The sequence below is a fragment of the Streptomyces sp. NPDC053560 genome (assembly GCF_044544605.1).
Lineage (GTDB): Bacteria > Actinomycetota > Actinomycetes > Streptomycetales > Streptomycetaceae > Streptomyces.
Map to the genome: position 1 here is coordinate 57,672 of NZ_JBITXI010000022.1, position 53,480 is coordinate 111,151.

Annotated in this window: 54 protein-coding genes (1 of these 54 only partly in view); 15 read left to right on the forward strand and 39 right to left on the reverse strand. The window is 73.0% G+C overall.

Annotated elements, in window-relative coordinates; translation table 11 throughout:
* From ACIGQF_RS36525 to ACIGQF_RS36545, 5 genes are all read right to left on the reverse strand, one after another.
* Positions 1-568: the 5' portion of a hypothetical protein gene (locus tag ACIGQF_RS36525; protein ID WP_399719896.1), read on the reverse strand. 470 nt of this gene lie to the left of the window's left edge; the window shows 568 of its 1,038 coding nt (coding positions 1-568); it begins with the start codon at positions 566-568; its stop codon lies beyond the left edge, outside the window.
* Positions 569-573: 5 nt separating this feature from the next.
* Entirely contained in the window at positions 574-1,494 is a 921-nt protein-coding gene (locus ACIGQF_RS36530; RefSeq protein ID WP_399719772.1) for a hypothetical protein, read from the reverse strand.
* Between the two features lie 51 nt (positions 1,495-1,545).
* Positions 1,546-2,244: an LPXTG cell wall anchor domain-containing protein gene (locus ACIGQF_RS36535; RefSeq protein WP_399719774.1), complete on the reverse strand. Its 699-nt coding sequence runs from the start codon at positions 2,242-2,244 to the stop codon at positions 1,546-1,548.
* Positions 2,245-2,523: 279 nt separating this feature from the next.
* Entirely contained in the window at positions 2,524-3,024 is a 501-nt protein-coding gene (locus ACIGQF_RS36540) for an ATP-binding protein (protein ID WP_361568296.1), read from the reverse strand.
* A 193-nt stretch (positions 3,025-3,217) separates the two neighbouring features.
* Positions 3,218-3,589, reverse strand: coding sequence for an STAS domain-containing protein (locus ACIGQF_RS36545; RefSeq protein ID WP_399719777.1), 372 nt, complete (start codon positions 3,587-3,589; stop codon positions 3,218-3,220).
* A 262-nt stretch (positions 3,590-3,851) separates the two neighbouring features.
* Between ACIGQF_RS36545 and ACIGQF_RS36550 the strand changes: the two genes are divergently transcribed.
* Positions 3,852-4,784 (forward strand): RNA polymerase sigma factor SigF, encoded by a 933-nt coding sequence (locus ACIGQF_RS36550; RefSeq protein ID WP_399719780.1) that lies wholly within the window; start codon positions 3,852-3,854, stop codon positions 4,782-4,784.
* 144 nt (positions 4,785-4,928) lie between these two features.
* On the opposite strand, the gene hutI is transcribed toward ACIGQF_RS36550, so the two are convergent.
* The 4 genes from hutI to hutU form a co-directional block, all read right to left on the reverse strand.
* Entirely contained in the window at positions 4,929-6,098 is a 1,170-nt protein-coding gene (hutI, locus tag ACIGQF_RS36555) for an imidazolonepropionase (RefSeq protein ID WP_399719782.1), read from the reverse strand.
* A 117-nt stretch (positions 6,099-6,215) separates the two neighbouring features.
* Positions 6,216-7,553, reverse strand: a complete 1,338-nt coding sequence (locus ACIGQF_RS36560) for a formimidoylglutamate deiminase (protein ID WP_399719898.1) — start codon at positions 7,551-7,553, stop codon at positions 6,216-6,218.
* Positions 7,550-8,737, reverse strand: coding sequence for an allantoate amidohydrolase (locus ACIGQF_RS36565; RefSeq protein ID WP_399719901.1), 1,188 nt, complete (start codon positions 8,735-8,737; stop codon positions 7,550-7,552). Before ACIGQF_RS36565 ends, ACIGQF_RS36560 begins: the two co-directional genes overlap by 4 nt.
* Before the next feature lie 17 nt (positions 8,738-8,754).
* Positions 8,755-10,419 carry a urocanate hydratase gene (gene hutU, locus ACIGQF_RS36570; protein WP_399719786.1) on the reverse strand — a complete coding sequence of 555 codons (1,665 nt, stop codon included), beginning with the start codon at positions 10,417-10,419 and terminating at the stop codon, positions 8,755-8,757.
* 135 nt (positions 10,420-10,554) lie between these two features.
* On the opposite strand from hutU, the gene ACIGQF_RS36575 reads away from it, so the two are divergent.
* The 6 genes from ACIGQF_RS36575 to ACIGQF_RS36600 all read left to right on the forward strand — a co-directional run bounded on the left by ACIGQF_RS36575 (position 10,555) and on the right by ACIGQF_RS36600 (position 15,627).
* Positions 10,555-11,907 (forward strand): diaminopimelate decarboxylase, encoded by a 1,353-nt coding sequence (locus ACIGQF_RS36575; RefSeq protein WP_399719788.1) that lies wholly within the window; start codon positions 10,555-10,557, stop codon positions 11,905-11,907.
* Positions 11,908-11,983: 76 nt separating this feature from the next.
* Complete coding sequence (locus tag ACIGQF_RS36580) at positions 11,984-13,345, forward strand: APC family permease (protein WP_399719791.1); 1,362 nt, start codon at positions 11,984-11,986, stop codon at positions 13,343-13,345.
* Positions 13,346-13,566: 221 nt separating this feature from the next.
* Positions 13,567-13,962 (forward strand): hypothetical protein, encoded by a 396-nt coding sequence (locus tag ACIGQF_RS36585; protein ID WP_399719794.1) that lies wholly within the window; start codon positions 13,567-13,569, stop codon positions 13,960-13,962.
* Positions 13,959-14,723, forward strand: coding sequence for a transcriptional regulator (locus ACIGQF_RS36590; protein WP_399719796.1), 765 nt, complete (start codon positions 13,959-13,961; stop codon positions 14,721-14,723). Before ACIGQF_RS36585 ends, ACIGQF_RS36590 begins: the two co-directional genes overlap by 4 nt.
* A 79-nt stretch (positions 14,724-14,802) precedes the next feature.
* A complete protein-coding gene (locus ACIGQF_RS36595) occupies positions 14,803-15,195 on the forward strand; it encodes a roadblock/LC7 domain-containing protein (protein ID WP_399719799.1) in 393 nt (130 codons plus the stop codon).
* Between the two features lie 57 nt (positions 15,196-15,252).
* Complete coding sequence (locus ACIGQF_RS36600) at positions 15,253-15,627, forward strand: hypothetical protein (RefSeq protein ID WP_399719802.1); 375 nt, start codon at positions 15,253-15,255, stop codon at positions 15,625-15,627.
* 34 nt (positions 15,628-15,661) lie between these two features.
* On the opposite strand, the gene ACIGQF_RS36605 is transcribed toward ACIGQF_RS36600, so the two are convergent.
* Positions 15,662-16,534: a MurR/RpiR family transcriptional regulator gene (locus ACIGQF_RS36605; RefSeq protein ID WP_399719805.1), complete on the reverse strand. Its 873-nt coding sequence runs from the start codon at positions 16,532-16,534 to the stop codon at positions 15,662-15,664.
* A 167-nt stretch (positions 16,535-16,701) separates the two neighbouring features.
* On the opposite strand from ACIGQF_RS36605, the gene ACIGQF_RS36610 reads away from it, so the two are divergent.
* On the forward strand, positions 16,702-18,114 hold the full coding sequence (locus ACIGQF_RS36610) for a purine-cytosine permease family protein (protein ID WP_399719808.1): 1,413 nt from the start codon (positions 16,702-16,704) through the stop codon (positions 18,112-18,114).
* Positions 18,115-18,123: 9 nt separating this feature from the next.
* Positions 18,124-18,528: a hypothetical protein gene (locus ACIGQF_RS36615; RefSeq protein WP_399719810.1), complete on the forward strand. Its 405-nt coding sequence runs from the start codon at positions 18,124-18,126 to the stop codon at positions 18,526-18,528.
* A gap of 390 nt (positions 18,529-18,918) precedes the next feature.
* On the opposite strand, the gene ACIGQF_RS36620 is transcribed toward ACIGQF_RS36615, so the two are convergent.
* The gene (locus ACIGQF_RS36620) at positions 18,919-20,301 is read right to left on the reverse strand and encodes a cystathionine beta-synthase (protein ID WP_399719813.1); all 1,383 of its coding nucleotides are present in this window, start codon (positions 20,299-20,301) and stop codon (positions 18,919-18,921) included.
* A 203-nt stretch (positions 20,302-20,504) separates the two neighbouring features.
* On the opposite strand from ACIGQF_RS36620, the gene ACIGQF_RS36625 reads away from it, so the two are divergent.
* From ACIGQF_RS36625 to ACIGQF_RS36635, 3 genes are all read left to right on the forward strand, one after another.
* Positions 20,505-21,530, forward strand: a complete 1,026-nt coding sequence (locus ACIGQF_RS36625) for an SGNH/GDSL hydrolase family protein (protein ID WP_399719816.1) — start codon at positions 20,505-20,507, stop codon at positions 21,528-21,530.
* A 220-nt stretch (positions 21,531-21,750) separates the two neighbouring features.
* Complete coding sequence (locus ACIGQF_RS36630; RefSeq protein ID WP_399719818.1) at positions 21,751-22,971, forward strand: acetyl-CoA C-acetyltransferase; 1,221 nt, start codon at positions 21,751-21,753, stop codon at positions 22,969-22,971.
* 416 nt (positions 22,972-23,387) lie between these two features.
* Entirely contained in the window at positions 23,388-24,278 is an 891-nt protein-coding gene (locus ACIGQF_RS36635) for a hypothetical protein (protein WP_361567989.1), read from the forward strand.
* 71 nt (positions 24,279-24,349) lie between these two features.
* On the opposite strand, the gene ACIGQF_RS36640 is transcribed toward ACIGQF_RS36635, so the two are convergent.
* Positions 24,350-24,670 carry a hypothetical protein gene (locus tag ACIGQF_RS36640; RefSeq protein WP_399719821.1) on the reverse strand — a complete coding sequence of 107 codons (321 nt, stop codon included), beginning with the start codon at positions 24,668-24,670 and terminating at the stop codon, positions 24,350-24,352.
* Between the two features lie 98 nt (positions 24,671-24,768).
* Between ACIGQF_RS36640 and ACIGQF_RS36645 the strand changes: the two genes are divergently transcribed.
* A complete protein-coding gene (locus tag ACIGQF_RS36645; RefSeq protein ID WP_030617501.1) occupies positions 24,769-24,999 on the forward strand; it encodes a DUF4287 domain-containing protein in 231 nt (76 codons plus the stop codon).
* Between the two features lie 128 nt (positions 25,000-25,127).
* Here ACIGQF_RS36645 and ACIGQF_RS36650 read toward each other — a convergent pair whose 3' ends face one another.
* The 9 genes from ACIGQF_RS36650 to ACIGQF_RS36690 form a co-directional block, all read right to left on the reverse strand.
* Complete coding sequence (locus tag ACIGQF_RS36650) at positions 25,128-26,012, reverse strand: Bax inhibitor-1/YccA family protein (RefSeq protein ID WP_399719825.1); 885 nt, start codon at positions 26,010-26,012, stop codon at positions 25,128-25,130.
* Positions 26,013-26,112: 100 nt separating this feature from the next.
* A complete protein-coding gene (locus tag ACIGQF_RS36655) occupies positions 26,113-27,483 on the reverse strand; it encodes a nucleobase:cation symporter-2 family protein (protein WP_399719830.1) in 1,371 nt (456 codons plus the stop codon).
* Complete coding sequence (locus tag ACIGQF_RS36660; protein ID WP_399719833.1) at positions 27,483-28,568, reverse strand: isopenicillin N synthase family dioxygenase; 1,086 nt, start codon at positions 28,566-28,568, stop codon at positions 27,483-27,485. The genes ACIGQF_RS36655 and ACIGQF_RS36660 overlap by 1 nt, the downstream gene beginning before the upstream one ends.
* A gap of 243 nt (positions 28,569-28,811) precedes the next feature.
* Positions 28,812-29,738, reverse strand: a complete 927-nt coding sequence (locus tag ACIGQF_RS36665; RefSeq protein ID WP_399719835.1) for an LLM class flavin-dependent oxidoreductase — start codon at positions 29,736-29,738, stop codon at positions 28,812-28,814.
* 98 nt (positions 29,739-29,836) lie between these two features.
* A complete protein-coding gene (locus ACIGQF_RS36670; protein ID WP_399719837.1) occupies positions 29,837-30,421 on the reverse strand; it encodes an NADPH-dependent FMN reductase in 585 nt (194 codons plus the stop codon).
* Between the two features lie 179 nt (positions 30,422-30,600).
* Entirely contained in the window at positions 30,601-31,206 is a 606-nt protein-coding gene (locus ACIGQF_RS36675; protein ID WP_399719839.1) for a DsbA family protein, read from the reverse strand.
* 39 nt (positions 31,207-31,245) lie between these two features.
* The gene (locus tag ACIGQF_RS36680; protein ID WP_399719841.1) at positions 31,246-32,481 is read right to left on the reverse strand and encodes an MFS transporter; all 1,236 of its coding nucleotides are present in this window, start codon (positions 32,479-32,481) and stop codon (positions 31,246-31,248) included.
* Complete coding sequence (locus ACIGQF_RS36685) at positions 32,478-33,167, reverse strand: YitT family protein (RefSeq protein ID WP_399719844.1); 690 nt, start codon at positions 33,165-33,167, stop codon at positions 32,478-32,480. Before ACIGQF_RS36685 ends, ACIGQF_RS36680 begins: the two co-directional genes overlap by 4 nt.
* A 63-nt stretch (positions 33,168-33,230) precedes the next feature.
* A complete protein-coding gene (locus ACIGQF_RS36690) occupies positions 33,231-33,557 on the reverse strand; it encodes a VOC family protein (RefSeq protein WP_399719846.1) in 327 nt (108 codons plus the stop codon).
* A gap of 174 nt (positions 33,558-33,731) precedes the next feature.
* Here ACIGQF_RS36690 and ACIGQF_RS36695 point away from each other — a divergent pair, with 174 nt between their 5' ends.
* Together ACIGQF_RS36695 and ACIGQF_RS36700 are read left to right on the forward strand one after the other, a co-directional pair.
* Complete coding sequence (locus tag ACIGQF_RS36695) at positions 33,732-34,400, forward strand: TetR/AcrR family transcriptional regulator (protein WP_399719849.1); 669 nt, start codon at positions 33,732-33,734, stop codon at positions 34,398-34,400.
* Positions 34,401-34,603: 203 nt separating this feature from the next.
* Positions 34,604-35,392 carry a response regulator transcription factor gene (locus ACIGQF_RS36700; RefSeq protein ID WP_399719852.1) on the forward strand — a complete coding sequence of 263 codons (789 nt, stop codon included), beginning with the start codon at positions 34,604-34,606 and terminating at the stop codon, positions 35,390-35,392.
* A gap of 169 nt (positions 35,393-35,561) precedes the next feature.
* On the opposite strand, the gene ACIGQF_RS36705 is transcribed toward ACIGQF_RS36700, so the two are convergent.
* The 18 genes from ACIGQF_RS36705 to ACIGQF_RS36790 all read right to left on the reverse strand — a co-directional run bounded on the left by ACIGQF_RS36705 (position 35,562) and on the right by ACIGQF_RS36790 (position 53,049).
* Positions 35,562-36,854, reverse strand: coding sequence for an MFS transporter (locus ACIGQF_RS36705; protein ID WP_399719855.1), 1,293 nt, complete (start codon positions 36,852-36,854; stop codon positions 35,562-35,564).
* Complete coding sequence (locus ACIGQF_RS36710) at positions 36,851-37,762, reverse strand: alpha/beta hydrolase (protein ID WP_399719858.1); 912 nt, start codon at positions 37,760-37,762, stop codon at positions 36,851-36,853. Before ACIGQF_RS36710 ends, ACIGQF_RS36705 begins: the two co-directional genes overlap by 4 nt.
* Positions 37,763-37,889: 127 nt before the next feature.
* Positions 37,890-38,021, reverse strand: coding sequence for a hypothetical protein (locus ACIGQF_RS36715; RefSeq protein ID WP_399719860.1), 132 nt, complete (start codon positions 38,019-38,021; stop codon positions 37,890-37,892).
* 28 nt (positions 38,022-38,049) lie between these two features.
* Positions 38,050-38,256, reverse strand: coding sequence for an acyl-CoA carboxylase subunit epsilon (locus ACIGQF_RS36720; RefSeq protein ID WP_399719863.1), 207 nt, complete (start codon positions 38,254-38,256; stop codon positions 38,050-38,052).
* A 10-nt stretch (positions 38,257-38,266) separates the two neighbouring features.
* Positions 38,267-39,772 carry an acyl-CoA carboxylase subunit beta gene (locus tag ACIGQF_RS36725; protein ID WP_399719904.1) on the reverse strand — a complete coding sequence of 502 codons (1,506 nt, stop codon included), beginning with the start codon at positions 39,770-39,772 and terminating at the stop codon, positions 38,267-38,269.
* Between the two features lie 127 nt (positions 39,773-39,899).
* On the reverse strand, positions 39,900-40,646 hold the full coding sequence (locus tag ACIGQF_RS36730; RefSeq protein WP_399719864.1) for a 4'-phosphopantetheinyl transferase family protein: 747 nt from the start codon (positions 40,644-40,646) through the stop codon (positions 39,900-39,902).
* Entirely contained in the window at positions 40,643-41,098 is a 456-nt protein-coding gene (locus tag ACIGQF_RS36735) for an acyl carrier protein (RefSeq protein WP_399719867.1), read from the reverse strand. The genes ACIGQF_RS36730 and ACIGQF_RS36735 overlap by 4 nt, the downstream gene beginning before the upstream one ends.
* Complete coding sequence (locus ACIGQF_RS36740; protein WP_399719869.1) at positions 41,095-42,576, reverse strand: MFS transporter; 1,482 nt, start codon at positions 42,574-42,576, stop codon at positions 41,095-41,097. Before ACIGQF_RS36740 ends, ACIGQF_RS36735 begins: the two co-directional genes overlap by 4 nt.
* 108 nt (positions 42,577-42,684) lie before the next feature.
* On the reverse strand, positions 42,685-44,991 hold the full coding sequence (locus ACIGQF_RS36745) for an SDR family oxidoreductase (RefSeq protein ID WP_399719872.1): 2,307 nt from the start codon (positions 44,989-44,991) through the stop codon (positions 42,685-42,687).
* Position 44,992: 1 nt separating this feature from the next.
* Positions 44,993-45,928: an aromatase/cyclase gene (locus ACIGQF_RS36750; RefSeq protein WP_399719875.1), complete on the reverse strand. Its 936-nt coding sequence runs from the start codon at positions 45,926-45,928 to the stop codon at positions 44,993-44,995.
* 31 nt (positions 45,929-45,959) lie between these two features.
* A complete protein-coding gene (gene fabG / locus ACIGQF_RS36755; RefSeq protein ID WP_399719877.1) occupies positions 45,960-46,745 on the reverse strand; it encodes a 3-oxoacyl-ACP reductase FabG in 786 nt (261 codons plus the stop codon).
* 96 nt (positions 46,746-46,841) lie between these two features.
* Positions 46,842-47,105 (reverse strand): acyl carrier protein, encoded by a 264-nt coding sequence (locus ACIGQF_RS36760; protein WP_361567928.1) that lies wholly within the window; start codon positions 47,103-47,105, stop codon positions 46,842-46,844.
* 62 nt (positions 47,106-47,167) lie between these two features.
* Entirely contained in the window at positions 47,168-48,382 is a 1,215-nt protein-coding gene (locus ACIGQF_RS36765; RefSeq protein WP_399719880.1) for a ketosynthase chain-length factor, read from the reverse strand.
* Complete coding sequence (locus ACIGQF_RS36770) at positions 48,379-49,650, reverse strand: beta-ketoacyl-[acyl-carrier-protein] synthase family protein (protein WP_361567922.1); 1,272 nt, start codon at positions 49,648-49,650, stop codon at positions 48,379-48,381. Before ACIGQF_RS36770 ends, ACIGQF_RS36765 begins: the two co-directional genes overlap by 4 nt.
* The gene (locus ACIGQF_RS36775) at positions 49,647-49,976 is read right to left on the reverse strand and encodes a TcmI family type II polyketide cyclase (protein WP_361567920.1); all 330 of its coding nucleotides are present in this window, start codon (positions 49,974-49,976) and stop codon (positions 49,647-49,649) included. Before ACIGQF_RS36775 ends, ACIGQF_RS36770 begins: the two co-directional genes overlap by 4 nt.
* Positions 49,977-50,036: 60 nt before the next feature.
* Positions 50,037-51,509 (reverse strand): FAD-dependent monooxygenase, encoded by a 1,473-nt coding sequence (locus ACIGQF_RS36780; RefSeq protein WP_399719884.1) that lies wholly within the window; start codon positions 51,507-51,509, stop codon positions 50,037-50,039.
* A gap of 74 nt (positions 51,510-51,583) precedes the next feature.
* The gene (locus ACIGQF_RS36785) at positions 51,584-52,453 is read right to left on the reverse strand and encodes a hypothetical protein (protein WP_399719886.1); all 870 of its coding nucleotides are present in this window, start codon (positions 52,451-52,453) and stop codon (positions 51,584-51,586) included.
* A complete protein-coding gene (locus ACIGQF_RS36790; RefSeq protein WP_399719888.1) occupies positions 52,450-53,049 on the reverse strand; it encodes a hypothetical protein in 600 nt (199 codons plus the stop codon). Before ACIGQF_RS36790 ends, ACIGQF_RS36785 begins: the two co-directional genes overlap by 4 nt.
* Positions 53,050-53,480: the final 431 nt, after the last annotated feature.

Below are 53,480 nucleotides of genomic sequence, written 5' to 3' on the forward strand. Positions count from 1 at the left end.
GCTGCCGCTGCGGGGGCGCGCCGAACCAGGTGAGCAGGCCCGAGCTGCCGCTCAGCCGGGCCGGTGCCAGCACGGTGAGCCGGCCGCCGCCGGTCCGTTCGGGCAGCGGGGCCACCGGGTGGCCGGCGACGGTGAAGGGTGCGTCCGCCGCCGCGGCCCGGCCGGTCACGGTGGCGACGTGCACGACGCACGGGCACGGCTTCGGCGGCTCGGCGACCGCCAGCTCCGTACGGAAGCGGCCGTCCTTGCCCGTGGTGACGGCACGGCCGTCGGCGTTGGCGCAGGCGTTCGTGCCGCCGATCATGTTCTGGCCGCAGATCAGCAGCGTGAGCAGCGCCTTCGGCCGCCAGCCGGAGCCGGACACGGTGATCGAACCGCCCTTGCCCGCCTGGCGTTGGGAGAGTTCGACGGCGGGCTTGCCGCTGTCGTCGGTGGCCCGCGCCGGGCCGGCCGCCGGCAGGGCGACGAGCGCCATGGCGAGGGCGAGGGCGAGCACGGCGGCTGCCGACGTCCGGGACGCGGCCCGCCGACGGACCGCCGCCGGCCGCCCTGTACGTACCCCCTTCATCCCGCTCACGCCGTCACCCCCGTCGCCAACTCCCGTTCCGTGCCGCTCTCCTGGTCCTCCGCCGCGGGCCCGCCCGCGTTCGCGCGGCGCCGCCGCAGAAACCAGCCGCCCGCGGCCGCGCCTCCGCCGGCGCAGAGCAGGCCCACGGCGGCCCAGGGCACCGCCGTGTACGTCGCGCGGGCCGTGCCGTGCGCGCCGCCCGCCGCGGTGGCCGTGACCGTGAGGTCGACGGAGTCCAGCGCGGGCGGGTCCGGCCAGGTCTCGGTACGGGTGATCCGGCGGCCGGGCGGCAGCCCTTCGGGCAGCCGGTCGGCGGCCCGGCGCAGCGCGGTGCCGAGCAGCCCCTCGGCACGGACCGCGACCCTGGGGTCCAGTGTGGTGTTGCCGCGGTTGACCAGGTCGTACCGGATGACGGCGGTGCCGTCGCGGTCCGCCACGGCCACGTTCTCGACGGTGAGGGCGGCCAGCGTGGGGCCGTTGACCCGAAGATGGACCGGTACGGCCGCGGTACGTGCGGACGGGCCCGCGCCGCGTACGGAGAGCGCGGACGGATGGTCCCCCGGGAGCGCGTCGCGCGGCACGGTGACCGTGAACGGCACCTCGGCACGGGTACGCGCCGGGACCTTCACCGTGCGCTCCGCGGTGACGATCCAGTCGCCGGAGCCCGCACCGGACCCGCGCCCGCTGCCCGAGTCGGTGGGGCGCACGGTGAACGTCCGGGCGCGGTCGTCGCGGTTGGTGAGCGCCAGCCGGTCGGTGAGCACGCTGCCGGGCCCGCCCTCCAGGTAGAAGTACGGGCGCGCGTGCGCTCCCGCGGGCGCCGCGAGCCGGCCGCCGTCCGCAGCGGCGGAGGGCGGCGCGCAGGGCAGCGCGGCGGCGGTCAGCGCGGTCGCGCCCGCGGCGACGGCACGGATACGGAAGGGCATCGGCGGCTCCCGGAGCTCGTACTGGCTCGTCCTCGTGCGGCGTCCGGCGGGTCAGGCGCGCTGCCGGCGGCGGGTCAGCCAGAGCGTGCCGGCGGCCCCGGCGAGCAGTACCGTGCCGCCGAGCGTGCCGAGCGCCACGGCGTCGTCGGCGGGCCCGGTCTGCGGCAGCTCGCCGCCGGGCGGCGTGGCCGAATCACCACCGCTGCCGCCGCCGGTGCCCTTGACGTCCAGCGAGAGCGAGGGCTTCGGGTCGTTGCTGGGCGTACAGGTGGTGGTCGTCCCCATCGCCTTGATGGTGAGCGTGGCGGCCGTGAAGGTGACCTTGCCGCTCTTCTTCGGCGTGTACGTGCCGCTCAAGTCGCTGATTTTGATGGGGGTGTTGGCGGGTATCGCCTTGTCGTTGGGCGGTCCGGTCACCGGCAGGTCACCGGTCTCAGCGCCGCCCAGCTTGATCAGCGCGCTGGGCTTCATCGCGCCCTTGCCCAGCTCGATGGGGCTGGAGGAGACGCCCTTCTGAAAGGACATCACGAGCTTGTAGCCGTCGCCGGACTTCGTGGACTTGATGTCGATGGGCGAGACCGCGCCCTTGTTCCCGATCGGCGTCTTGCACTGGTAGTTGACGTCGACGACCTCGGCGTGCGCGGCGGGCGCCGTGAGCATCACCGATGTCGCCGCGGTGAGCAGCACGGCCGCCGCCGTTCCGGCCGGGCCCGTGCGGCGCCGGCTGCGCTGGGCGTTGAAGCGGGCCACCTCGATCTCCCCTTCTTCCGGTTACCGCACCGCCGGAAGTTACTGACGGCACATCAGATTGGGCGTCAAGGTACGCCGGGGGCCGTGGGGAGGGAAGAGAGAGTGCACAAGGGAAGCGGGCGGAACCGCGCGGAATTCCCGCCGGAGCGGGGAACGCCCCTGGCGGAGGCGGGCGGCACCCCGCCGGAACACAGGAAAACCGCCCCCGCCGAGTCGGCGCGAGCGGTGCGGAAAGGTGGCGGAGGCGGCGATCCGGTACCGGTACCCCCGCCCACTCCGCTACGACGGGGCGGCCAGCTCCGCCCATACGGTCTTGCCCGTGCCGTCGGGGTTGCGCACGACCCCCCAGTCCAGGCAGAGCCGCTGGACGATGAACATGCCGTGACCGCCGGGGCGGCCCGCACGGTGCGGGGTGCGCGGCGCGGGCGAGCCGGCCCCGAGGTCGGTGACCTCCAGGCGCAGCATCTTGGCGTTGCAGCGCAGCGCCAGCTCCTCAGGGCCCTCGGCGTGCAGGCAGGCGTTGGTGACCAGCTCGGAGACGACGAGCAGGACGTCCTCGGCGGCGGCCCGCTGATCGGCGCCCGCGGCCGGCAGCCAGCCCCAGTCGTGCAGCGCCTGCCGGGCGAAGTCACGGGCACGGGCGACAGCGCCACGGGCGCCCGCGAGACGCAGTCTGCGGACCTGACCGGCCGGAACGGTGGCCGGAGAGGCAGCAGCAGCGCCGGCGTTCCCCGGGTCCGGGCCCAGATCGCCCGGCGGGTACGGCCGGGTGGTGCTCATCAGCGCTTCACCTCACCGATTCGCCTTTTCACGGATTACGGATACCTGACGGGTTCAAGAAGATTCAGATGTCTCCTGCCCGGCCGGACCGTGAGAACACCCACTTCTTGGGGACGGAAGTTGTGATGGAGCCAACGTGATCGGAATCCGCCCTTCCGAAATCCTTCCGTCACTGCCGCCCCGTGCATCCGGGTCAGCCGGCGGCCAGTGCCGCGTCGACCGTGTCGTGCACGGTGAAGACCGCGTCGGCGCCGGTGATCTCGAAGACCCTGGCCACCACCGGCTGCATCGCCGCCAAGTGCACTCCGCCACCCTCGGCCTCGACCTTCAGGCGGGCGCCCAGGAGGACGTTCAGCCCCGTGGAGTCCATGAACTCCAGTTGCGAACAGTCCACGACCAGTCGCACAAAGCCATCGTCGACACAGCCTTCGAGTGACTCGCGCAACAACTCCGCGGTGTGGTGATCCAACTCACCCGCCGCGGCGACGACCGCACTGGTGCCGTGATGGCGGACCCCGACGTGGAGCCGTCCCCGGCTTGCACTGCCGACCGTCCCACGGTCCATGCGCGCGCACCCCTCTTGCTGTCTCGGCGTCTGGTTCTGCTTACGACTGCGCACGTCGAAGCCTACGCCTTAGATACGCAGGCTGGTACCCGAACAATGCGCGTACTTGCACGAATACGGACAACACGCACTTGCCATCTTCAGGCAAAGCCGGGTAGGCGTAGAGAGGACACATTCGAAACAGCCGGCTTTGGAGGCGCCGCAGACCGCAGCTTCAGGTACAGGCATCGGCAGCCATATGCCGAGAACGATGGAGGACACCATGTCACCCCGGCTCGACGAAGTGCGCACCGACCAGACCACGGACAACGCGTCGTCGACACCCCTGTCCGAACAGATCCCTGCCCAGCACCTGCCGATAGATGCGACCGGATTCGACGGAATGCCGGAGATCGAGGGCCTGCCCGAGATCCCGCCGTACGACGAGGTCGGACCGGTGGACGCCCGGGCCCTCTCCAAGACGCTCTTCCGGCGCCTGGAGACCCTCGAAGAGGGCACGCACGAGTACGCGTACGTCCGCAACACCCTGGTCGAGCTCAACCTCGCCCTGGTGAAGTTCGCGGCCTCCCGGTTCCGCTCCCGCAGCGAGCCCATGGAGGACATCGTCCAGGTCGGCACGATCGGCCTGATCAAGGCGATCGACCGCTTCGAACTGGACCGCGGCGTAGAGTTCCCCACCTTCGCCATGCCGACGATCGTCGGCGAGATCAAGCGTTTCTTCCGCGACACCAGCTGGTCGGTGCGGGTCCCGCGGCGCCTTCAGGAGCTGCGCCTGGACCTCGCCAAGGCCGGCGACGAGCTGGCGCAGAAGCTCGACCGCGCACCCACCGTGAGCGAGCTGGCCGAGCGCCTGTCCATCACCAAGGACGAGGTCGTCGAAGGGATGGCCGCGAGCAACGCGTACACCGCGAGCTCGCTGGACGCCCAGCCCGAGGAGGACGACACCGAGGGCGCGCTGGCGGACCGCATCGGCTACGAGGACCACGGCCTCGAAGGCATCGAGTACGTGGAATCCCTCAAGCCTCTGATCGCGGAGCTTCCCCCGCGCGATCGCAGGATCCTCTCGCTCCGCTTCGTCGCGAACATGACGCAGTCGGAGATCGGCGAGGAGCTGGGCATCTCCCAGATGCACGTCTCCCGTCTGCTGTCCCGCACCTTGGTCAAGCTCCGCAAGGGCCTGATGATCGAGGAGTGAGTCCCCGCGGTCCCGGCGTCCCGCACGCCTGAACCGCGCGGAGGAGGGCCGGCCCCGAGTACCTCGGGGCGGGCCCCCTTTCGCGTTTCCGGGCCGTTCGGCGGGGGCGTGACCGTTTTCCCGCCCCCGGCGGCCCGGAGCCTCTCAGACGGCGCGTACGCCCGCTCGCCAGACCTCTGTGACCAGGGGTACGCCCGGGCGGTAGGCGAGGTGGACGTGGGAGGGGGCGTCCAGGAGGGCGAGGTCGGCGCGGGAGCCGGGGGTGAGGCGGCCCACGTCGGTGCGGCGCAGGGCCCGCGCGCCGCCGGCCGTGGCGGACCAGATCGCCTCGTCGGGGGTCATCTTCATGTCGCGCACCGCGAGGGCGATGCAGAACGGCATGGAGGACGTGAAGGACGAGCCGGGGTTGCAGTCCGTGGAGAGGGCGACCGTGGCGCCCGCGTCCAGCAGACGGCGCGCGTCCGGCCACTCCGCACGGGTGGAGAACTCCGCGCCCGGCAGCAGCGTGGCGACGGTGTTGCCCTGCGCGAGCGCGTCCACGTCCGCGTCGGTGAGGTGCGTGCAGTGGTCGGCGGAGGCCGCGTCCAGCTCGACGCCCAGCTGCACGCCGGGCCCGTAGGAGAGCTGGTTGGCGTGGATGCGGGGCAGCAGGCCGCGCTCCTTGCCCGCGGTGAGGATGGCGCGGGCCTGGTCACCGTCGAAGGCGCCCTTCTCGCAGAAGACGTCGACCCAGCGGGCGTGCGGCGCGCAGGCGTCCAGCATCGGGCCGGTGACCAGCTCCACGTAGCCGGCCGGGTCCTCCGCGTAGTCGGGCGAGACGATGTGCGCGCCCAGGTAGGTCACCTCGTCGGTGTGCGCGGCGGCGATGCGCAGGGCGCGCGCCTCGTCCTCGACGGTGAGGCCGTAGCCGGACTTGGTCTCGAACGTGGTGGTGCCCTGGCGCAGGGCCTCCGCCATGTAGTGCGCGACGTTCGCGGAGAGTTCCTCGTCGGTCGCGGCGCGGGTCGCGGCCACGGTCGTACGGATGCCGCCCGCCGAGTACGCGCGCCCCGACATCCGGGCGTTGAACTCCTGCGTGCGGTCGCCGCCGAAGACCAGGTGGGAGTGGGAGTCGACGAAGCCGGGGACGGCGGCCCGGCCGCCCGCGTCGTGGACGGTGTCGGCGGCCGGCGCGCGGTCGGCGGGCCCCACCCAGGCGACGCGGTCGCCCTCGATGACGACGGTCGCGTCCTCGATCAGGCCGATCGGGCCGGCGCCGAGCGAGGGGTCGTTGGTGACCAGGCTGCCGATGTGCGTGATGGCGGTGGACGACATGGTCGTTGCGCTTCCTCTCGGGGGTGGGTGCTCCGGTACGTACGCGGTTCCCGTACGTGCACGGTCCGGTACGTGCGGAGGCCCCGCACCCCACGAGGGGTGCGGGGCCGGGGCCGTTCAGGCCCGCAGGGCGTCGATCGCCGAGGCCAGCGCCGCGGGGACGTCGGGGACGAGGGTGTGCTCGCCGTCCAGTACGACCTGGCGGCCGCCGACGACGGTGTGCCGGACGTCGGCGTTGGTGGCCGCGAAGACGGCGGTCTCCGCGCCGAGCCGGGGCAGCGGCCCGGCCGTGCGCACCGTGTCCAGCGCGATCGTGGTGAAGTCGGCGAGCGCGCCGGTGCGCAGCGTGCCCGCGTCGGACCAGCCGAGCGACCGGTGGCCGTCGGGCGCCGCGGCGCGCAGCAGCGCGGCGGCGGTCCAGTGGCCCCGGGTACGGGTGCGCAGCCGCTCGTTCAGCTCCATCGCCCGCGCCTCCTCGAACAGGTCGATGACGGCGTGGCTGTCACTGCCCAGCGAGAGCGGGGAGCCCGCCTCCTGCACGGTGGTGGCGGGGCCGATGCCGTCGGCGAGGTCCCGCTCGGTGGTGGGGCACATGCACACGCCGGTGCCGGAGTCACCGAGGAGCCGGATGTCCTCGTCCGTGAGGTGGGTGGCGTGCACGGCCGTCGTGCGCGGGCCCAGCACGCCGTGGTCGGCGAGCAGCCGGGTCGGGGTGCAGCCGTGCGCGGCCCGGCAGGCGTCGTTCTCGGCGGTCTGCTCGGAGAGGTGCACGTGCAGCGGTGCCTGCCGGTCCGCCGCCCACTGCGCGACGGTGGCCAGCTGCCCGGCCGGTACGGCCCGTACGGAGTGCACGGCGGCACCGATCCGGACGTGCGTGCGGTCCTTGAGCTGCCCGGCGCGCTCGGCCCAGGCCCGTGCGTCCCCGTCGCTGAACCGCAGCTGCTGCCGGTTGGGCGGCTCGCCGAAGCCGGACGACAGGTACGCGGTGTCCAGCAGCGTGATGCGGATGCCCGCCTCGTCCGCCGCGGCGATCAGCGCCTCGCCCATCGCGTTCGGGTCGTCGTACCGGCCGCCGCCGGGCGCGTGGTGGAGGTAGTGGAACTCCCCGACGCAGGTGATGCCGGCCAGCGCCATCTCCGCGTACACGGCCCGTGCCAGCGCGTGATAGCTGTCCGGCGTGAGCTGCGCGGCGGTCGCGTACATCACCTCGCGCCAGGTCCAGAACGTGCCGGAGCCCACCTGCACGGTGCCGCGCAGGGCCCGGTGGAAGGCGTGCGAGTGCGCGTTGGCCATACCCGGGAGGGTCAGGCCGCGCAGCACCTCCGCGCCGGGCGGCGGTGTCTCCACGCCGGTACGGACGGCGGTGATCCGGCCCTCGCCGGTCTCCACCACGACACCCGGTTCGACATACGTGCCGAGCCAGGCGTGCTCCAGCCAGTAAGTACGCGGCGTCAGCTGCACGCCAAACCCTCCAGTACGTCGGCGAGTGCGCGGACCCCCGCGACGCAGTCGTCCTCCGCCGCGTGCTCGGCGGGCGAGTGCGAGACGCCGGTGGGGTTGCGTACGAACAGCATGGCGGTGGGGACGGTAGCGGACAAAATACCCGCGTCGTGTCCCGCGCCTGTCGGCAGCACGGGAACGCCGCCGAGCGTCTTGGCGAGCCGGTCGCGCAGATCGTGCGCGAACTCCACGACCGGCGTGAAGGACTCCCGGCTGACGCTGACGTCCACGCCGTCGGCCCGGCCCCGCTCGGCCGCGGCGCGCTCGATCCCGCCGACCACCGCGTCCAGCGTCTCCTGGTCGGCGGCGCGCGAGTCCAGCCAGCCGCGGACCAGGGACGGAATCGCGTTGACGCCGTTGGGCTCGACGCCAACCTTGCCGAAGGTGGCCAGGGCGCCGTGCCGCGCGGCGTGCTCGCGCGCGGCGAGCACGGTCTGCGCGTACGTGAGCATCGGGTCGCGGCGGTCCTCCAGTCGCGTCGTGCCGGCGTGGTTGGCCTCGCCCCGGAAGTCGAACCGCCAGCGGCCGTGCGGCCAGATCGCGGACGCGACACCGACCGGGTCGCCGGACAGGTCGAGCGCGCGGCCCTGCTCCACGTGCAGCTCGACGAACGCGCCGATCCGGGCGAGGCGCTCGTCGTCGGCGCCGATGCGCTCCGGGTCGTACCCGGCCCGCTCCATGGCCTGCGGGAGGCTGATCCCGTCGGCGTCCGTCAGCTGATGGGCCTTCTCCACGGTCAGCTGCCCGGCCGCGAGCCGCGAGCCGACACAGGCCAGCCCGAAGCGGGCGCCCTCCTCGTCACCGAAGTTGGTGATCGCCAGCGGGCGGGTGAACTCCACTCCCCTCCCGCGGAGTTCGTCCAGCGCGGCGAAGGAGGACACCACGCCGAGCGGGCCGTCGAAGGCACCGCCGTCCGGTACGGAGTCCAGGTGCGAGCCGGTGACGACGGCGTCCCCTGCGTTCGGATCGCCGAGCCAGGCCCACTGGTTGCCGTTCCGGTCGACCTCGTACGTCAGCCCGCGGGCCTCCGCCTGCCCCTGGAACCAGGCCCGGCAGTCGGCGTCCGCGCCGGTCCAGGCGTAGCGGCGGTACCCCTTGCTGTCGGCGTCCCGGCCGATGGGGAGCAGGTCCCGCCACATCTCGTGGAACGAAGTGCTCACTGGTCGCCGCCCTCACGCATCGGGACGCGGACGCCCCGCTCGGCCGCGACGGAGTCGGCGATGTCGTATCCGGCGTCGACGTGCCGGATGACCCCCATGCCGGGGTCGTTGGTCAGGACGCGGCGGATCTTCTCGCCGGCCAGCTTGGTGCCGTCGGCGACGGACACCTGCCCCGCATGAATGGAGCGGCCCATGCCCACGCCGCCACCGTGGTGCAGCGACACCCACGAGGCACCCGAGGCCACGTTGACCATGGCGTTCAGCAGCGGCCAGTCCGCGATCGCGTCCGAACCGTCCAGCATCGCCTCGGTCTCCCGGTACGGGGAGGCCACCGAGCCGCAGTCCAGATGATCCCGGCCGATCGCCAGCGGCGCCTGCAGCTCACCGGAGGCCACCATGTCGTTGAACCGCTCACCCGCCTTGTCCCGCTCGCCGTAACCCAGCCAGCAGATCCGCGCCGGCAGGCCCTGGAAGTGCACCCGCTCGCCGGCCATCTTGATCCACCGGTGCAGCGACTCGTTCTCCGGGAACAGATCCAGGATCGCCTTGTCGGTCCTGTGGATGTCCGACGCCTCACCCGACAGCGCCGCCCAGCGGAAGGGGCCCTTGCCCTCACAGAACAGCGGCCGGATGTAGGCGGGCACAAAGCCGGGGAAGGCAAACGCCCGCTCGAAGCCCGCCAGCTGCGCCTCGCCACGGATGGAGTTGCCGTAGTCGAAGACCTCCGCGCCCGCGTCCATGAACCCGACCATCGCCTCCACGTGCCGGGCCATCGACTCCCGGGAACGGGCGGTGAACCCGGCCGGGTCCTTCCGAGCCAGGGCCTGCATCTCCTCAAAGGCCACACCGATGGGCAGGTAGGACAGCGGATCGTGCGCGCTGGTCTGGTCGGTGACGATGTCGACCGGGGCGCCCTCGGCCAGCATCCGCGGCAGCAGCTCCGCCGCATTGCCCAGCAGTCCGACCGACAGCGGCCTGCGCGCATCGCGGGCCTCGGTGGCCAACTGCAGCGCATGCGCCGGACTGTCGGCCTTCACATCCAAATAGCGGTGCTCGATCCGCCGCTCGATCGCGCGCGGGTCACAGTCGATGCAGATCGCCACGCCGTCGTTCATCGTCACCGCCAGCGGCTGGGCACCGCCCATGCCACCCAGCCCCGCGGTCAAGGTGATCGTCCCCGCCAGGGTGCCGCCGAACTTCTTCGCCGCCACCGCCGCGAAGGTCTCATACGTGCCCTGCAGAATGCCCTGGGTACCGATGTAGATCCACGAACCGGCCGTCATCTGGCCGTACATCGTCAGCCCCAGCCGCTCCAGCCGCCGGAACTCCTCCCAGTTCGCCCAGTCCCCCACCAGATTCGAATTGGCGATCAGCACCCGCGGCGCCCACTCATGCGTCTGCATCACCCCCACCGGGCGCCCGGACTGCACCAGCATCGTCTCGTCCCGCTTCAGCGACCGCAGCGTGCGCTGCATCGCATCGAAGGAACGCCAGTCCCGGGCCGCCTTGCCCGTCCCCCCGTAGACGACGAGCTCGTCCGGATGCTCGGCCACCTCCGGATCCAGGTTGTTCTGCAGCATCCGCAGGGCGGCCTCCTGCTGCCACCCCCGGGCGCTCAGTTCCGTACCACGTGATGCTCGCACGGGTCGCGGTCCTGACATGCCCTGCCTCCTGCCCTCGGCGGTGCCCAGCACCGAGCCCGGCACTGGATCAATGTATTCACATATTGGCTTGGATGAATATAGCTAGTCAATGGCGCCGTGGCGGACCCGCGCGGCAGGTGGTGGAGTGGCGTCATGACCTTCACGGGCTGCACCGGAGGCGGAGCGGAGCGGGCCGCGCGGCGGGAGCGGGCCGTCGCGGCGGCGGTGGCACGGGGCCTGGTCGGGCCCGACGCGCCGATCATCGGGCTGCTGGACGTGGCGGGCATCCGGTCGGGCGCCGCCGCGCTGCGGGCCGCGTTCGCCGCCGTCACCGACGCGCCGGTACTGCACGCCTTCGCCGTCAAGGCGACCCCGCTGGTCCCCGTCCTGCGGCTGCTGCACGAGGCAGGCATCGGCGCCGAGGTCGCGAGCCCCGGCGAACTGGCGCTGGCCAGGGCCGCCGGGATGCGCCCCACGCACACCGTCCTGGACTCCCCGGCCAAGACCCAGGCCGAGCTGCGCGAGGCGCTCGCGCTGGGCATCGCGGTCAACGCCGACAACCCGCAGGAGCTGGCCCGCATCGACGCGCTGATCTCCTCGGCCGCCACCCGGTCACCGCTCGGGCTGCGGGTGAACGCGCAGGTCGGCGCGGGCAGCATCGAGGCGCTGTCCACGGCGACCGAGACCTCGAAGTTCGGCGTCGCGCTGCGGGACGAGGGCGCCCGGCAGTGGGTGATCGACGCCTGCCGCGCACGCCCCTGGCTGACCCGGCTGCACACCCACTCCGGCTCCCAGGGCGTGCCGCTGGAGCTGATGGCGCGAGGCGTGCGGGCGGTGTACGAGCTGGCCGAGGAGATCAACGAGGCGGTCGGCCGGCCGCAGATCGACACCGTGGACATCGGCGGCGGGCTGCCGGTGAACTTCGCCTCCGAGGCGGACGAGCCCACGTACGAGGAGTACGCGCGGATGCTGAAGGCGCAGGTGCCGGGGCTGCTGGACGGCCGGTACGGCCTGGTCACCGAGTTCGGCCGGTCGCTGCTGGCCAAGCACGGCACGGTACTGGCCCGGGTGGAGTACGCCAAGACGTCCGGCGGCCGGCCGATCGCCGTCACCCATGCGGGCGTACAGGTCGCCACGCGTACCGTCTACACGCCCGAGGCCTGGCCGCTGCGGATCGCCGCGTTCGACGGCGCGGGACTGCCGAAGGGCGGCGCGCCGCTCGCGCAGGACGTGGCGGGCCCGGCCTGCTTCGCGGGCGACCTGCTGGCCGAGAACCGCGCACTGCCGCCGCTGGCGCAGGGCGACCATGTGGCGGTGCTGGACACCGGCGCATACTGCTTCGCGCACCACTACGGCTACAACAGCCTGGCCAGGCCCGCCGTGTACGGCTTCGCCGAGGGCCCGGACGGCACGGCCGGCTTCGCCACCGTGCGGAAGGCCCAGACGTCGGAGGACATCGTGCGGGAGGCCGGCGGCCCGGAGCGCGACGCGCTGTCGCAGCTCTGAACTTCCTCAACCGGCGCTTCCGGGCGGGCGGCGGCGGGCAGTACCCCCCGCACATCGACTCTCGGGGGAGGTCCTGATGACGGACACCACCAGTCCGGGCTCCACCGCACCACCCGAAGAGACCGGCCTCAAGCGCGCCATCGGCCCCAAACTGCTGGTCCTCTTCGTGATCGGCGACATCCTCGGCACCGGGATCTACGCCACCACCGGCAAGGTCGCGGGCAAGGTCGGCGGCGCGGTGTGGCTCCCGTTCGTGATCGGCTTCGTCGTGGCGCTCCTGACGGCGGCCTCGTACGCCGAGCTGGTCGGCAAGTACCCGAAAGCGGCCGGCGCCGCGCTCTACACCCAGAAGGCGTTCAAGGTCCCCTTCCTGACCTTCATCGTGGCCTTCATGGTGATGTGCTCGGGACTGTCCTCGGCGAGCGCGGCGGCCCGCGCGTTCGGAGGCGACTACCTCGCGGAGTTCACCGACGCGGTACCGCCCACGGTGGTCGCGATCCTCTTCGTCCTCGCGCTCGCGGCGCTCAACCTGCGCGGCGTCTCGGAGTCGGTGAAGGCCAACGTCGTCCTGACGCTGGTCGAGGTGACCGGCCTGCTGGTGATCCTGGCGATCGGCGCGTACGCGGTCCTCACCGGTGACGGCGACCCGGCCCGGCTGACCGACTTCGAGGCGTCCGGGAGCGGCGGGTACGCACTGGTGACCGGCGTACTGGGCGCCACCGCGCTCGGGTTCTTCGCGTTCGTCGGCTTCGAGGACTCGGTGAACATGGCAGAGGAGACCCGGGATCCGGTCCGCACCTTCCCGCGCGCGATCTTCATCGGCGTGGCCGTGACGGGCACGATCTACGTCCTGGTCGCACTGGCCTCGTCGCTGCTGGTGGACCACCGCACGCTGGAGAAGTCCAGCGGGCCGCTGCTGGAGGTGGTCAAGGCCGGCGGGCTGGACTTCCCGCCGAAGCTCTTCGCGCTGATCGCCCTCTTCGCCGTCACCAACTCGGCGCTGATCAACATCATGATGGCCTCGCGGCTCTGCTACGGCATGGCCAACGAGCGCATCCTGCCCAAGGCGATGGGCCGGGTCCTGGCCCGGCGCCGCACCCCCGTCGCGGGCATCGTCTTCGTCTCGCTGCTGGCCGTCGGCATGGTCGCCACCGGCGAGATCGAGGGGCTCGGCGACACCACGGCGTTCCTGCTGCTGTGCGTCTTCGCGGTGGTCAACATCGCGGTGCTGGTGCTGCGGAAGGACCGGGTGGCGCACGCCCACTTCCGCACCCCGACGACGCTGCCCGTGCTGGGGGCGCTCACCGCTCTGGTCCTCGCCAGTCCGCTGGCCGACCGCCCGCTCGACGTGTACGTCCGGGCGGGGGTGCTGCTGCTCATCGGCGTGGCCCTGTGGGCGGTGAACAAGCTCGTCCTGAAGGCACGTGGCGAGGACTGACCCGCGGCGCTGCGGCCGGCGCCCTTGGCCATCAGATTTCGGTCACCCGATCCGATCATGCGATGACATGCTCCGGTCGCACCGTTACCCATAGCGTCGGCTTCGCACCATGTTCCGACAGAGTTCTCCCATACTCCCCGCTTCGTCCTGCCTGGTACGTAATCTCGCCGCCTCAGCCGCACATTTGGGCGCCGCACACCGTCGCGGGGAGAGGAGTCGGCGTGCCCGGGATCGACAAGTGCCTGCTCCATGCCATGGAGCTGCCGGGTGCCCGCGGGGCCGCCATCGTGGACTGGACCAGCGGGCTCGCGCTCGGCACGGTCGGAGAGCCGTCCGGGAGCGACTTCGAGACCACCGCGACCGAGACGGCCGAACTGGCCCGCATGGCCGCCGAGCACTCGGTCTTCGCCCCGGCCCCCGCGGACCCCCCGGGCAAGGAACCGCCCGTGGAGGACCTGATCGTCACCACCCGCACGGGCTTCCACGTCATGCGGTTCGTCGCGACCACCTTCGACAGCAGCGTCTTCCTCCACCTGTGGCTGGACCGCGACACGGGCAATTTGGCGCTCGCCCGCATCCGGCTCCAGAGCATCGCCGAACGGCTGGTGCTCGGATGAGGACGGCCGTCTCCCCGATGCTCGTACGGCTGGCCGACGAGCGGGCCACCGGTGTGCTGATCCGCGAGCGCGGCACGCTCTACCTCTCCGAGGGACAGGTCGTGCACGCCGAGAGCCCGGCGGCTCCGGGCCTCGACGTCCTGCTGTCCGCCACCGGGCGGCTGCCCAGGGCGGGCTGGGAAGAGGCCGTCGCCCGGGCCGGCGCCCGCCAGGAGGTGGGGCGCTTCCTGGTCGACAGCGGCCGGCTGGCCGGCGGCGAGCTGGAACTGTGCCATCTGGGCGCGCTGTTCGACGCCGCCTTCTTCGCCCTCGCGCCGAGCAGCGGCCCGTCCCGCTTCCGTTACGGCGTCTCGCACTGGATCGGCCCGGTCCGGCCGGTACCCGCCGCGGCCGTTGCGCACGAATCCTCGCGCCGCCGGGCGCTGCTGGCCGCCGTCTGGCCGTATCCGGACGTCGACAGCGCCCCCGTGGTGCCCCGCGCCCCGACCGCCGACCGGTGGATCCCCCGCCGGCAGCGCGTCGTCCTGAGTCTCGCCGACGGGGTCCGCACCCCCGAAGCCATCGCCCGGGCGCTGGGCCGCCCGGCCTTCCACACCCTGCTGGAGGTACGCCGGCTGGCCGCGGGCGGACTGGTGGAGACACCGGCCGCCCCCGCGCCGGCCCCGGCGTCCCCGGTTCTCGAAGGGGTCGCCAGGCAGTACGCCGCCCCGGACATCCACCTGCTACGCCGGCTCCGCGACGCTCTGGAGGAAAGCCTGTGACGCACGACACGAACCCTTGGGCCGTCCGTTCGCCGTCATGAGGCGCGCTCTGAGGCAGCGCGCCGAGAGGAGACAGCTGATGACGACGGAAGCCGACGCGCTCGGTGAACTGATCGGACTGCGCACCCGCGTACCGCAGTTGACCGGTGCCCTCGCGGCCAGTACCGACGGACTCGTACTGGCCCACGACACCGCCGGCACCGAGGCGGAGAGCGTCGCCGCGCTCACCGCCGCGGCGCTCGGTGTCGCCCTGCGGCTGGCCGAGGCGACCGGCCAGGGCGAATTCCGCGAGCTGCTGATACGCGGTGAGGACGGCTACGTCGCGCTGTACGCGGCGGGCTCGTCAGCGGTCCTGACCCTGATCGCCGAACCCCGCGTCAACGTGGGCCGGCTCCATCTCGAGGCCCGCCGGTCCGGCGCGCGCATCGGCGAAGTGGTCGACAGCGCTCTGGAACGTCTGGAGAACACCTGACCCATGACCGACACCCCTGCACGGAAACCCACCCGACGGAAAGGAAGTGTGCCTCTCATGGCCAACACCGAAGCCGTACTGAAGGAAGCGATGACCTCCATCGAGGGCGTGCTCGGCGTCGCCCTCGTCGACTACTCCAGCGGCATGGCCCTGGGCACCATCGGCGGCAGCAAGGACCTCGACCTGTCGGTGGCCTCGGCGGGCAACACCGATGTGGTCCGCGCCAAGGTACGCACGATGGAGCAGCTCGGCCTGAAGGACGAGATCGAGGACATCCTCATCACGCTGGGCACGCAGTACCACCTCATCCGGCTGCTGAAGGGGCGGGGCAACAACGGCCTCTTCCTCTACCTCGCGCTGGACAAGGACCGCTCGAACCTGGCGATGGCCCGGCACCAGCTGAAGCGGATCGAGGTGCAGCTGGACGTGTGATTCCGGGGCCCGGCCGAACGCCGGGCCCCGCCCGTCACTCCACGAACAGCCCCCGGGCGGCCGCCTTCGCGTCGAACGCCTCCAGGCTGGCCTGGGCGTGCGGAAGCGCGTCGCACATGGCCTCCAGCAGGACCCGGCCGAGGAGCATGGGGGCGCAGACCGTGTCGAAGGCCAGCCCGGTGCCGACCGCTGCGGGCAGCATGAGGTCGGTGTGCCGGGCGACCGGCGCGAAGGCGCTGTCCGCGACGGTGACCACGGTCAGGCCCGCGGAACGCGCGTACTCCAGCGCGTCGAGCACCTCGCGGGGATGGCGGGGCAGCGCGAAGCAGAGCAGGACGGTGGCGCCCGCGCGCACCGCCCCGTCGATCCGGTCGGCGAGCATCGAGCCGCCCTCGTCCAGCAGCCGCACGTCGGGGTGGACCTTGCGCGCGAAGTAGGCGAAGCCCGCGGCCTGGGCGACCGCGGCGCGCAGCCCGAGCACCGGCAGTACGGGCGACGCGGCGAACAGCCGGCCGGCCTCCTCGACCGGCGCCGGGTCGGCGAGCGCGGCCGCCAGCTCCTGGAGGTTGCCGATCTCCTCCTGTACGGCCTGCTGGTACTCGTTGAGGGAGTCGGCGGCGGCCGTGCCGCGGTCGGGGGTGACGTCCCGCAGGTGGCGGCGGAGCGCCGGGTAGCCGTCGAAGCCGAGGGCGACCGCGAAGCGGGTCACCGAGGGCTGGCTGACGCCGGCCAGCTCGGCCAGCTCCACGCTGGAGAGGAAGGGCGCGTCGGCGGCCCGGCGCACCATGCAGTGCGCGATCCTGCGCTGGGTCGGCGTCAGCCGGTGCCCCTCGAAGAGCTTCTGCAGCCGCGCCGCCGCCCCGGCGGCCGCCTCGGTGGCGCCCTCGCCCCCGTTGTCCGCGCTCATCGTGTCCTCTCGGTCCGCTCCCCAGCGTGTGCTGCCCGACTCTACGTAATCGTGGGCCCGGCCCGCCGGGCCAGAGCAGTCACCAGCGTCTTCGCTCCAGACTATTGCATTTTCATTCACTTGCGCTTGATGCTGAATGAATTCATGCAGCGAGAGAGGGGCGGGCCATGGCCGGAGTGGTGGAACAACGCTCGATCGATGTCGTACCGGACGCCGAACGGCACGGCACCGCGTTCAGTCAGTTCACCCTCTGGCTGGGCGCCAACCTGCAGATCACCGCGGTGGTCACCGGCGCGCTCGCCGTCGTGTTCGGCGCGAACGCCTTCTGGTCGGTGCTCGGCCTGCTGCTCGGCAACCTGCTGGGCGGCGCGGTGATGGCCCTGCACTCGGCGCAGGGGCCGCGGCTCGGCCTGCCGCAGATGATCTCCTCGCGGGCCCAGTTCGGCGTGCGCGGCGCCGTCGTCCCGCTGGCCCTGGTCATCATCATGTACATCGGCTTCTTCGCCAGCGGCACGGTGCTCGCCGGCCAGGCGGTCGGCCACCTGACCCACCTCGGCGACACCACCGGCATCATCGCCTTCGGCGCGATCACCGCCTTCGCGGCGGCCGTCGGCTACCGCCTCATCCACGCCCTCGGCCGTATCGCGGGCCTGGTCTGCGCGGTGGCCTTCGTCTACCTCGGCGTACGCCTGCTGGAGCGGGCCGACCTGGCGGCGCTGCTGCACGACCGCGCCTTCGACTTCCCGGTCTTCCTGCTGGCCGTCTCGCTCTCCGCGTCCTGGCAGCTGGCCTTCGGCCCGTACGTCGCGGACTACTCGCGCTACCTCCCGCGCCACACCTCGGCCCGCGCGACCTTCTGGTGGACGCTCTCCGGCTCGGTGCTCGGCTCGCAGTGGTCGATGACGTTCGGCGCGCTGGCGGCGGCCGCGGCCCCGGCGGCGTTCGTCGGCCACGAGGTGTCCTACATCGTCGGGCTGGGCGGCGTGGGCCTGATGGCCTCGGTGCTCTACTTCGTCATCGCCCTCGGCAAGCTGACGATCAACGTCCTGAACACCTACGGCAGCTTCATGTCGATGGTGACCAGCATCAGCGGCTTCCGAGGGCAGCACACGCTCTCGCCGCGGGGCCGCAGCCTGTACTTCGCCGGGATCATGGTCGTCGGCACCGCGGTGGCCCTGCTCGGCAAGACCTCCTTCCTGACCTCCTTCAAGGACTTCCTGCTCTTCCTGCTGACGTTCTTCACGCCCTGGTCGGCGATCAACCTGGTCGACTACTACCTGATCTCCAAGGAGCGGTACGACATCCCGGCCCTGAGCGACCCGGCGGGCCGGTACGGCGCCTGGAACGGCAAGGCGCTGCTGGTCTACGGAATCGGCCTGATCACCCAGCTGCCGTTCCTGGCCACGCACTTCTACACCGGGCCGCTGGTCGCCCCGCTCGGCGGCGCGGACGTCTCCTGGGTGGTCGGCCTCGTGGTGCCGGCCGCCCTGTACTGGCTCGCCGCGCGCCGGGACACCGGCCGGATCCCGGCCGCGGATACGGGGGCTGTCCCTACTGCCGAGGCGGCTCCCCGTCCGTAGCCTTCGGGCATGGCGACTGGTGACCCGGAGCTGAGGAAAGAACTCGACGCGACGCTGCACGCGCGCAGGGAGCTCGGTCCGGACTACGAGACCGAGCTGCTGGACTCCTTCGTGGAGAAGCTCGACCGGACGGTGGACCAGCGGGTCCGGCGCCGCCTGGCGGAGCGGCAGATGCAGGTGGCCCGGGGGTCGCGCCCCCGGCAGGAGGGCCTGCCGGGCGGGTTCGGCGAGCGCTTCGGGTTCGCGGCGCTCTCGCTGGTGCTGGCCGTGCCGCTCTCCGCGATCGGCGTGACCCACGCCGGGCTGGTCGGCCTGCTGGTGACCTGGGCCGGCATCCTCGGCGTGAACGCCGTCCAGGCAGGCCATGCCGCCGGGCGCTTCCGCCGGGCGTGGACGGACCGCGACGACGAGTAGCCGGGCGGGCGGCGGGATGGGGTTCCGGCCCCCGGCCGCGTGGGCCGGGGGTCCGGACCGCTCCGGGGGAGCGAGCCCACGGAGGAACGTTCTTGCGGGGACCGCCGCACCCCGGCTCGCGCCGGGGGCGGGACGACGGCGGTCCCCGCGGGGGACGCGGACCGGGCGAGCCGGTCGGACGCGTCCTGGCGATCGGGAGTCCGGGAGCCGCTCCGGTCGTCCTGTTCGCCGCACTGACCAATCTGCCCGACCCGTGTTAAGTCCGTGCTGCGTCCGCGTGACACATACGTACACCTTGCGTCGACCGGGCTTTTCCTTACGGTCACTTGATGCCGCGTCGGCTCTCGCGCCCCGCTGACCTGCGGCTCCCCTCCCGTACCCGCGACGCGGTCAGCGAGCCCCGCGGGCCAGGAAGGCCAGCAGGTCCTGCCGGCTGACGACGCCGGTCGGCTTGCCCTCCACGAGCACGATCGCGGCGTCCGCGCGTTCGAGCACGGCCATCAGGTCGGCGACCGGCTCGCCCGCGCCGACCTGCGGCAGCGGCGCGGACATGTGCTTCTCCAGCGGGTCGGCGAGCGAGGCCCGCTGCGCGAACAGCGCGTCCAGCAGCTCGCGCTCCACCACCGAGCCGATGACCTCGGCGGCCATCACGTCCGGGTGCCCGGCGCCCGGCTTCACGATCGGCATCTGCGAGACGCCGTACTCGCGCAGTACCTCGATGGCCTGGCCGACGGTCTCCTCGGGGTGCATGTGCACCAGTTCGGGGATGCCGCCGTGCTTGTTGTGCATGACGTCGGCGACCCGCTCGGTGTCCCCGGTCTCCAGGAAGCCGTAGTCGTTCATCCAGTCGTCGTTGAAGATCTTCGAGAGGTAGCCGCGGCCGCTGTCGGGCAGCAGGACCACCACCACGTCGTCCGGGCCGAGCCCCTCGGCGACCTTCAGCGCGCCCACCACGGCCATCCCGCAGGAGCCGCCGACCAGCAGGCCTTCCTCCTTGGCGAGGCGCCGGGTCATCTGGAAGGCGTCCTTGTCGGACACCGCGACGATCTCGTCGGCGACGGTGCGGTCGTAGGCGGAGGGCCAGAAATCCTCGCCGACGCCCTCGATCAGGTACGGGCGGCCGGAGCCGCCGCTGTAGACCGAGCCCTCCGGGTCGGCCCCGATGACCTTGACCTTGCCGTCACTGACGTCCTTCAAGTACCGCCCGGTCCCGCTGATGGTGCCGCCGGTGCCCACGCCCGCCACGAAATGCGTGATTCGGCCGTCGGTCTGCTCCCACAGTTCGGGCCCCGTGGACTCGTAGTGCGAGCGCGGGTTGTCCGGATTGCTGTACTGGTCCGGCTTCCAGGCACCCGGTGTCTCGCGTACCAGCCTGTCGGAGACGTTGTAGTACGAATCGGGGTGCTCGGGGTCGACGGCCGTGGGGCAGACCACGACCTCGGCGCCATAGGCCCGCAGCACATTGATCTTGTCCGTCGACACCTTGTCGGGACAGACGAAGATGCACTTGTAGCCCTTCTGCTGGGCCACGATCGCCAGGCCGACGCCGGTGTTCCCCGAGGTCGGCTCCACGATGGTGCCGCCCGGCTTCAGGGCACCCGAACGCTCGGCGGCCTCGATCATCCGCACCGCGATCCGGTCCTTCACGGATCCGCCCGGATTGAAGTACTCGACCTTGGCCAGGACGGTTGCCCGTACGCCGTCGGTGACGTTCTTGAGCCTCACAAGCGGGGTGTTGCCCACGAGGTCAATCATCGATTCATAAACCTGCACGGTGGTCTCCGCGGTAAGGGGCGCGCTGTCCTGCGCCCGTCCGGCCAGCCTATTGCGCTCACCCCTGAAGGGCAGGTGCGTTGCGACGAGCGCCCCGCGGGGCAAGACGTTCTTGACACGAGTTTCGCGAGTCCGCGGGGCGCGCGCCGGACATTCACTCCCGACGCGCCCCCGTGCACGCACTGCGGGGAGGTGCCCGGCCGATGCCGATGACGATGTCCAGGGCGAGAGTGGCACGCCGGATCGCTACGGCCGCCGCGGTCGGCAGCGGAGGCATCGGGCTGCTCGGCGTCGCCGCGGTCGGCCTCCTGCTGACCGAGGTGCGGCTCGCCCGGCGGACGGTCGGCGGCTCCAGCGAGCTGCCGCCGCCCGCCGACGGCCGCTACGGCGCCGCCCTCTGGTACCGCACCGACCGGCCGGCGCTGCGGCTCGGCTTCCTCGGCGACTCCACGGCGGCCGGGCAGGGCGTCTCCCGGCCCCGCCAGACGCCCGGGGCGCTGCTGGCCTCCGGGCTGGCCGCGGTCGCCGAGCGCCCGGTCGACCTGCGCAACGTCGCGCTGCCCGGCGCGCAGTCCGACGACCTGGAGCGGCAGGTGACGCTGCTGCTCGCGGACGGTCCGGCGCCGGACGTCTGCGTGATCATGATCGGCGCGAACGACGTCACGCACCGCATGCCGCCCGCCCGCTCCGTCCGCATGCTCTCGGAGGCGGTGGCCCGGCTGCGCACGGCGGGCAGTGAGGTGGTGGTGGGCACCTGCCCCGATCTCGGCTCGGTCGAGCCGGTGTACCAGCCGCTGCGCTGGGTGGCCCGGCGGCTGAGCCGGCAGCTGGCCGCGGCGCAGACGATCGGGGTGGTGGAGAACGGCGGGCGGACGGTGTCACTGGGTGACCTGCTCGGACCCGAGTTCGAGGCCAATCCGCGCGAGCTGTTCAGCTCGGACAACTACCACCCCTCGGCCGAGGGGTACGCCACCGCCGCGATGGCCGTGCTGCCCACGCTGTGCGCGGCGCTCGGCCTGTGGCCGGAGGAGGAGAGCCCGGAGCCGGAACGGCGCGAGAGCTTCCTGCCGGTCGCCGAGGCGGCTGCGCAGGCGGCGTCCGAGGGCGGTACGGAGGTCACCGGCAGCCGGGCGCCCTGGGCCCTGCTCAAACACCGCAGGCGGCACAGGATCGCGGTGCACGACGCGGAGGACCCGGCGTCGCAGGCCGAGGAGGAGGCGACGTCGTAGCGGTCGTCTCGGCGGTGGGGGCGCGGCGCCGTGCCGGGCGGACGGCGCCGCGCCCTTGCGCGCGGCCCGCCGGATGAGTAAGCATCCGCTCAGTACGGAGGTAAGCAGTCGCTTAGAAAAGAGGCCCGCATCACAGCGCAGGAACCGTGACCTTCGCTGTACGTGCAGGTAGCTTCCCTCACAGTCCTCAGCAGTGCTGTCTTCCCACTGGAGCCGTGTGATGCCCGAAGCCGTGATCGTCTCTGCCGCCCGCTCCCCGATCGGCCGCGCCTTCAAGGGCTCGCTGAAGGATCTGCGCCCGGACGACCTGACCGCCGAGATCATCAAGGCCGCACTGGCCAAGGTCCCCGAGCTGGACCCGAAGGACATCGACGACCTGATGCTCGGCTGCGGCCTGCCCGGCGGCGAGCAGGGCAACAACCTGGGCCGCATCGTGGCCGTGCAGATGGGCATGGACCACCTGCCCGGCTGCACGATCACCCGGTACTGCTCCTCGTCCCTGCAGACCTCCCGGATGGCGCTGCACGCCATCAAGGCGGGGGAGGGCGACGTCTTCATCTCGGCCGGCGTGGAGACCGTCTCCCGCTTCGCCAAGGGCAACTCCGACAGCCTGCCGGACACCCACAACCCGCTGTTCGCCGAGGCCGAGGCCCGTACGGAGGCCGTGGCCCAGTCCACCGGGTCGACCTGGCACGACCCGCGCGAGGACGGCCTGGTCCCGGACGCGTACATCTCGATGGGCCAGACCGCGGAGAACCTCGCGCGCCTCAAGGACGTCACCCGCGAGGACATGGACGCGTTCGGCGTGCGCTCGCAGAACCTCGCCGAGCAGGCCATCAAGAACGGCTTCTGGGAGCGGGAGATCACCCCGGTCACCACCCCGGACGGCACGGTCGTCAGCAAGGACGACGGCCCGCGTGCCGGCGTCACCCTGGAGGGCGTGCAGGGCCTCAAGCCGGTCTTCCGCCCCGACGGCCTGGTCACCGCCGGCAACTGCTGCCCGCTCAACGACGGCGCGGCCGCGCTGGTGATCATGTCCGACACCAAGGCGCGCGAGCTGGGCCTGACCCCGCTGGCCCGCATCGTCTCCACCGGCGTCTCCGGCCTCTCCCCCGAGATCATGGGCCTGGGCCCGGTCGAGGCCTCCAAGCAGGCGCTGCGCCGCGCCGGCCTGTCCGTCGGCGACATCGACCTGGTCGAGATCAACGAGGCGTTCGCCGCGCAGGTCATCCCCTCCTACCGGGACCTGGGCATCGATCTGGACAAGGTGAACGTCAACGGCGGCGCCATCGCGGTCGGCCACCCCTTCGGCATGACCGGCGCCCGGATCACCGGCACGCTGATCAACTCCCTCCAGTGGCACGACAAGCAGTTCGGCCTGGAGACCATGTGCGTCGGCGGCGGCCAGGGCATGGCGATGGTCATCGAGCGGCTGAGCTGAGCCGTAGCGGAGGGTAGGGGTCGCTCCGAGGAACGAGGAGCGGCACCTGCCCGCAGCGGAGGCGAAGCTCAGCGCGACCACAAGCACGAGCGGCTGAGCCGAGCCGCAGCGAGCCGGGGCGCCCCGTCACCGTCGTCACGGCCGCCCGTTTGCGGACCGTACGTGTCAACTCAGGCACCCTCCGCGACGCTTGGTGACTCCCGTCACCCGGTGACAAGATCGTTGCGCTAACTCCCCCAGGATTGTGATGAATGCCCTGGGGGAGTCGCGTTTTCCCAGGTCGAGCGAGGGTCACCCGAACGTACGAGGCCCAAGGCCACCAGCATTTGGGGACATAGCGCACTGCAAACGGTCGCCGACCCACGGCAGGCTGAGGTAGGAAGTCGGGGGGACATTCTGCTACCGGGAGTACGCCAGTGACCGCCATCACCATCCTCCTGCTGCCGGCCGCGGCCATCGCCGTGGCACTGGGAGCGGCCTCCCTGCACACCGCTCGCACCCTGCGCCGCGAGGTCGCCGGACTGCGGGCCGAACTCCGCACCGCCCGCGAGGACGGCGCCGCCGCCCTCGCCGCCATTCCCGCCGCCCGCCCGGCACCCGCCGCCGAGACGCCGCTGGAGGACATACGTGCCGCGGTGGCCGACGCGCTGGCCGAGGAGCGGGAGCGCGAGCTCGCCGAGGCCCGCGCCTTCTGGGCCGCCCAGGAGGCCCGCGACGCCGCCGACTCGCCCTCGCTCATGACCGGCCCCGCCGCCCCGGGCGAGGAGACCGCACCCGGCGACGGCTTCGACCGCTTCTACCTGCCGCGGCAGGCCGACTTCGCGGGCCTGGACCCGGACGTGCTGGGCTCCGAGCCGCTGTTCGGCATGGACGAGATCGACCTGGAGCCGGTGGACGCGCCGACCGACGGGGCCGTCGAGGAGACGGAGTCCGCCGAGCTGGCCGCCGCGCGCCGGCGCCACCCCTCGCACCCGGACTTCTCGCCCTCCCCCGCCATCGGTGACCACGAGCGCACCGTGGCGCGCCTGGAGGAGCTGGCCGAGGACCGTACGCCGCTCGCCGACGTGCGCCCGGGCCCGCTGGGCACGCTGGACGTCTACGTCTTCGCCGACGGCACGACCGTCTGCATGACGCCCGGCCACCGCGAGACCGCCGAGCGGGTCGCCGAGGCGCTCCGCGAGGGACACACCACCGTGCTGCTCGGCGGCTCGGGCGTCTCCGGCGCGTACGCGCTGACCTTCGCCTGGGGCGAGGGCCGCGACGACAGCGTCTACGTCCTCGCCGACCGGGTCATCGCCTCCCTCTGAGGCGTCCCGCCCGCCGCCCCCGGCGGTGCCCCCCGCGGACCGGGCCCAGTACCCGCCCGGTCCGGGACCGCTCAGCAGCGCGCCGCGGTCCGCCGTACCTCTTCCACGGCCTGTGCCACGTCCTCGGCACGGGCCGTTTCCGCGTCCCGCAACGCATACGCCAAGTCATGGCCGGAAACCGCCACTTGGTCGCCGACCGCGAACGGCCCGGCGTCCGGCAGCTCGCGCGGCTCGGCACCCGGCTCCTCCAGGCGCTGCGCGCGCAGCACGAACTCCCTGGCGAGGGCCAGTCCTTCGGCGGCGGCGCCCCGCGTCAGGGCGCTCTGCGGGAGGGCCCTGAGCCGGTCGGCGAGGGCGTCCACGGCGGACAGCAAAGGCATCACGTCAAGCACGGCGTGAGCCTATGCGCCACTCCCGGGTGGTTGCCAACGCCGGAACGCTCAGGCACGGTGTGCTGAAGGACCAGCATCGAACGCGTCCGGAGGCGCCGATGTCCCAAGTCTTCTCCGAAGAGACCCACCGGAACCTGCTCTCCCGTATCCCCCACTGCACCGGCCGCGAAGTCTCCGAGTGGCTTCGCACGGTCGAGGAAGGCCCCGCTCTCTTCCGCTTCGAGGAGAAGGTCAGCTGGCTCCGGGGCGCGCACAATCTCGCCTACGGACACGCCAAGGCGATCGTGCATGAGTACGACCTGCGGCGCGCGGCCCGGAAGTTGTTCTAGCGGACGTTCCCGTGCATGGTCCGGTCCCGTGACCGGGCCGCGCCGGAAACCCGAAGGGCCCGCGGGAGGCATACCTCCCACGGGCCCTTTGCCGCGTCCGGGACCGCGCGGCCCCGGACCGGCAGGCGCTAGTCGTCGCCGTTGAGGATGGCGACCAGGCGCAGCATCTCCAGGTAGATCCACACCAGGGTCATGGTGAGGCCGAAGGCCGCGAGCCAGGACTCCTCACGCGGCGCGCCGTAGGCGATGCCGTCCTCGACCTGCTTGAAGTCCAGGGCGAGGAAGAGCGCGCCGAGCAGCACGCCGGCGATGCCGAAGACGATGCCGAGGCCGCCGCTGCGGAAGCCGAGGCCCTCGCCGCCGCCGAACGCCATGAAGAGCAGGTTGACGACCTGCAGCAGCAGGAAGCCCATGGCGGCGATGATCACGAAGCGGGTGAACCGCGCGTTGACCCGCACGATGCGGGTCTTGTAGGCGATCAGCATCACGGTGAAGACCGCCATGGTGCCGAGCACCGCCTGCATGGGCGCGCCGGGCGCCACCCACTGGTTGATCGCGTTGCTGATCGCGCCGAGGAAGAGGCCCTCGAAAGCGGCGTACGCCAGGATCAGGGGCGGGGATGCCTTGCGCTTGAACGACTGGACCAGGCCGAGCACCATCGCGATCAGCGCGGCGCCGATGGCCAGGCCCATGGAGAGGTCCATGATCCATGCCACGGCGGCGCCGACGACGACGGTGCCGAGCGTGAGGCCCGTACGGACGACGACGTCGTCCATCGTCATCGGGCGGGTCTGCGGGACGTACGGCGGGGCCTGGGTCGTGTCCTGCTGACCCTGGGCGTAGGGGTTACCGCCCGCGTACGGGTTCGCGTCCGCGTAGGGGGCCTGTCCGGCGTAGGGGTTGTTCCCCGCGTAAGGGTTGGCGGCGCCCCCGGCCTGCGGCGGCGCATTGAAGCCGGCGTAGCCGTTTCGGCTGAACCCCCGTCGCGAGAAGACCGGGTTGCTGCTCCTCATCTCACTCCTCCATGGCCGCCCTGCGCGGCCTTGGCCTCAAGGGTAATGGCTTGGCAAAGCCACGTCCCTACTCCTCAAGCAGGATCTTCACGGAAATCCCTCATCGCTGTGGTGCACAACCGGGCTCGGGTGCGTGTGCCCGGCGGGCCGCGGGCGACACATGGTGGAAGAGCAGGTTGAGGACGAAGGCGGTGAGCGCGGTGCAGGTGATCGCGGAGCCGAAGACGATCCGGACCCCGGCGGGCAGCCCGTCGTAGATGTGCGGCGCCGTGACCGGGACCATCCCGGCGGCCAGCGAGACGGCGACGATCAGCAGGTCGGGGCCGTCCCGGAAGTCCACCCGCTGGAGTATGCGCAGCCCCACCGCCGCCACCATGGCGAACATCACCAGGGCCGCGGCGCCCACCACCGGGCCCGGCAGCGCGGCCACTACCGCACCGAGCCGGGGCAGGCAGCCCAGCACGATCAGGACCGCCCCGGCGGCGGCCGTGATCCACCGGCTGCGGACCCGGCTCATCTCCACCAGGCCGAGGTTCTCGGCGAAGAGCGTGTCGGGGAAGGAGTTCATGCCGCCGGCCAGCACCCCGGAGAGGCCGTCGGCGGCCAGCCCCCGGGCCAGGTCCCCGGAGGTCAGCGGCCGGTCCGTCATCTCGGCCACCGCCAGCATGCTCGCGGTGGACTCCGTGAAGATCACCAGCATCACGACGCACATGGCCGCCGCCCCGGCCACCGGGAACTCCGGCGGCCCGAAGTGGAACGGCTCGGGCACCCCGGCCCAGGCCGTCGCCCCGACCCGGGAGAAGTCGGTGAGCCCCAGCGGCACCGCGGCGGCGGTGCCGGCCACCAGCCCGAGCAGCACCGCGATCTGCCCGAGGAACCCCCGGGAGAGCCGGGTCAGGGCGATGATCACGACGACCACCCCGGCGGCGAGCAGCAGCCGCTCGGGCGCGGCGTACCCGGGCGCCGCGGGGTCCTCGCCCGCCACCAGCTGCGTCCCCACGCCCATCAGGGACAGCCCGATCACAGTGATCACACAGCCGCCGACCAGCGGCGGGAAGAACCGCACCAGCCGTGCGAACGGCACCGCCACGAGCAGGCCGAAGACCCCGCCCGCCAGCATCGAGCCGTAGACGGCGGGCATGCCGTACTGCTGCGAGATCAGGATCATCGGAGTGATCGCGGCGAAGCCGGCCCCGGCGACGACGGGCAGCCGCACGCCCAGGAGGCGCCCCGCGCCGACGCTCTGCACCACCGTGATCACCCCGGCGATCAGCAGGTCGGCCGTGATGAGCAGGGCGATCGTGTCCTGCGGCAGGCGCGCCGCCGCCCCGAACAGCAGCGGTACGGCCAGCGAGCCCGTGTACATGACCAGGACGTGCTGGAGGGCCAGGACGAGCGTCCGGCCGAGCGGCGGCACCTCGTCCACGGGGTGGCGCGGGCGCTCCGCCTCGGCGGTGCGCGCGGCCGCCATCAGGCGCCCGCGCTCTCCGCCGCCGACCGCAGCCGCGCGGCCTCCCGCGCGGCGTCCTCGTTGGGCCGCAGCGCCCGCGACCCGGCGAGCTTGGCCGCGATGTGCTCGCCGATGGTGACCGGCTCGTACAGCGGGCGGGCGCCCGGCGCGACGCAGCCGGGCAGCGCGCTGATGACGGCGTCGTGGTTGCCGTCGTGGAAGTACGCGGCCGACCGCCGCCGTACGAGGCGCCCGTCGGCGTCGGTGGGCGGCAGCACCCGGTGCAGGGTGGAGCGCCACCGGTCGTCGGTCCAGCGGGCCAGCGCGTCGCCGAGGTTGACCAGGACGGCGCCCTCGGCCGGTACGACGTCGTGCCAGGTGCCGTCGGTGGCCAGGATCTGCAGGCCGGGCACGCGGTCCGCCCACAGGACGGTGACGATGCCGTAGTCGGTGTGCGCGCCCATGCCCATCTGACGCTTGTCGACCACGGTCTCGCCGGGCGGCAGCGCGTAGTTGTTCATCCGCAGCACGTCGACCGAGCGGTGGGTGTACGGCGCGAAGTAGTCCTCCTCCAGGCCGAGTGCCACCGCGAACACCTCGGTGAGCCGGCGCGCGAGCGCTCCCGCCCGCGTGAACCAGTCCTCGACCGCCGTCCGGAATCCGGGCACCGCCGCCGGATCGGGCCACAGGTTCGCCGGGAAGTGCTCGGCGGGCAGCGCGGCACCGGCGTACGGGCCGAGCGGCGCCCCGGCGTCGACGCCCACGTTGAACGCCTCGAACAGGTCCTCCGGCGAGGCCACCCCGAGGCTCAGGCTGAGCTTCTCCGCCTTCGGCGGGGTGTACCCGCGATTGATCTCGGGCGGCGCGCACAGCGCCCGCTTCGCCGCCGGCGGCAGCCCGAAGAAGTCGTCCATCGCCGCCGCCAGCCCGGCCGCCGCGCTCTCGGGGATGCCGTGCCCGGTGATCTGCATGAATCCGACGGTGCGCGCGGCCTCGTCCACGGCCGTCGCGACCGCCGCCCGGTCCTCGGCCGTCCCGTACCGCCAGCCGGACAGGTCGATGACGGGGACGTCGAGTGCGCCGCCGGTGCCCTGTGCCTCGCCCATCGCGTGCATCCTTCCGCAGCTTCAACAGTTTGTTGCGGCATGGTGCACCCGTGCTGACGGCTCGTCAATTGCCGTTCCAATGACGGGAAGCGGCGGGGCGCGCGGGGGCGCGGCAGGGGGCGGACACGGCGGAAGGCAGGCCGGACGGGGGCGCCGGCCTGCCTTCCGGGCGCGCCCCGCCGGGCGCCGGAGCGCCGGCGGCGGGACACGGCAGGCGACGGGGGGCGCCTGCGGGAGAGTGGCTCAGGAGAGTTCGCGCAGCACGAGCTGCCGCGCCTCGGCGAGCAGGTCGGCGCAGCGGTGCCAGTCCGGCACGGGGGTGGTGAAGACCAGCTGCTCGGCGCCGGCCCGGACGAACTCGGTGAGCTGCTCGGCGACCTGCTCGGGGTCGCCGGTGACGGCCAGGCCGCGGGCGGTCTCGTGGTCCAGTCCGTAGGAGGCGACGAGCGAGGCGGCGTAGCGGTCGCGCAGGCCGTCGGTGGCGCCGCGCGGGGCGAGGGCGCCGTGGATCATGGTGGCCAGCCGGGGCGCGGGGCGCTTCTCCTCGGCGGCCAGCTCCCGGAGCCGGTCCCCCGTGGCGCGGAACGCGTCCGGGGTCCGCAGGGCGCCGAGCCAGCCGGTGCCGTACCGCGCCGTGCGGCGCAGCGCGGCGTCGGCGAAGCCGCCGATCCACACCGGCGGGACGGGGACGGCGGGGGCGAGCGTGCACTCCGGGGTGCCGGGCACGTCGGGGAGCGGTGTCGGGCGGCCGGCCAGGAGCTGCGGGAGGAGGCGCAGGAAAGCGTCCGTGCGGCGGCCCCGGTCGGCGTCGGTGGTGCCGGCCGCGTGCCATTCCGTGCCGCCGCCGCCCACGCCGATGCCCAGGTCGAGGCGGCGGTTCCCGGCGAGGTACTGGAGGGTGCCGACCTGGCGGGCCGCCCAGGAGACGGTGCGCAGCGAGGGGAGGTAGACGGACCAGCCGATGCCGATGGTCCGGGTGGCGGCGGCAGCGGCGGCCAGGACGAGGCCGGAGTCCAGCGCGGGCGCCTCGCCGAGCGTGAGGTGGTCGCCCGCCCAGAGGCCGTCCAGCCCGGCCTCCTCGGCCCGGCGAGCGGCCTGCGCGACGTCGGGCAGGACATCGCCGGGCGCGCCGATCGAGGGGAGGGTGATGCCGATCCGGGGGATGTTCACGGGGCCTCCAAGCGGCGGCCCGCCGTGCCCCGCTGCGCGGTCGGCACAGCGGGGCAGGGACCGGGCTGCGGGGTTCGGTACGGGCGGATGGTCAGGCGTCAGGCCTGGTAGGGGGACTCGGCGCGGGCGGTGCGCAGCGCGCGGCCCCACCAGGTCAGCTGGTCCAGCAGCTTCTTGGCGGCCACCTCGGCGCCCTCGGGCGCCGCACCGTCCTCGAAGGCGCCCCAGGGGTTGTGGAAGCTGATCATCTCGCGGATGGTCGTGGCGTGGACCTCGGCGAACACCTGGCGCAGGTGCTCGGCCGCACGCAGGCCGCCGCCCATGCCGCCGTACGAGACGAGCCCGACGGGCTTGGCGGCCCACTCGCTCAGGTGCCAGTCGATGACGTTCTTCAGCGAGGCCGGGAAGGAGTGGTTGTACTCCGGGGTGATCACGACGAAGGCGTCGGCCGCGTCGATGCGCGGGGTGATGCCGTCCTTGATCTCCTGCGTGGCGGAGTCCAGTTCCTGGCCGAAGCCGGGGATGGCCAGCGGCAGCGGGTGCTCGATCACGTCGATGACGTCGACCTCGACGTCGGGGTGCTGGGTGGCCTGCCCGACGAACCAGTCGCCGACCTTGGCGCCCAGGCGGTTCTCGCGCACGCTCCCGATCACGACGGCGAGCTTCAGGGGTGCAGTACTCATGGGTTCTCCATGTTCAGAGTGGGTGCGGAATGCGGAAGGTGGGGGCGGGGCCGGTGTGCACAGGGCGGGGCCCGGTGCTGCCGCTGTCTGCCGGCCACGCTACTGGCGGGATGTCACGCGCGGGCGGCTCGCGCCCTCACCATCAGCGGCTTTGGCAAGTCACTTGACGTTCCCGCCGGTTACGCGGTGCGCGCACCGGCCAGCAGCCGCTCGAAGGCGGCCGGACTCTGGTCGCCCACGAGGGGGGTGGTCCCGTCGGCGAGGAAGACCGGTACGGCACGTACGGCGAGGGCGCGGGTCCGCTCCAGGCGGCGCGTCAGCTCGGCCTCGTCGTCGGCGTCGGGGGCGCTGTGCAGGCCCGCTTCGGCGGCCAGCCGGCCGAGCGTCGCGGTGTCGGCGATGTTCAGGCCGTCGGTGAAGTGGGCGCGGAAGAGGCGCTCGGCCACCTCCTCGCCGCGGCCGTGCCGCTCGGCGTGGGTGAGGAGGAGGTGCGCGGGGCGGGTGTTGGCGTTCACCGCGCGGTCGTAGTCCAGTACGAGCCCCTCGCCCGCCGCCTTCTTCGCCATGGCGGCCGCGGAATCCAGCGCCGCGGGGCCGAACTTGCGCTGCAGGACGGTCTTGAGCGGCTCCGGCGTGTGCGGCGCCGCGGGGTCGAGCTGGAAGGGGAGGAAGGTCACCTCGGCGCTGCCGCCGGCCGCGCGGCGGCTCCGCAGCGCCTGCTGCAGGTGGTGGTAGGCGAGGTAGGAGTGGGCGCAGATGACGTCCAGGACCAGGGTGATCTTCATCGGAGCCTCCGGGGCGGTGGTTCGGGAGCGGGCCGCGGGTCAGCGCACGGTGGCGGTCTGCGGCGCGGGCCGGGTCTCGGCGGTGTCGGACGGGTCGGTGTGGGCACCGCGGCGGGCGGTGCGGGCGAGCAGGAGGGCGGCCAGGGCGAGCGCCGGCACCCCGGCTACCAGGATGAAGCCGGCTTCGAAACCGATGGCGGCCAGCAGCGGGCCGACCAGCAGCGGCGAGACGAACTGCCCGGCGAAGGTGGCGGTTCCCGACAGCGAGGTGGCCTGGCCGCGGACGGCCTCGGGGACGCCCTCGCCGATCAGCACGGTCACCACCGGGAAGAACACGCCCTGTCCCAGGCCGAAGAGGACCGGAACGAGGAAGAGCAGCACCGGCTGGCTGGTCACGGCCAGGAGAAGGAAGGTCACGACCCACAGGGCGACGGCGGTGTGCAGCAGGGTGCGCTCGCCGAACCGTTCGCGCAGCGGGGCGTAGCCCAGGCCGATCAGGCTCATCACGGCGGACATGGCCACGGTGTAGAGGGAGACCAGCATCGGGCTCTTGACGCCCGCCTCGGCCAGTTGCTGGGGCAGGAAGACCATCAGCGCGTACAGCAGCAGGGAGGAGAGGAACTGCAGGCCGTACCAGGCGAGGAGGATCCGGTGGCGGCGCAGCAGGGCCAGGGCGCCCATGGGCCGGCCGGCCCGGCCGCCGGCGGGCGCGGTGTGCTTGGGGAGGATCGCGACGGTGGCGAGGCCGAGCGGGACGGCGATGAGGTAGATCGCGAAGGGCAGGTGCCAGGAGACGCCGCCCACGGCGCCGGCGGCCAGCGGCCACACGACTCCGCCGAGGCTGGTGGCGGTGGACCGCCAGCCCATGGCGCGGTCCTTGGCGCGGCCCTGGTAGAGCGAGAGCAGGGCGACGGTGGTGCCGGCGAAGACGAAGGAGGCGCCGGCGCCGAAGATCAGGCGGCTGACGATCAGCGCCGGGTAGCTGTCGAGGAGTGCCCCGGCGCCGCCGGCCACGCCGTAGACCAGCAGGCCGGCCGCGAGCGGCACGCGGGTGCCGAAGCGGTCCAGGAGCCGCCCGGCGAACGGGCTGACCAGGGCTATCCCGAGGCTGTGGACGGTGACGACGAGCCCGGCGGCGGTGCCGCTCACGCCCAGGTCGCCGCGGAGGACCTCGATGACCGGGGAGAGTACCGAGCCGGCCATGACGGTCAGGGTGGAGGCGAAGAGCAGGAGGGGGAACACGCCCGTGCGGGGCGAGCTGGTGGCGGCGGTCATCGGGCCACTCCGATCGCGAGGGGGCGCACGGTGGCGCGGGTGGGCAGGCCGTGGTTGGTCAGGCGCAGGACGCGCCCGTTGAAGGCCATGAGGGGCTGGATGAGGCCGTCGACGCAGACGAGGAAGGCGAGGGTGCCGATGCCGACCGGGCCGCCGAGCAGCCAGCCGAGGGTGAGCAGGACGCCCTCGATGCCGACCTTGGCGAGCCAGAACGGCACGTTCAGACGCTGGTTGAAGCTGATGACGAGCAGGTCCATGGCGCGGATGCCGGTACCGCTCATGATGATCAGCGCGGAGCCGTAGGCGCACAGCAGGACCGCGGTGACCAGCGCGGGCACCGAGGCGAGCCAGCCCAGGTCGGCCAGGCGCATCAGGTCGATCAGCGAGCCGCAGAGCAGGAAGGTCACGAAGGGCATCACGACCGGACGGCGGCGGTTCCACACGGACCACACCAGGATGCAGACGGCGGCGATGGCGGCCTGTGCCAGCCCGATCGTTCCCGGCAGGTGCTCCAGCAGCCCGAGGGAGAGGACGTCGAGCGGGTCCACCCCCATCCCTGCGTGGATGAAGAGCGTGGCTCCGGCGGCGAAGACGACACAGCCGACGAGGTAGAGCGCGAGGCGCGGGAGCCGGTTGTGGAGGGTGGCGGGGGCTTCGGTGCGAGAGGGGGCGGAAGTGCTGGACACGACGGTCTCCCGGGGCGAGGTGTGGGGATCCGGCTGCCGCCCGCGGCAACGGGCGGCGGGCGCTCAGGCGTTGACGAAGATGAGGTTGTTGCCCTGCGGGTCGGTGATCTCGAAGCGCTGACCGGTCTTGTGCGGGGCGATGTCGGTGACGCCCAGGTCGGACAGGGCTTCGTGGGCGGCGGGGATGTCGACCTCGGTGAACGCGATGCTGATCGGCTGGTCGCCCTTGGTGTTGGTGACGATCAGCTCGCCGCCGTGCCCGGTGTCGAAGACGAAGGTGGTGCCCGGGTACTCCTGCAGGACCTTCAGGCCCAGCCGGTCGCGGTAGAAGGCGACCATGGCGTCCAGGTCGTCGCAGAAGAGCTTGGTGACCGTGAGCTTGCCGAACATTGTGGTGTCCTTTCGGAAGGTCCCGGGCCGGCCGGGGAGTGCCGGCGGAAAGAGAGGAGGTGGGACGGGAAGCGGGGTTCCGCGGGGGTTCCCGGCGGCTCCGACACGAAGTAAACTACACCGTGCAGTTCACCTTGTAAACCGTCCAGTGCAATTTGAGGAGTCCGGCCTGCCATGACGCCTGCCGCCGCCCCCCGTACGACCCCCGAAAACGCCCCCACCGGCCGCCCCGGAAAGCGCGCCGCCATCGACTGCGCGGCCCGCACCGTCTTCGGGAGGGAGGGCTACAGCCGGGCCAGCGTCGACGCCATCGCCGCCGAGGCGGGCGTCTCCAAGCGCACGATCTACAACCACCACCAGGACAAGGAGCACCTCTTCCGCGCCGTGGTGCAGCAGAGCTCGCAGGCCGTCGCCGAGCACCAGGAAGAGCTGATCGACCGCCACCTCGGCGACCCGGGGGCGGACCTCGCCGCCGCGCTGACCGCCCTGGGCCACGCGCTGGCCGTCCCGCAGACCGACTTCGAGAGCCACTTCGCGCTGGTCCGCGTGATCTTCGCCGAGGCGCCGTACCTGCCGCCCCACGTCCTGGAGAGCTGGCGCGGCACGGGCCCGGGCCGGGTGCGCGCCCGGCTGGCCGAACGGCTCGGCGGGCTGGTGAAGGCCGGCGTGCTGCGCGACCGTGTCGCCCCGGAGACGCTGGCCCTCCAGTTCACCCAGCTGGTCACCTCGGAGGTGTACGAGCGCTCCTTCCACGGGGCGCTGCCGCTGGCCGAGGACGAGACGACGGCCCTGGTCGAGTCCGGCGTCGCGGCCTTCCTCGCCCTGCACGGCCCCGCCTCCTGAACCGCCGGGCGGGCTCAACCTAGGTGCTATCAACCGGCCCGCGCGGCCCGCGTCGTGCCACTGTGCTCTGGGCAGCGCCCGAGGGGCGCATCGACGGGGGTCATGCCCGTACTCCGTCGTACGCACGGGCGGAACCGCAGCGCCGCGGCCGCGTCCGCACCCTCCTCGCAGCCCGCGTCCGCCCGCGAACTCAGGAGGAGCCCGTGTCACAGACGGTCAGAGCACTCCCCCATCCGGCGCTGCCGTCACCGGTACGCCCCGGCCCGCCACCACTCACCGCACAGCCGGCCGGGCCGTGGCGGGTGCTCGTCGTCGAGAACGACGCCCGCACCGCCCAGACCCTCACCCGGAGCCTGGAGCGCCACGGCCACCGGGTCAGGACCGCCGCGACCGGCGCCGCCGCGCTGCGGGAGCACCACCACGCCGACGTGATCCTGATCGACCTCGAACTGCCCGACGTGGACGGGCTGGAGATCTGCCGGTCCATCGCCGCCGTGTGCGACACCCCGCTGCTCGCCGTCACCGCCCGCGACAGCGAGGTCGACCGGGTGCTCGGGCTCCAGGCCGGTGCCGACGACTACCTGGTCAAGCCCTACGGGTTCCGTGAACTGCTGGCCCGCATGGGCGCGGTGATGCGCCGGGCCCGCCCCGCGGCCACGGCCGGCGCGGTCCTGCAACTGGGGCCCCTCGTCGTCGAGCAGACCACCCGCACCGTGCACCTGCACGGGCGGCCCGTCCCGCTCACCCGCAAGGAGTTCGACCTGCTGCTCCTGCTGGCCTCCCGGCCCGGCGCCGTCGTCACCCGACGGCAGATCCTCCAGCAGGTGTGGCAGGACACCGACACCCCGCGGAGCCGGACGCTGGACACCCACGTCAACGGACTGCGCCGCAAGCTCGGCTCCGGCGACTGGATCGTCACCGTGCGCGGTGTCGGTTTCCGGCTCGGCCAGCCCCGGAACGCCCTCTCCGGCGAAATGAGGTCCCCCGCATGAGCCCCACCGGTACCGGCCTCGTCCCGCGCCGCTGCCCCCGCCCGCGCGCCACGGCCGTCGTCCGGCCGCGCACGACCGCTGCGCGTGCGCCCCTGACGGTCACGGTACGGCGGCGGCCACGCGGTACGGCCTCCCGGCCACGGGGCGGGCCCGGCCGGGAAGCCGCCGGCTATCCGTGCGAAGCGGACGCCGGCTCGTCCTCCGCCGGGCGGGCCGCGCCGGACGGGACGGACCGGATACCGGCCCGCCGGCCGCGCGGGGCTGCGACGGCGCAGGCGGCCAGCGCCCCGGCCAGGCAGACCGCGCCCGCCACCCACAGGCCGCTGCGGGCGCCGGCGGCGCCGGCCAGCCAGCCCGTGAGCAGGGCGCCGATCGGGGTGGTGCCCTGATAGATGACGGTGTAGAGCGCCATGACGCGCCCCCGGTAGGCGGCCTCGGTCCCCAGCTGTACGCGGTGGTTGGCCGCCTGCGAGAAGACCATCATCGCGAAGCCGGTCAGGGCCAGCGACAGCAGTGCGACGGGGAACGTGGGCGCGAGCCCGGAGCAGATCTCCGTGACGCCGAAGGCCACGGCCGAGGCCAGCACGAGCCGCTGCCCCGGCCGGCCGCGGCGCATGGTGGTGACCAGCGCCGCCAGCAGGGAGCCGGCCGCCATGGCCGCGGTCAGCAGTCCGAAGGTGCCGGCTCCCGTGTCGAAGACCGTCCTGGCCAGCAGCGGCAGCGTGACCTGGAAGTTGAAGCCGGCCAGCGCCAGCAGGGCGACCAGGGCGAGCGGCAGCAGCAGGTCGCGCCGCGCGGCGACGTACCGCAGCCCCGCCACGACACCGCCGCGGGCCGCGCGCGCGGTGCCCCGGTGCAGCTCGTGCGGGCGCATCAGGGCCAGCGCGGCCACCGTGCCCAGGTAGCTGGCCGTGTTCAGCACCAGCACGGCCGGGGAGCCCCAGACGCTGATGAGCCCGCCGGCCGCGGCAGGCCCCAGCACCCGCGCGGTGTTGAAGTACGCGGCGCTCAACGCCGAGGCGTTGGGCAGCAGTTCACCGCCGACCATCTCGCTGACGAAGGACATCCGGGCCGGGATCTCCACCGCGTTGACCACGCCCAGGGCCGCCGCGCAGCCGATGATGTGCCACAGCCGCAGCCCGCCGGCGAGCGCGACGGCCGCCAGCAGCCCGGCCAGCAGGGCGGCGGCGAGGTTGGCCGCCAGCAGCAGGCGGCGCTTGTCGTAGCGGTCCGCCAGCCGCCCACCCAGGAGCGTCAGCAGCAGGACGGGGGCGAACTGGGCGGCGGTGACGGCGCTGAGCGCAGCGGCCGAGTCCCCGGTGAGCCGCAGCACGAGCCAGTCCTGCGCCGTGAACATCATCCACGTACCGGTCACCGAGGCCAGCTGCCCCAGCGTGAACAGCCGGAAGTTGCGCACCCGCAGCGACGCGGTCATGCCGCGGAGCACGCCGCCGCCGGTCATCGGGCGCCCGCCCCGGCACGCGCCACGCACTCCTCCAGGAACGCCAGGACACCCAGGTGGTAGCCGCGCGCCGTCCGGCCCAGGCTGATGTTGTGGCCCGCGTCGGCCAGTCGCTCGACGCGGACGAGGGGCGAGGCCAGCCGGGCGGTCATCGCGTCCACGGTCCACCGGTCGGAGCGCCACCACTTCTCGTGCTCGGCGAAGGTGAAGCGCACCGGCACCCGGACGTCGCGGGCGACCGACGGATAGGTACGCGGCCAGCAGGGCACGTCCCGCAGCTCGTTGCGGGGTATCGGGCCCACGAGCGGCTCGGCCATGCGGAACGTGCCCGGCGGATACAGGGCCAGCGGGCCCCAGTGCAGCCGGTGGCCGCGGCGGCCGACGGGGTCGGCGAGCCGGTCGGTGCCGACGGCCCAGCGGTCGCTGATGCCGGACACGTCGACGCCGAGCAGCCGCGGCCCGCCGTCGCCGCCGTCCCGGGCCGCGGTCATCAGGGCGAGCTTGCCGCCCATCGAGTGCCCCAGCAGGAAGAAGCCGGCGCCCACCGGGTGTTCACGCGCGTGGCTCGCCAGCGCCGCCCGGATGTACCCGGCCTGCTCGGCGAGGGGCAGGCCGTCGGGCAGCGCGGCCGCCGAAGCACCGTACCCGGGCCGGTCCAGGGCGAGTGCCGCGTAGCCGCAGGAGGCGGCGAGGGAGAGCATCGAGGTGGCGGGGTCGGCCCGGCCGTGGAAGTAGCCGGCCCGCATGCCGCCGCCGTGCAGCGCGACGAGCACGGCGCGCGGCGGGCCGCCGGACGGCAGGGCGAGCAGCCCGGACAGGCGGAACGGGCCCGCCTCGACCTCGACGGGCCGGACCGGATCGTCCTGCGGGGTGGCGGGTGGTGCCGCGGACGGCGAGAGCTGGGGCATGGCGGGGCTCCAAGTCGGGTGGGTGCCCGGTGGCGGCACGGAACGCGGAGGGCGGGCCGGGGCGGTGCGGAGGCGGACGTGCGCGGGCGGGCGCCGGGAGAACGGCGCCCGCCCGGGGTGCGGCCGGTCAGTCCGTACCGCGGATGATGTGCGGTTCGGCGTCGAAGTCGTCCTCGGCCTCCAGGGGCGGCAGCTGCCACCCCGACCGTTGCGGACCGGTGTCCTCGACGGGGCCGGGGGCTTCCTGTGTCACGGTCACGGTGTCTTCCTCCTCGTACGGCGCGGCGTCAGGCGGCCAGTTCCTGCCAGCTGCGCGGCCCGGAGCCGCGCTCCACGCGCTCCAGGCGGCGCCAGCCCGCGGTGACGGGCCGGACCGGCGCGGGGTCTTCGGGGGCGGCGGCCATGACCCTGAGCAGGACGGCGGTGACGGCCGCCAGCTCCTCGGGGGAGGGCGAGCCCTTCTCCACCCGGATCACGTCGCGTGCTGCGTCCACTGCGTTCTCCTCACTGGGGCGGGTTGCCGTGCTTGCGGGCGGGCAGGCCGGCGTGCTTGCTGCGGAGCATCGCCAGCGACCGGGCGATGACCTGCCGCGTGCTGCGCGGGTCGATGACGTCGTCCACCAGACCGCGCTCGGCGGCGTAGTACGGGTGCATCAGCTCCTCGCGGTACTCGCGGATCTTCTGGGCGCGGGTGGCGTCCGGGTCCTCGGCGGCGGCGATCTCCCGGCGGAAGATGACGTTGGCCGCGCCCTCCGCGCCCATGACGGCGATCTCGTTGCTCGGCCAGGCCAGCGCGAGGTCGGTGCCGATCGAGCGGGAGTCCATGACGATGTACGCGCCGCCGTACGCCTTGCGGAGCACCAGGGAGATCCGCGGGACGGTGGCGTTGCAGTAGGCGTAGAGGAGCTTGGCGCCGCGCCGGATGATGCCGTTGTGCTCCTGGTCGACGCCGGGCAGGAAGCCGGGGACGTCCACGAGCGTGACGAGGGGGATGTTGAAGGCGTCGCAGAACTGCACGAAACGCGCGGCCTTTTCGCTGGCCTCGATGTCCAGGACGCCGGCGAAGTGGGCGGGCTGGTTGGCGACGATGCCGGCCACCTCGCCGTCGAAGCGGGTCAGGGCGCACACCACGTTGCCCGCCCAGCCCGGCTGCACCTCGAAGAATTCGCCGTCGTCGGCGATCTCCTCGATCACCCGGCGGATGTCGTACGTGCGGCCCGGCTCGGCCGGCACCACGTCCAGCAGCTCCTCGCACGACCGGTCGACGGGGTCGGTGGCCGGTGCGGAGGGCGGCAGTTCGCGGTTGTTGGACGGCAGCAGCGAGAGCAGGTAGCGCACCTCTTCGAGGCAGGTCCGCTCGTCGTCGTACGCGAAGTGGGCCACGCCGGAGGTCTCGGCGTGCACATCGGCGCCGCCCAGCCCGTTCTGGGTGATCTCCTCGCCGGTCACCGCGCGGACCACGTCGGGCCCGGTGATGAACATCTGCGAGGTGTCGCGGACCATGAAGACGAAGTCGGTCAGCGCCGGGCTGTAGGCGGCGCCGCCCGCGCACGGGCCGAGCATCACCGAGATCTGCGGGATGACGCCGGAGGCCTTGGTGTTGCGCTGGAAGATGCCGCCGTAGCCGGCGAGCGCGGAGACGCCTTCCTGGATGCGGGCGCCGGCGCCGTCGTTCAGCGACACCAGCGGGGCGCCCGCCTGCAGGGCCATGTCCATGATCTTGTGGATCTTCTGCGCGTGCGCCTCGCCGAGCGCGCCGCCGAAGATCCGGAAGTCGTGCGCGTACACGAAGACGGTACGGCCGTGCACGGTGCCCCAGCCGGTGATCACACCGTCGGTGTAGGGCCGCTTGTCCTCCAGGCCGAAGCCGGTCGCACGGTGCCGGCGGAGCGGCTCCACCTCGGTGAACGAGCCGTCGTCCAGGAGCAGTTCGATGCGTTCGTGCGCGGTGAGCTTGCCGCGGGCGTGCTGGCGCTCGGTGGCGGCCGGATCAGGTCCCTGGCGGGCCATCTCCTTGAGTGTTTCCAGCTCCGCCAGGTGGGCCTCGGGCGGCAGCACGGTCGGGGTGACATCGGTGACGGTCACGGAGATCTCCTCTTGCGGGTCGGTGGGTTACGTCCGGTCGCCGCCGAGCCGGTCAGCCGGCGGGCAGCGGGGCCGGGGCGCCGGTGCCGGCCGGCACGGACGCGCCGCCGGGCAGCAGGACGGCGGCCGGCAGCCGGTGCACGGCCCGGGGCGCGTCGGCCGCGCCCCGGTAGGCGACGGCCCCGTCGTGGTGCGGGCCGCAGTCGATGTCCAGGAGGGACCAGCCCGGCGGCCGCCGGGCGGCGTCCGCGCCGAGGTAGTCGGCGGCCGGCGACCTGCTGAGCCCGGTGCCCAGTGCCTTCAGGTACGCCTCCTTGCGCGTCCAGATGCGGCCGAAGGCGGCGCAGTGGCCGGGCGGTGGTACGTCCTCGATCTCGGCGCGTTCCGCCGGGTGGAGCGAGCGGGTGCACACCTCGACGGTGCCGGGGCGTGGCCGGCGCTCCACGTCGGCGCCGACGGTCTCGGAGGCGACGGCGACGAGGACCATGCCGCTGCTGTGCGAGAGCGAGAAGTGCAGCGGCGGGTCGGGGTGGGCGACGGCGGGCCGCCCGTGCGGGCCGCCGCAGCCCGGACACGGCTCGCGGACGAACGGCACCCGGTCCGGGGCGAGTCCGAGGTAGTGGCCGAGGACCCGGCGCAGGGCGATGTGCGCGGAGACGTACAGCACCCCGTCGTGGGGCCGGGTGAAGGAGCGGCCGCGGGCCTGCTCGCGCTCGTCCAGTTCGGAGCCGTCGAGCAGCGGTCCGAGCTGTTCGGGGCGGGGCAGGCGGAGCAGCCAGGCGTCGAGGAAACCGTTCATGCGGACTGCCCGGTGCGGTGGCCGTGGCCGGCGGGGCCGAGCTGTCCGGTGAGGCAGTCGATGAGCTCCCGGGCGCTGTTGGCCAGGAGCAGCATCTGGAGGTTCACCTCCACCTCCAAGGCGCGTTCGATGCGGTTCTGGAGGTGGAGCCCGGCGACGGAGCCGATGCCGAGGCTGTTCATCGTGCGGCCGTCCACGCCGATGTCGCGGGGCGCCACGCCCAGGACGCGGGCGAGCTCCCGGCGCACGTAGGCGTCAATGATCCGGGTGCGCTCCGCCAGGGGCAGCGTCACCATCACGGACCGGCCGGGCACCGCGACCTCCGGTCCGAGGAGGTCGTCGCCGGCCTCGTCGTCGAACTCCCAGCCGTCGACGTCCCACGCGTCGACGTCCCAGGTCTCGCTGTCCCACGTACCGACGTCCCAGGCAGCCGGGGTGTCTTGGACGGTCATCTGACTTCCTTCTGTGCGGCGTGGACGGGGGCAGGTACGGCGGTGCGTGCGGGCTCCGGTGCCGCGGCGGCACCGGCCCCGGGCCCGGCGGTACGGCGGCGGAGGCCCGCCAGTGCCGTGACCACGCCGAGCAGGCCGACGGCGGCGACGAGCAGATGCGCGGGCCGCTGGTCCGGTGTCCCCGAGCCGGTCGTCAGCAGCGCGGCGGCCAGCGCGGGCATGAGGACGGCACCGGCCTGGACGGCTGTCTGGTACGCCGCTCCCGCGATCGCCTTGCCGGCGTCGGCCGCCTCCGAGACGGCCTGGGTGTTCAGCGCGGTGAAGGCCAGCACGAAGCCGGCGCCCACCAGCAGCAGGCTGGGCAGCAGCCCGGTGACGTACGAGGTGTCCTCGCGCAGCAGCAGGAGGTGTCCGGCGAACGCGGACAGCGAGCCGAGGGCGATCAGCCGCCGGGCCCCGAAGCGCTCGACCATCGCCCCGGAATGCAGTGCCGTCAAGGCCAGCGGCACGCTCGCGGGAAGGAAGGCCAGCGCGGCGCCCAGCGGGCCGAAGCCGAGCTGGTCCTGCAGCCGGAGCGTGGCGAGGAACAGCATGCCGAGGTAGGACCCGTTGAGGCAGGCGGCACCCAGGGCCGACCGGCCCAGCGCGGTGCCGCCGCGGACGGACCGGGGCAGCAGCGGGGCCGCCGACCGGCGTTCGCTCACCACCAGCAGGACCAGCAGGACCGCGGCCGTCAGCAGCAGCCCCGTCGTGCGCGGGCCGGTCCAGCCGCCGCCGGGCGCCCAGGCGAACGCGCCGGCCAGGGCCGCCGTACCGCCGGTCAGCAGCAGGACGCGTCCCAGGGGCAGCGGCTGCCGCTCGTCCGGTGCCACGGGCTGCTGCGCGGGGATGAGCCGCAGCCCGGCCAGGAACAGCACGGCCACAACCGGAGCGGGGGAGGCCAGCGTGAGGCGCCAGTCCCAGCCGGTCAGCACGCCGGAGAGGACCAGGCCCGCGGTGAAGCCGCTGGCGCCGAAGAGCGTGTAGACGGAGATCGCGCGCCGCCGCACGGGCCCCGCGGGGAAGACGGACATGATGATGGCGAGCCCCATCGGTGCCGTCAGCGCGGCACAGCCGCCCTTGACGAAGCGGGTGGCCACCAGCAGTACCGGGTCGGTGGCGGCGCCCGCGACGAGGGACGCGACGGCGAAGACGGCCAGCGCGCCCAGGTACAGGCGCCGCCGGCCCCAGCGGGCGGCCAGCCGCGGCCCGAGCAGCAGCAGACCGGCGAAGCCCAGGGCGAAGCCGCTCATGGTCCACTGCGTTCCGGCGGGCGGCAGGTGCAGGTCGGCGCCGATGGCGGGCGCCGCCACGACCAGTGCGGACACCTCCAGGGCGTCGATGAGCATGTTGCCGGCGAGGACGGTCAGCAGGCCCCGCCGCCGGGAACCGGCGGCGGCCGGCCCGGAGCGGGGCACGGAAGGAGTCGTTGGCGTCATGGTGGTCTTCCCGAGGCGAGAGGGGGCTGGTCCTGGGGGCGCGGGGTCCGGACGTCCGGGTGTCCGGACCCCGCTGCCGGCGCGTGCGGCCGCGCCGGCCCGGCCGGTTCAACCCAGCAGGGTGCCGCCGCTGGCGTCGAGGAAGGCGCCGGTGACCCAGCGGGCGTCGTCGGTGGCGAGGAAGGTGACGACGTCGGCGACGTCCTCGGGCTCGCCGACCCGGTTGAACGCGGAGAGCTGTGCCATCTGCTCCACCGCCTCGGGGATGTCGAACACCGGGTTGCCGTTGCGGGTGATGCCCGGCGCGACGCTGTTGACCGTGATGTTGCGCGGCCCCAGGAGCTTGGCGAAGTGCAGCGCGAGCTGCTCGACCGCGCCCTTGGTCATCGCGTAGGCGATCTCCTCGGGGTTGGCGAAATGGGTCAGCCCGGAGGAGATGTTGATGATCCGGCCGCCGTCCGGCATGTTCTTCAGCGCGCGCTTGATGAGGAAGAACGGCGCCTTGGCGTTGACGGCCACCAGCCGGTCGAACTTCTCGGGCGTCGTGTCGTCCACGGAGACGCCGCCCATCTCACCGGCGTTGTTGACGAGGATGTCCAGGTCGGTCCCGCCGGAGCGCTCCTTCAGGCCCGCTTCCAGGCCGAGGAACAGCTCGTGCACATCGCCGGGCACACCCAGCTCGGCGCGGACCGTGAACGCCCGGCCGCCGTCCTTCTCGATGAGGGCGACGGTCTCGGCGGCCGCCTCCTCGTTGCTCGTGTAGTGCACGGCGACCAGCGCGCCCTCGTGCGCCAGCCGCCGGGCGGTGGCCCGCCCCATGCCGCGGCTGGAGCCGGTGACCAGTGCCGTCTTTCCGTTGAGCCTGCCCATGGTGTTCCCTCCCTGTGCGGCCGCCGGCGCGGCCGTGTTCGTCAGTGGTGCCTCGCCCGGCCGGGTCAGGCCGAACCAGCGGTGCAGTGCGTCGTCCAGGCCGTCGGCCGTCCGCCCGGTCCATGCGACGTGGCCGTCGGGCCGGACCAGGACGGTGCCGGCCCCGGCCAGCGGGTGGCCGTCCGCTTCGCCGTCGAGCCGGGCGGACAGCACGGTGAGCCGGTCGGTACGGCCGGCCGCCGCCTGCCGCAGCGGTGCTTCGGCGTCCTCCTCGCCGGACAGGTCCAGCAGCAGGCCGCGGCCGGTGCGCAGCAGGGCCGCCGCGGTGGTCGCGCTGCCGTCGGCGCGGACCAGCGGGGTGTGCGGGAGCCGGGCACCCAGCAGCGGGTGGCTGCCGGGGCCGACGTCGTACCGGATGTCCAGGCCGGAGATCATCCCCGCCAGGTGGGCGCGTACCGGCTCCTTGGCGATCAGTTCGGCGACGACGGAGCGCAGCGCCTCCACCTCGGGGCCGCCCAGCAGCAGCATGGCCTGCGCCTGGATGTTGGACCGTACGCGGGCGCCGACCGCGTGCCGTTCGTCGTGGTAGCTGTCCAGCAGGCCCTCGCTGCCGAGCCTGCGGACCTGGATGGCCAGTTTCCAGCCGAGGTTGACCGCGTCCTGGAGACCCAGGTTCAGTGCCTGGCCGCCGATGGGCATCTGCTGGTGCGCGGCGTCGCCGGCCAGCAGGACGCGCCCGTCGCGGTAGGCCGTGGCCTGCCGGTCGGCGTCGCCGAAGGCGTTGACCCAGAGCGGGGTGCCGCCGCTGATGTCCTCGCCCGTCACCCGCCGCCACACCGTGGCGACCTCGGCGAAGTCCGGGTCGCCGGTGCGCTCGCCGGCCGGGCGGCCGAACTCGTGCACCATGACGCGGGTGACGCCGTCGTTCCGCCGGGCGGCGATGGCCAGCCCCTTCTCCAGCCGCTCGAAGCGACGGTCGGGGATGTCCAGGCCCGCCACGTCCGCGCGCAGCAGCTCGCGGCCCGCGTCCCGGCCGGGGAAGTCGGAGCCGGCCAGGCGGCGCACGATGCTGTCCTCGCCGTCGCAGCCGACGACGCACAGCGCCGAGAGGGTGACGGTCCGGCCGTCCCCGGTCACCGCCTCGACCTCGACCCGGTCGTCGAGGACCGACAGACCGCGCACCTCGTGGCCGCGGCGTACGTCGGTGCCGAGCGACCGGACCCACTCCCCCAGCAGTTCCTCGGTGCGGTGCTGCGGGACCTTCCACTGGCCGGGGTGGCTGCTGTCGAGGGTCAGGTCCAGCGGGATGCCGCCGAAGTGGCCGCGCGGTTCGCGGGGCGGGGTGCCCAGCTCCGCCAGCAGGCCGCGGGAGTCGAGGATCTCCATGGTGCGGGCGTGCAGGGTGGAGGCCCGCGACTCGGTGGTGGGGGCCGTGCGCTGTTCCAGCACGACGACCTCGGCACCGCCCAGCCGCAGTTCTCCGGCGAGCATCAGCCCCACGGGCCCCGCACCGACGACGATGACCTGGGTGTCCAGTGCGGCCATGTCAGCGACGCGCCTCGGCGTAGTCCTTGGCGTAGCCCAGCGTGGCCCGGCTGTTGGTGCTGAGCGCGGTGCGCACGTACTCCTTGGCCTCCGCGACGCCGGCGTCGGCGCCGAGAATCCTGGTGATGTTGGCGGTGTTCAGGACGACCGTGTGCTGCGACGTCGCGGCCACGCCCTCGTCGGTCTCCTCGAACGTCCACCGGCCGGTGTGCAGGGTCATCAGCGCCGGCAGCGTGACCTGCTTGTACGCGATCTTCTGCTGCGGGAAGCAGACCCGGTAGGACTTGGTCGTGTGCGTGGAGCCGTCCTTGGCACGGGTGTCCATCTCCAGGCTCTGCAGCCCCGGGACGTCCTCCTCCAGGCGTACCGAGGCGACGTGCGGGAGCCGCTCCTCCCAGTGCTGGGCCTCGTTGATGAAGTCGTAGGCGTCCTTGGCGGAGCCCGCGATGCGGACCGTGTCCTCGAAGGAGAAGGTCAGCTCCGCCGAGGCGTGGGCGAGTTCGACGTTCTCCTTCAGCGCGGCCAGCTCGGACCGCGAGTTGCGGTCGACGGCCTCGTCGATCCACTGCAGGGAGGACGGGTCGTCGTCGATCGCGCGGTAGTCGTGCAGCAGCCGGATCCTGGACTCGCCCTCGCCCAGCGGCTCGATGATCCAGGCGCCGCCCATGGCGGCGACCGGCGGCGCGGAGACCTCCTGGCGGAAGGTGATCCGCAGGGCCTCGGGGTCCAGGGTGCGGCGGGACGTCCAGTTCTTGGCCGTGCCGTTGGCGGTGGCCCAGATCCGGATGCGCTCCTCGTTGCCGCCCTGCTCGACGTGGTCGACGTAGAGGGTCGGCGGGAAGATGCGGGGCCAGTTCTCCACCTCGGCGAGCAGGCGGTAGACCTCGGCGGCGGGGGCCTGCACGGTGATCTCGTGCTCGACCTCACGGACCGTCATGGTGAACTCCTTGGGGAAGTGAGAAGGGGGATCAGAAGTTGCCGAGGCCGCCGCAGACGTTGAGCGCCTGCGAGGTGATGGAGGCGGCGGTGTCGGAGGCGAGGTAACCGACCAGGCCCGCGACCTCCTCCGGGGTGGAGTAGCGGCCGAGCGGGATCTTGGACTGGAACTTCTCGAGGATGGCGTCCTCGGTGGCGTTGTAGGCCTCGGCGTAGCCCTGGCGGACGCGCTGGGCCATCGGGGTCTCGACGTAGCCGGGGCAGACGGCGTTGACGGTGATGCCGGTCGGGGCCAGCTCGTTGCCGAGGGCCTTGGTAAAGCCGACGACGCCGTGCTTGGAGGCCGAGTACGGGGCGCCGAGGACGACGCCCTGCTTGCCGGCCGTGGAGGCGATGTTGATGATGCGGCCGCGGCTCTTGTGACGCATGCGACCGGTGTTGAGCACCTCGCGGGTCATGCGGAAGACGCTGTTGAGGTTGGTGTCGATGACGTCGTGCCACAGCTCGGTGGCGATGTCGGCGGTGACGCCGCCGCCGCTGCGGCCGGCGTTGTTGACCAGGACGTCGACGCTGCCGTGGCGGTCGACGGCGGTCTGCACGAAGGCGTGCACGCTCTCGTCGTCGCGGACGTCCAGCTCGGCGCCGTCGGCCTCGATGCCGTCCTCGCGCAGCTGCTTGACGGTCCGCGCCACGTTCTCGGCGTTGCGGGCACCGAGGAAGACGGTGTGGCCCTGCTCGCCCAGCAGGCGGGCTGCGGCCAGGCCGATGCCGCTGGTGCCACCGGTGATGAGGGCGAGACGCCCGGAGGTGCGGGACATGGAGAGGCTCCTTGGGTCGGGTCCGGCCGGTGCCGGGAGGGAGGGAGAGAAACCGCCCGGGGCGGCCGCGGCGGGCGCGGCCGCCCCGGAACGGGGTCAGGCGGCGGCGAGGGCCAGGTGGGCGTTGACCACCTCGACGAGCGCGCGCGGGGTGGTGGCGTCGGTCAGCGCGGAGTCGTCCAGCGTGATGCCGTACTCGCGCTCGATGCGGCCGCCGGTCTCCAGCAGGGCCAGCGACTCGTAGCCCAGTTCCTCGAACTCGGTGTCGAGGATGTCGCCGTTGAGGTCGACGCCCTCGTCGGCGCCGGCGCCCTCCAGGAGGATGCGCTTGAGGTCGTCCAGGGTGAAGACAGCAGACATGTGCGTTCCTTCAAGTTCGGAGTTCGGGTGTGTCCCGCGCCGTTGCGGGGCACGGCAGATGGTCAGCCGTCGGCGCGGAGCACGACGGCGGAGTTGAAGCCGCCGTGGCCGCGGGCCAGCACCAGCGCGGTGCGGACCTCGGCGGTGCGCGGCTGGCCGACGACCAGGTCGAGGTCGTAGGCCGGGTCGGGGTCGGTGTGCACGGTGGGCGGGATGAGCCCCTCGTCCATCGCCAGCAGCGCTGCGGCGACGTCGAGCGGCGCCGCGCCGGAGTACAGGCGGCCGGTCATGGTCTTCGGTGCCGTCACCGGGACGCCGCGGGCGCCGAAGACGGTGCGCAGCGCGTCCGCCTCGATCCGGTCCAGCTCCACGGTTCCGGCGGCGTCGGCGAAGACGACGTCCACGTCCTGCGGGCGGCAGTCCGCCTCGCGCAGGGCCAGCTCGATCGCGCGGCGCAGGCCCGGCTCCCCGCCGGTGCCCGGCTTGGGGTCGAACGTCGCGGCATAGCCGACGAGTTCGCCGTAGATCCGGGCGCCGCGGGCGCGGGCGGCCGCGGTGTCCTCCACGACGAGGAGAGCGCCGCCCTCGCCCGGCACGTGGCCGCGCGCCGCCGCGTCGAAAGGCACGTAGGCGCGGTCGGGGTTGTCGCTGGTGGACAGGCGGCCGCTGGTCAGCTGGGCGGCCCAGCCCCACGGGCAGACCGACGCGTCGACGGCGCCCGAGACGATCAGCGGGGTGCCCTTGCGGATCTGCCGCCGGGCCTGGGCCAGCGCGTCGAGGCCGCCGGCCTGGTCGCTGACGAGGACGCCGCTGGGGCCCTTCATGCCGTTGCGGATGGAGATCTGTCCGCTGTTGACGGCGTAGAACCAGGCGAAGGACTGGTACGCGCTGACGTACTGGCTGCCCCGGCTCCACAGCTTCTGCAGCTCGTTCTGGCCGAACTCGAAGCCGCCGGAGGAGCTGGCGGTGATGACGCCCATGTCGAAGGCGGGCTGCTCACCGGGGTCGATGCCGGCGTCGGCCAGCGCCCAGTCCGCCGCCACCAGCGCCATGCGCGTCATGTGGTCGGTCTGCGGGATCAGCCGGCTGGGCAGGTGGGCCTTGGCGTCAAAGCCGGGCACCTCGCCGGCGAGCGTCGCCGGGTAGGAGGAGGGATCGAAGCGGGTGACGCGGCCGATGCCGCTCTTGCCGATCCGGGTGGCCGCCCAGAAGTCCTGGGTGCCGAGGCCGTTGGGAGAGGCGACTCCCAGGCCGGTCACTGCCACGGAGGTGGTCATGCCTCGCTCCTCTCGGGCCGGGCGAGCACCATCGCGGACTGGAAGCCGCCGAAGCCGCTGCCCACGGTCAGCACGGCATCGGTGCGCTGCTCGCGCGCGGTGACCGGGACGTAGTCCAGGTCGCATTCGGGGTCGGGGGTGTGCAGGTTGGCCGTGGGCGGCACGACGTGGTGCTCCATGGCCAGCGCGCTGGCGGCGATCTCGATGGAGCCGATGGCCCCGAGCGAGTGGCCGACCATGGACTTGATGGAGCTGACCGGCGTGGCGTAGGCGTGGTCGCCCAGGCTCTTCTTGAACGCGGCGGTCTCGTGGCGGTCGTTCTGCTTGGTGCCGGAGCCGTGCGCGTTGATGTAGTCGATGTCCTCGGCGTTCAGCCGCGCCTCGGCCATGGCGACGCGGATGGCCTCGGCCATCTCCGCGCCGTCGGGGCGCAGGCCGGTCATGTGGTACGCGTTGGAGCGGGTGGCGTAGCCGGCGATCTCGGCGTAGATGTGCGCGCCGCGCGCCTGCGCCGCGGTCAGCTCCTCCAGGACGAAGAAGGCCGAGCCCTCGCCCAGTACGAAGCCGTTGCGGGTGTTGTCGAAGGGCCGGGAGGCCGTCTCGGGGCTGTCCTGGCGGGGCGTGGTCGCCTTGATCGCGTCGAAGCACGCCATCGTGATGGGCGAGATGGGGGCATCCGAGGAGCCGGCGATCATGACGTCGGCGCTGCCCTCGCGGATCAGCTCGACGGCGTGGCCGACCGAGTCGATGCCGGACGTGCAGCCGGTGGAGACGACGGTGGCCGGGCCCTGCGCGCCGGTCGCCCAGGCGACCTCGGCGGCGAAGGAGCTGGGTACGAGGAAGTCGTACAGGTGCGGCACGCCGTAGGTGTGGTCGACCAGGTCCAGCCGGCCGCCGTCGCTGACGGTGCGGTACTCGGTGTCCAGGCCCATGGTGGCGCCGACGGCGCTGCCGACGGTGACCCCGGTGCGGAACGGGTCGAGGTCCGCGAACTCCAGGCCGCTGTCGCCGACGGCCTCACGGGCCGCGACGACGGCGAACTGGGCGGCCCGGTCCATCCGGCGGATCTCCTGCGGGGACAGGCCGTGCAGCTCGGGGTCGAAGTCGATCTCCGCCGCCACCCGGGAGCGGAAGGAGGAGGCGTCGAAGAAGGTGATGCCGCGGGTCGCGGTGCGGCCCTCGCTCAGCAGGCTCCAGAAGTTCTTGGTGCCGACACCGCCGGGGGCGAGGACCCCGATGCCGGTGATGGCGACGCGTCGGGCGCTCACGCGGAGGCCTCCCAGTTGTAGAAGCGGGTCGCCATCGCGTCGGCGGGCGAGCGCCAGGTGGCCGGGTCGTACGCCTCGATGAAGGGCTTGAGGTCGTCGCTGATCTGCACGAAGCGGGGGTCGGTCTTCGCTTCCTCGATGAGCTCGCCGCCGTTGTCGGCGTCGAAGTCCTGGAGGTGGAAGTAGAGGCCCCGGTACGAGAACAGCTGGCGGCGGCGGGTGCCCATGCGGTGGGGCATCTCCGTGCCGTCGAACTCGCCGAAGAGGCGGGCGACGTCCTCCGCGGACTGCGGGTTCATCCGCGCGACGATGAGGGTGCTGTGCATGAGTGGGTTCTCCTTGTCGGCCGGTGGGAGTCCGGCGCTGCGGTCGGTGCGGAGGTGCTTTCAGCGGGCGGGGCCGAACCACCGCTCCAGGGACATGGGCAGGTCGTGGTGGCTGCCGGGGGCGGCCCAGGCCACGTAGCCGTCGGGGCGGACCAGGACGGCGGTGGTGCCGGCCAGCGCGCTGTCCGGGGCCGGCCGGCCGGTGGCGGTGACGATGTCGACGCGGTCCGCCCAGCCGGCCGCGCGGTTCCGCAGGACGGCGTTGTCGGTCAGGTCGAGGAGGACGCCGCGGCCGGGGTGGAGCAGCGCGGTGCTGCTCGTGGTGCGGCCGTCGGCGCGGGTCAGTTCCAGGTCGGGCATGCGGCGGCCGAGCAGCGGGTGGGTGCCGCCGCCGGCCTCGTACCGGATCTCCAGGCCGCTGACCATCGCGGCGAGGTGCTTGCTGACGTCCTCGTAGCCGATCAGCTCGTTCAGCACGTCGCGCAGCGGCTGGATCTCGGCGCCGGAGAGGAACAGCAGGCCCTGGGCCCGGGTGTTCATCAGGAGGCGCCGGCCCACCGCGTGCCGCTCGTCGTGGTACGTGTCCAGCAGGGCCTCGGGGGCGCGTCCCTGGGCGACGGCGGCGAGCTTCCAGCCGAGGTTGACCGCGTCCTGGATGCTGGTGTTCATGCCCTGGCCGCCGGCCGGCAGGTGGATGTGGGCGGCGTCGCCGGCGAGGACGACGCGGCCGCGGCGGTACTGGGTGACCTGGCGGGTGGCGTCCCCGAAGGAGCTGACCCAGACCGGCTCGCCGTGCGAGATGTCCTGGCCGGTCACGCGCTTCCAGCCGGCCACGACCTCCTCGAAGGAGGGGGCGCTGCTGCGGCGCTGCGGCGGGGTGCCGCGCTCGCAGAGGATGAGGCGGGTGATGCCGCCGGGCAGCGGGCCCACCATGACCATGCCGCCCTCGAAGGTCTCGCCGATCATGCGCGGGTCCAGGTCCAGGCCCTTGACGTCGGCGAGGAACATCTCCAGCGTCGACGCGGTGCCGGGGAAGTCGAACCCCGCCGCCTTGCGGACGGTGCTGCGGCCGCCGTCACAGCCGACCAGGTAGCCGGTGCGCAGCGTCTGCGTGTCCCCGCCGGGCGTCCGGACGGTGACCTCGACCGCGTCGCCCTTGTCGGTGAAGGAGACGAGTTCGTGGCCGCGGCGCAGGTCGGTGCCCAGCTCGCCGACCCAGGCCTCCAGCACCTCTTCGGTCTGCGACTGAGGGATGGTCTTGGCGGCCTGGTGCGCACCCTCCAGTACGCCGAAGTCGACGGGCAGGCCGCCGAAGTGGCCGACGTTGCTGGTCTCGATGTCGCCGAAGCGGGGCAGCAGCCCGCGCTGGTCGAAGATCTCCATGGTGCGCGCGGTGAAGCCCAGGCCGCGGGACTCACCGGTCCGCTCGGGCAGGCGCTCCAGGACGATCACGTCGACCCCGGCGAGCCGCAGCTCTCCCGCGAGCATGAGGCCGGCCGGGCCGGCCCCCACAACTATCACTGCAGCGTCCATTGCCTCTTTCTCCTTGGGTGGGCGAGTGGTCCCGTCGGGGCGCGACGGTCCGCGCCGTCGTGCGGCGGCCGCGGTCACGCGTCGGCGAAGACCGGCAGCAGGGGGGCGGGGAAGACTCCGGTGCCGGCGGCGGTGGTCACCAGGCGGCGGCACAGGGCGGTGAGCCGGGCGACGCCTTCGGCGCCCAGGTGTGCGTAGGGAGCGGCGTCCAGGCGGTCGGTGTCCCGCTCGACCTGCGCCCGCAGCTCCAGACCGCGGGCGGTCAGCGCCCCGGCCGTGTCCATGAGGCCGCGGTCGCGCAGCCGTTCCTCGGCGGCGATCCAGTCCTCGTCGGTCCAGCCGCGCTTGGCCATCACGAAGGCGCGGGGCATGCCTCCGGGTCCTGCGGAGTGCGAGACCAGCCCGTCCAGGCCGGCCAGTCCCGCGTGGCTCAGTACGGCGAAGTGCCCGTCGCCGCGGTACTCCCGCAGCAGCGTCGCGGCGTGCCAGAGGGCCAGGTGCGGCCGGTCCGGTACGGGCAGGTCGGCGTGGGCCGCGTACAGCGGGCGGCCGGCCCGCTCGCACCCTTCGGCGGCGCGCAGGGCAAGTTCGGCCGCCTCGGCGGTCTCGGGCGCCTCGGCGAACTCCTCGCCCAGGCAGCGGCGCAGGGTCGTGTCGGCGGCGCGCAGCCGTTCGGCGAGCACGACGGCCGGGGGCACCCGGTCCCAGAAGGCCGGGAAGTGGCCGGCGATCAGCCGGTGGGCGAAGCCGTTGGTGACGGCGGTGAGGGTGCCCGGTCCGGCGGGGCCCAGGGCCGCGGTCCGGGCGGCGAAGTAGCCGGCCATCGGGTCGTCGACGCCGTGGACCGCCAGGTTCTCGTCCAGGTCCGGGGTGAAGTAGAGAAGTGAGTGGAGGGAGTTGAGGTAGAACTGGCAGCGGTTGGCGGGGGTGGCGTCGATGGTCACGGGCGCACCGCGCTGTGGTGGAGGTGGTAGCGGGTGTAGCCGATGGGCCGCACCCCGGGGATGGCCTCGTAGGCCGCGCGGGCCCGGCCGGAGCAGGCGTCCCGCAGGAAGGTCTCGTGCGCCTCGTCCGAGGTCCACTCCGCGTAGTTCAGCACCCGGGTGCCGTCGACGCTGCTGTGGAAGTGCGTACCGAGCAACCCGTCCTGAGCGTAAGGGCCTTCGCGGCCGACGGTGCCGATGATCTCCTCGATCACATGGCGCTGGCGCAGCGGGCCATCGGTGTCGAAGGACGCGGCGACCATGCAGCCGGGGGGCTCGGCGGCGGCACCGGCCGGGACGAAGCTGCGGTGCAGCCGGTACTCCACCGCCTCCGCGCAGGCGGCCCCGGCCAGCGACCGGGTGAAGGGGCGGTAGGCGGTGGCGGAGGCGCACTGGGCGTAGGTCAGTACGGTGTCGCCGGCGTCGCTGAGGTAGCTGCTGAAGGAGAGGATGTCGTCCGGCCACTCGGCGGTCTCCCACTGGGCGGTGACCTCGTCCAGGTCCTTCAGGGCCGTGGTGCGGTCAGGTGTGTACCAGTGGCTGACGAACACCGCCACGGCCCCGGCATGGCGTACGTCCGGGAGGGTCGGATGGCACAGCAATTTACTGCCCTCTCTTCTGGCGGTGGTCCAGGAACGGCTCGGCGGTGGATCGGGAACGGCGCGGGATGCGGTGCGCCGGGCGGTCGGCCGGGCCGGCCCCGTAAATTCGCTCCGGATTTTCCGGGAGAATGCCGAGTTAATTCTTCCCGGCCGGCCGGAGGTTTTCCCTGGCGGCCGATATCTCTATTCTCGCCGCCCGGTCCGCACCGCTCAAGGCATTCCGTGTCAGATGAATGTCAACTTGCGTCAGGTCTTCGCGGCCGGACCGGTGCGGTTTTTCAGTCCTTGATTTCGCAGATGACGGCGCCGGCGGTGAGGGAGGCGCCGACCTCGGCGGTCAGGCCCTTGACGGTGCCGGAGCGGTGGGCGTTCAGCGGCTGTTCCAT

Excerpts from the sequence above, each read along its gene's own strand:
- ACIGQF_RS36565 (WP_399719901.1), bottom strand. The coding sequence starts at position 8,737 with ATGTGGCGGGACCTGCTCCCCATCGGCCGGGACGCCGACAGCAAGGGG.
- ACIGQF_RS36760 (WP_361567928.1), bottom strand. The coding sequence starts at position 47,105 with ATGTCTGCTGTCTTCACCCTGGACGACCTCAAGCGCATCCTCCTGGAG.
- ACIGQF_RS36580 (WP_399719791.1), top strand. The coding sequence starts at position 11,984 with ATGACGGACACCACCAGTCCGGGCTCCACCGCACCACCCGAAGAGACC.
- ACIGQF_RS36765 (WP_399719880.1), bottom strand. The coding sequence starts at position 48,382 with ATGACCACCTCCGTGGCAGTGACCGGCCTGGGAGTCGCCTCTCCCAAC.
- ACIGQF_RS36660 (WP_399719833.1), bottom strand. The coding sequence starts at position 28,568 with ATGGGCGAGGCACAGGGCACCGGCGGCGCACTCGACGTCCCCGTCATC.
- ACIGQF_RS36630 (WP_399719818.1), top strand. The coding sequence starts at position 21,751 with ATGCCCGAAGCCGTGATCGTCTCTGCCGCCCGCTCCCCGATCGGCCGC.
- ACIGQF_RS36610 (WP_399719808.1), top strand. The coding sequence starts at position 16,702 with ATGGCCGGAGTGGTGGAACAACGCTCGATCGATGTCGTACCGGACGCC.
- ACIGQF_RS36705 (WP_399719855.1), bottom strand. The coding sequence starts at position 36,854 with ATGACCGGCGGCGGCGTGCTCCGCGGCATGACCGCGTCGCTGCGGGTG.
- ACIGQF_RS36625 (WP_399719816.1), top strand. The coding sequence starts at position 20,505 with ATGCCGATGACGATGTCCAGGGCGAGAGTGGCACGCCGGATCGCTACG.
- ACIGQF_RS36600 (WP_399719802.1), top strand. The coding sequence starts at position 15,253 with ATGGCCAACACCGAAGCCGTACTGAAGGAAGCGATGACCTCCATCGAG.
- ACIGQF_RS36695 (WP_399719849.1), top strand. The coding sequence starts at position 33,732 with ATGACGCCTGCCGCCGCCCCCCGTACGACCCCCGAAAACGCCCCCACC.
- ACIGQF_RS36680 (WP_399719841.1), bottom strand. The coding sequence starts at position 32,481 with ATGACCGCCGCCACCAGCTCGCCCCGCACGGGCGTGTTCCCCCTCCTG.
- ACIGQF_RS36575 (WP_399719788.1), top strand. The coding sequence starts at position 10,555 with ATGACCTTCACGGGCTGCACCGGAGGCGGAGCGGAGCGGGCCGCGCGG.
- ACIGQF_RS36775 (WP_361567920.1), bottom strand. The coding sequence starts at position 49,976 with ATGCACAGCACCCTCATCGTCGCGCGGATGAACCCGCAGTCCGCGGAG.
- hutU (WP_399719786.1), bottom strand. The coding sequence starts at position 10,419 with ATGTCAGGACCGCGACCCGTGCGAGCATCACGTGGTACGGAACTGAGC.
- ACIGQF_RS36750 (WP_399719875.1), bottom strand. The coding sequence starts at position 45,928 with ATGACGGTCCGTGAGGTCGAGCACGAGATCACCGTGCAGGCCCCCGCC.
- ACIGQF_RS36710 (WP_399719858.1), bottom strand. The coding sequence starts at position 37,762 with ATGCCCCAGCTCTCGCCGTCCGCGGCACCACCCGCCACCCCGCAGGAC.
- ACIGQF_RS36780 (WP_399719884.1), bottom strand. The coding sequence starts at position 51,509 with ATGGACGCTGCAGTGATAGTTGTGGGGGCCGGCCCGGCCGGCCTCATG.
- ACIGQF_RS36670 (WP_399719837.1), bottom strand. The coding sequence starts at position 30,421 with ATGAGTACTGCACCCCTGAAGCTCGCCGTCGTGATCGGGAGCGTGCGC.
- ACIGQF_RS36615 (WP_399719810.1), top strand. The coding sequence starts at position 18,124 with ATGGCGACTGGTGACCCGGAGCTGAGGAAAGAACTCGACGCGACGCTG.
- ACIGQF_RS36590 (WP_399719796.1), top strand. The coding sequence starts at position 13,959 with ATGAGGACGGCCGTCTCCCCGATGCTCGTACGGCTGGCCGACGAGCGG.
- ACIGQF_RS36605 (WP_399719805.1), bottom strand. The coding sequence starts at position 16,534 with ATGAGCGCGGACAACGGGGGCGAGGGCGCCACCGAGGCGGCCGCCGGG.
- hutI (WP_399719782.1), bottom strand. The coding sequence starts at position 6,098 with ATGTCGTCCACCGCCATCACGCACATCGGCAGCCTGGTCACCAACGAC.
- ACIGQF_RS36530 (WP_399719772.1), bottom strand. The coding sequence starts at position 1,494 with ATGCCCTTCCGTATCCGTGCCGTCGCCGCGGGCGCGACCGCGCTGACC.
- ACIGQF_RS36545 (WP_399719777.1), bottom strand. The coding sequence starts at position 3,589 with ATGGACCGTGGGACGGTCGGCAGTGCAAGCCGGGGACGGCTCCACGTC.
- ACIGQF_RS36540 (WP_361568296.1), bottom strand. The coding sequence starts at position 3,024 with ATGAGCACCACCCGGCCGTACCCGCCGGGCGATCTGGGCCCGGACCCG.
- ACIGQF_RS36645 (WP_030617501.1), top strand. The coding sequence starts at position 24,769 with ATGTCCCAAGTCTTCTCCGAAGAGACCCACCGGAACCTGCTCTCCCGT.
- ACIGQF_RS36650 (WP_399719825.1), bottom strand. The coding sequence starts at position 26,012 with ATGAGGAGCAGCAACCCGGTCTTCTCGCGACGGGGGTTCAGCCGAAAC.
- ACIGQF_RS36595 (WP_399719799.1), top strand. The coding sequence starts at position 14,803 with ATGACGACGGAAGCCGACGCGCTCGGTGAACTGATCGGACTGCGCACC.
- ACIGQF_RS36730 (WP_399719864.1), bottom strand. The coding sequence starts at position 40,646 with ATGAACGGTTTCCTCGACGCCTGGCTGCTCCGCCTGCCCCGCCCCGAA.
- ACIGQF_RS36740 (WP_399719869.1), bottom strand. The coding sequence starts at position 42,576 with ATGACGCCAACGACTCCTTCCGTGCCCCGCTCCGGGCCGGCCGCCGCC.
- ACIGQF_RS36675 (WP_399719839.1), bottom strand. The coding sequence starts at position 31,206 with ATGAAGATCACCCTGGTCCTGGACGTCATCTGCGCCCACTCCTACCTC.
- ACIGQF_RS36655 (WP_399719830.1), bottom strand. The coding sequence starts at position 27,483 with ATGGCGGCCGCGCGCACCGCCGAGGCGGAGCGCCCGCGCCACCCCGTG.
- ACIGQF_RS36690 (WP_399719846.1), bottom strand. The coding sequence starts at position 33,557 with ATGTTCGGCAAGCTCACGGTCACCAAGCTCTTCTGCGACGACCTGGAC.
- ACIGQF_RS36745 (WP_399719872.1), bottom strand. The coding sequence starts at position 44,991 with ATGGCCGCACTGGACACCCAGGTCATCGTCGTCGGTGCGGGGCCCGTG.
- fabG (WP_399719877.1), bottom strand. The coding sequence starts at position 46,745 with ATGTCCCGCACCTCCGGGCGTCTCGCCCTCATCACCGGTGGCACCAGC.
- ACIGQF_RS36550 (WP_399719780.1), top strand. The coding sequence starts at position 3,852 with ATGTCACCCCGGCTCGACGAAGTGCGCACCGACCAGACCACGGACAAC.
- ACIGQF_RS36725 (WP_399719904.1), bottom strand. The coding sequence starts at position 39,772 with ATGGCCCGCCAGGGACCTGATCCGGCCGCCACCGAGCGCCAGCACGCC.
- ACIGQF_RS36735 (WP_399719867.1), bottom strand. The coding sequence starts at position 41,098 with ATGACCGTCCAAGACACCCCGGCTGCCTGGGACGTCGGTACGTGGGAC.